Here is a 53,869-nt window from a genome sequence, read left to right on the forward strand (position 1 = left end):
CCTCGATGCGGTCGACGCGCCGCAGCGCCAGCCAAGCGCGGGAGTGGAGATGGACCGTAGATCGGCGCCGAAAGCGGCCTTGGCGTGCCTGTGTGCGGCGGTGCGGTAGGTGTGTCGCGGCGTCCCGCAGGTCGGCCCCGCCGGCGACGGGCAGGGACAGCCCCTCGGGACTCACCCCGGTGAGGGTTTGAGGCAATGCGCAGCGACTGCGGGCAGTCGTGCGAAACCTGTCGACGACACGGAACGGTATGCGCGGACCAGGATCGTCGTACGGTTGTACCCGTCGCCGGACGGAGCCGGGCACGGGGATCACCGAGGAGCCGGGGAAGGCCCGGCGGCCGAACTGGTCGTGGCCCACGACGGACCGGGGATCGCCCCGGCTCACCGCGAGCGGATATTCGACCGCTTCTTCCGGGCCCAGTCGACCCGCGAGCGCAACTCCGGCGGCATGGGACTGGGCCTCGCGATCGTCCGCGCAGTAGTCACCGCACACGGGCCAACTCCAGCACCGGAGCCGAGTTCCATGTACGGCTGCCGATCAGCGGCAGGGCGGTCGAAGCCATTGACGCCGACTTCGACCGCCCACTTGAGTGCGTGGGCATGCCCGGGCTGCCACCGGCGGCCGCCTCCACTGTCCACGGCTCGCCGGCGTCTGCCGAGGCGGCACGGTTCTCGGTGTGGCCCGGCACACTCGACCCGCCGGCCGGGTGAGTCGGCCGGGCACTCGGGGGTCTGTCAGCCCATGTCCGTCAGGAGGGCGTTCAGTTCCTTCTCCTGCTGCGCGGGCGACTCCGGCGGGTTCGAGTGGTCGATGCCGAAGGTCTTGAGCATCTTGTCCATCTGGGCGTCGATGGAGGTCCAACCGGTGTTGTCCAGCGGCTGCAGCGATGCCTGGTCGGCATCCCACAGGTCACGCAGCGACTGGGCGGCCGCGTGGGCGCCCTTGGCGTTCCCCGAGCGTGCATCCTTGAGCGAGGTGGAGGCGAGGTTCTTCAGCGCGGCGACCTTGGCCGGCGGGAACTTCTTCACCGCCACACCGGGAGCCATCTGGACGGCGGAGGTGTTGTCCTCCTCCGGGGCCGGGCCGACGTGCGGCTGGCTGTGGGCCCAGACCAGCAGGCCCGTGGTGGCGACGGCCAGCACGCCGAAGCCGGCCAGCGCGACGCGCTCCTTGCGTGGGTCGCCTGTGGCGTGGGCGGCGTGGGCAGCCTCGTAGGTCTCGGTCACGTCCGAGCGCGTCACCGTCAGGTAGACCACGGTCGCCAGGATCAGGCCGAGGAAGACCAGGCTGGTGGTGAAGGTTCCCAGGTCGAGACCGGTCGGCTCGCCCGGCTGAGCGGCCTTCGGGGAGGCGAGCCAGTCGCCGATGTTGGCGCCCAGCGGGCGGGTCAGGATGTAGGCGAGCCAGAAGGACAGCACCGGGTTCGCGCCGGACTTCCACAGCGCCGTGACCGCCGCGATGAGGCCGAGCGGCAGCAGCACCGACGCCCCCGGGCTCCAGCCGGTCAGCTCCAGCGTCCAGTCACCGGTCGCGGTGCCGAGCGCGAAGGTGACGAGAACAGCGAGCCAGTAGAACGACTCACGCGGAAGCGTCGTGACCGAGTGGATCGAGAGAGTGCGCTCGCGCAGCCACCACACGCCGAAGACCACGGCGAGCAGAACCGAGAACACGGCGGAGCTGATCCACAGCGGCACATTCAGCTGGTCGGTGAGGATGTCGGTGTACAGCGTGCCCGTGACACTGACAACGACCACGGTCAGCCAGTACGGGAAGGGGACGTACCGCTTCAGCCGCAGCTGGACGGCCAGGACTACGACGAACACCGCGGTGAAGATCCAAGCCGTGTTCACCAGGCCGACGCCCAGCTTCATGTTGATCCAGTCGGCGAAGCTCTCACCGACGGTGGTGCACAGGATCTTGATCACCCAGAACCAGATGGTGACCTCGGGGACCTTGTTGAGCATGAGGCGCCCGCTGCGTGAGCGTGCTTCCGTTGTCGTTGTCATGCAGGGAGGTTTACGGGCGAAACCTGCAAGCAACCTGACTACGTGGTCGCACGCGCGGCCGGGAGTGTCACCTCGACGTGGCCGCAGCCGTCCGCGATCGCGCGGACCTCCACACCGGCCGAGGCGGCAATGCGCCGGACCACCGGCAACCCCAGACCGTATCCGCCGCCGCCGGTCACACCCGCTTCGAAGACCCGGTCGACCTCGGCGGGATCGAACCCGGGGCCGTCGTCCAGGACATCGACCACGATGGTCTCGCCCTGGTTGCGCGCGGTGATCCACACCCGGGACTTCGCATGCCGCAGTCCGTTCTCCAGCAGGGGTGACAGCAGCGACACGGCGAAGTCGGGCGCCACGGCCACCTCGACCTTCGCCGGGAAGGCGATCCCGACCGGGCGGCTGCCGATCGCCTGCCGCGCGGCGGAGCGCAGATCGCACCGGGTGCCGTCGTCCGTCCGTGCGCGCGCTGCGCGGAGGATCGTCGTGATCGCGGTATCGAGGCGGTCGACCTCGCTCAGTACCGCCTCCGGCGCCACCGGCTCGCCGGACAGCCGCGCCAGCTGCGCCTCGCCCCGCAGGACCGTGAGCGGTGTGCGCAGCTCGTGGGCGATCTCATCGGTGAGCCGACGCTCGTCCGCCAGCGCGTTGTCAACCCGCTCCAGGAGGCGATCCAGGGTCTGTCCCAGTTCCCCGAACTCGTCGCGGGGGACTCCGAGGTTGAAACGGCGCCCGGGCTCGTGATGACCCCAGTCGTCGGCGAGGGCGGCCATCTCGTGCACGACGCGCAGCGCTCGGTGCACCACGAGGTGCGCGACACCACCGGCGAGGAGGATGGTGAGGCCGCCCAGAATCAACGACAAGGTCAGGCTTCGCTGCTCGGACGTCTCGTAGGGCGTGAGGTCCACTCGGACGATCACCATGACGTGGTGGGCGTTGATCGGAACCGGCCGCGCGTACAAGAGGTAGTCGCCGACGGACGCGGTCTGCGATCGCCCTGCGCCCGCCAGCTCCTCGACGCGCCCGACCACACTCGCCGGTACGTTCCCGTCGATCAGGCGGCCGTCGGCATACACCCAGGCGACCTCGTCCAGCGCCTCGCTGCTGTTCTCCGTGAGCACGACACGGCCGCCTTTGGTGCTGACGTTCGCCGCGACCGCCTCGGCGCGCGTATGTGCCAGATCGTGCGCGTCGGCGTCCGTCACCCGGCTGAGCAGCACGTGCGAGACCACGACCAGGATCGCGACCACGGCGGTGGCAATCAGCACCGTGAGCGCGACGACCCTGCTGCGGAATCCCGTCACTGCCATCGGTAACCCACGCCGCGGACTGTCGCCAGACGCTCGGCCACGCCCAGCGTGGTGAGCTTGGTCCGCAGCCGACGCACGTAGGAGTCGAGGGTGTTGTCGCTGACCTGGGCTCCGTGCGGCCAGCCGGCGGCGACGAGGGCGTGACGACGTACCGCGTCGCCCTGCGAGGCGATCAGGCGGCCCAGCAGCCGGAACTCGGTCGGGGTCAGACTCATGCTCACCGCATCGTAGGTCACCACGTGTTTCGCCGGATCGAGGACGACCTCGTGCGGTGCGGGCGCCACGCTGGCCCGCCGGAGCAGCGCCCGGACCCGGACCAGCAGTTCGGGGATGTCGAAGGGTTTGGTCATGTAGTCGTCGGCGCCGGCCTCGAAACCGCCCACCTTGTGATGCAGGCCGTCCAAGGCGGTGAGCATCAACACCGGCACGTCCACGCCGCGAGCCCTCAGGGCCAGGCAGACGTCGCGGCCGTCGGCGTCCGGCAGCCCGAGATCCAGGACGACCAGCTGGGGCGCCGGTGCGAGCTGCCGCAGCAGGCTGTCGGCCGTGGCGGCGACGGAGACGGTGTGGCCGTCGTGCTCCAGGGCGCGCTTGAGGATGCCGCGGACCGCCGCGTCGTCTTCGCACACCATGATGAAAGCCACGTGCCGACCCTAGATACTCGCCTCCCAGTTCTCCATATTCCCTGATCAGCCACCTGACGCCCAGGCACGCCCGGCCGAGCGGCTGCGGGAGCTCGCGGGAGGACCACATGGGCGACATGGAGCCTGTGCAGGGATCGATGGGGACTTCACCGGCTCGATCGTTGCCGGATCTCGGAACACGGCTGTCTTCGCCTAGGACGTCCCCAAGCGCTCAACGGGAAAAATCGACGTTGAGGTGCAAACGGGATTCGACTATGCCAGCGATCACTGGGTTGGCGCGGCATCCTGAGCGTCGAGCGTCCTGTCGTCGTGATCTCAGCGCGGAGAGGCTGGCCATGGCACCAGGTGCGGACATCCAGACTGCCTGGATCGCCCTTCCTTCTCTGTCGAGCGCTGGTTGGTCTTGCCGCAGGTTCGTCATCGACACCCTGCACCGCTGGGGCATGCTCGACCTGCTGGACGACGCGCAGCTCGTTGCAGGAGAACTTCCGGACCTCATCGGCCGACACTTGAGGACCGCCGCGGCATGGGGCTGTCCTTCGTGTCCACGATGAGCGAGCGGTGGGGCATCCGCCAGGAGGCCAGAGGCAAGGTCATCTGGTCACGGGGCAGCCAGTCACGAATCTTCGTGGACGATCATGCTTGCGCGTTAGTTGGCACAGATACTTTTTATCTTTGGATGTTCGTAGACGTTTAGTTTCCGACAGGCGCCGCCCACACTCCTCATTGTCCATAGAATTCTCCGAGCGGCGACGCATAATACGCTCTGCTTCTAACTTCTCGCGCGTCTTAGCGTATGGCGTCGACTCCATCTTCTTCCTGCGGGACTCTTCCCGCCTAACACCAAATCTTCGTCAGGGCCAGGACGCACTTTTGCGACCGGCTTGCATGGAATCGCAGCATCCACGGCAAGCCTTAGCTCCTGGAATGATGATCCGGACACAACGGCTGAAACAATAGTTCTTCTGCTGCACGAGGCGGCAGACGATTGGTCAGAAACGCCGTTTTAGTTAAGAGCCGAAGAGAGCACGCTTGGGCAAGTGCGACGATGCAGGCCACCGGCCAAAGCCTCAGCCCGGCGGACCTGCCGGGCCGCTGTAGGGAAAGCCGCCTAGGGCTCGTGACGCGATCATGATCGCGTTGCGAGCCCTTACGCCCATCTGGAAGAAACGCGATCGAGGAGTTCACCTCCGACAGTGCCGAGTAGGCCTTCCTCTGGTTCAGATTCTTCATCGGCAGATCTTTTGACCTCGCCGTGCCTGCTTTCAACTTCGGCGGTCGGCTTGGGCCGAGCACTTGACCCTTGGGCGGCGGGTTTTTGCATAGCGACCGCGGATCCACCGGCCACTCCGATCGCGGCAAGCAGGACAGGGGTGGCGATCAAGATGGCGAAGACTCTACGTGCACGCATGGCTTCCCGCCTCGTCTAGGACAACGTCGCCACCAAGCTACCTCGCTCATCATTACGAAAAACCGCTCAGCGAACTACTCACTCGCATGGCCGAGCACGCCAGCCCTCTGCGAGATGGTCAGAATTCACCGACCTTGACTCCCTCGATCATGGCGGCTGTCTCCGAGCGCGCGCAGAGGCGGGCCGGACCGTTGGGGACCTTGCTGTGGCGGGATGGCGATGCCGTTGGCGTCAAGGCTTCCGGCGTATCCGACTCTGTGGACCAGCCTGTATGTGAGAAATTGTGAGACGCGAGCCTCGAAAATGATCAAGGGCCTCGTCTCACATGATGTGATCCAAGGCCCTGATCTGCGACTACGGAGAAGACTCCAGTCGGGACGACAGGATTTGAACCTGCGACCCCTTGACCCCCAGTCAAGTGCGCTACCAAGCTGCGCCACGTCCCGGTGCGCTTCCCGCGGTGAACCGCGTGATCGCGCGGACAGCACTTTACCCCACGTGCGGGGCGGTGCCGAAGCGGGCCGGGGGCGCGGGACAATCGGGCGTATGGGCAGTACGGGAGGCAGGAGCAGCGCGTCGTCGGGCCGGGTGGCCGGGGCGCGGGACCGGGACGGCGAGGGGCGGGCGCGCAATGCCCGGCCGCGGGACGGGCTCGGGCGGCCGCTGCCGTACGGCGCGGACGGGGTGGCCCGGCAGCCCGAGGGCGTGGTGCGCACCCCGGAGCAGAGCGTCGCCGAGGCGCAGGAGCTGCTGGATGCCGGCAAGCCCTTCCATGCGCATGAGGTGTTCGAGGATGCCTGGAAGTCGGGGCCGGAGGAGAAGCGGGAGCTGTGGCGGGGGCTGGCGCAGCTCGCCGTGGGGCTCACGCATGCCGCTCGGGGGAATGTCACCGGCGGCGCCCGGCTGCTGCGGCGGGGTGCCGGGGCGGTGGAGCAGTGGGCGGCGGAATCGGGACAGCAGCGGCCGTACGGGATGGATCTTGTGGGGTTGGTCGGCTGGGGGCGTGAGCTGGCGGACGACGTGGAGGGCGGGGGCGGGGCCGTCGACGCCGGGGCGCGGGCGCCACGGTTGCGTGGGCGCACCGCGTAAAGCTGGTGGGGGCTGCGGCCGTCCCTACCCGCTCGGTAGGGATGCGGTGTACGGACTGTCAGTGGTGTGCGGCAGACTCGGGGTGTGCGAAAGATTCATGTCATCGGTATCGGCGCGGGCGACCCCGACCAGCTCACCCTGCAGGCGGTCAGGGTGCTGCGGAGCACGGACGTGTTCTTCATTCTCGAGAAGGGTGAGGTGAAGGACGACCTCACCCGCCTCCGCCGGGACATGCTCGACGCGCACATACCGGACGGGGCGTCGTACCGGGTGGTCGAGGCGCGGGATCCGGAGCGGGACCGCAAGGCGGGCGGCGCGGCCTACTCCCCCGCCGTCGGGGACTGGCGCAGTGCCCGCGCCGACATCTACGAGCGGCTGATCGCCGAGGAGCTGGGCGAGGACGAGAGCGGCGCGTTCCTGGTGTGGGGGGATCCGGCGTTGTACGACAGCACGATCGGGATCCTGGAGGAGGTGCGGGAGCGGGGTGGCGTCGAGTTCGACTATGACGTCGTGCCTGGCATCAGCAGTGTCTCCGCGCTCGTCGCCCGGCATCGCACGGGGCTGAACCGGGTGGCCCGGCCCGTTCAGATCACCACCGGGCGGCGGCTCGCTGAGGGTTTCCCGGAAGGCGTGGACGACGTGGTCGTGATGCTGGACGCCCACCAGACCTTCCGGCAGTACGCCGACGAGGACATCGACATCTACTGGGGCGCGTACATCGGCACCCCGGACGAGATACTCGCCTCCGGGCCGATCGGTGAGGCCGCGCCGCGGATCGAGCGGCTGCGGGCCGAGGCCCGGGAGCGCAAGGGGTGGATCATGGACACGTATCTGCTGCGCAGGCATCCCGGGGACCAGTAGGCATGCTGCTCTCCCCCAAGGGGGTGGGTGAACGGGAGGCGGCCGTCATCAGCAAGGCACGGGGCAACTGGCTGGAGGCCGGGTCCAGGAGAACGTGGGCCGCTCCGCCGGAACCGACCTGCGGGCGGCGGTGGACGGCATCACCAAGCGTCTCCTGGTCGAGGACCTGAGCACCGGACTGCCCCAGCGGTCACGGGAGACCGTCACCGCCGCCGCCTGAAAACCGGATGCTCCGCGAGGCGGACGGTCGCCATACTCACCCCATGTCCCCCGCACCCGTCCGCTTCCACGACACCCGCGTCACGGCGTACGACTTCGCCGGGTCCGCCCTGGTGTGCTGCCCGCGCTGCGAGCGCGTCGCCCACTTCGAGCGGCGCCCGGGCCGGGCGGCGGACGCTCAGGGCCGGACGTATCAGGAATGGCGTCTGGTCTGCCGCTCCTGCGGCGTGTCCCGCATCAACACCGGGCCGCGCGGCACGACCCAGCGGCCCGGACGGGGTTGTTACAGGCCGGCCCTGTGGCTGCGGGCGGAGACCAGGCACGGTGAGCTGTGGGCGTACAACCTCGAACACCTCGACCTGATCAGGCGGTTCGTCGCCGCCGATCTGCGGGAGCGGGCGCCCTGGTACGACACCGGACGGAAGATGACGCTCGTGGCGAGACTGCCCGCCTGGATCAAGAGCGCCAAGAACCGCGCCGAGGTGCTGCGCGCGATCGACCGGCTGCGGGCGTCGGTCACGTCGGGCTGAGGCCCAGCCGGGCAAGGGCCTGCGGCACGTCGGGGACTGCGGTCACGCCCGCCGGCAAGGGCGGCCTGCGTACGACCACGACCGGCAGCCCGAGTCCGCGGGCGGCCGTGAGCTTGGCGGCCATCGCCTCTCCCCCGCTGTCCTTCGTCACCAGGACGTCGACCAGGTACTCGCTCAGCAGCGCCGTCTCGTCGTCCACCGTGAACGGCCCCCGGGCCAGCAGCACTTCCGTGTGGGGCGGCATCGGGGGTTCGGGGGCCTCCACGGACCGTACGACGAAGTGACGGTCCGTCAGGTGGGCGAAGGCGGACAGGCCCATGCGTCCCGTGGTCAGGAAGACGCGGGGGCCGAAGCGCGGCAGCAGGTCCGCCGCCGCGGCGAGGGACGGGACCATGTGCCAGCGGTCCTCGGGGCCGGGCCGCCAGCCCGGCCGGCGCAGGACGATTGCCGGGACGTCGGTCGCCGACGCGGCCTGCGCCGCGTTCGCCGTGATGCCCTCGGCGAACGGGTGTGTGGCGTCCACGAGGGCGTCCACGCGTTGCTCGCGCAGCCAGTCGGCCAGGCCCTGCGCCCCGCCGAAGCCTCCGACGCGTACGTCCCCTGCCAACGCGCCCGGCCGGGTCACCCGCCCCGCGAGCGAGGTCGTGACGCGTACACCGGGTTGTGCCGCGAGCGCGGCGGCCAGTTCGCGGGCCTCGGTGGTGCCGCCGAGGATCAGGACGTGGGGGGACATGGGTGCGAGCGTACGAGGTCGGCGGTGGGCGCGGTGGTGGGGGATGCGGGACGGCCGCCCGGTGGCGCACCGGGCGGCCGTCTCATTCATGCGCTCAGCCCTGGCGGGCCTTGAAGCGGGGGTCCTTCTTGTTGATCACGTAGACCACGCCCCGTCGGCGGACCACCTGGGCGCCGGGCTTGGACTTCAGCGAGCGCAGGGACTTGCGGACCTTCATGGTTCTGCTCTCCTCGGGTAGCGCGCGGGACCGCGTCAGTGACGGGTCGCCGCGGGGCGGCCGTAGCGGCGCTCGAAGCGCTCCACCCGGCCGGCCGTGTCCAGGACCCGCGACCTGCCCGTGTAGAAGGGGTGGGACGCCGAGGAGATCTCGACGTCGATCACGGGGTAGGTGTTGCCGTCCTCCCACTCGATCGTCTTCGAGGAGTCGGCGGTGGAGCGGGTCAGGAAGGTGACGTCCGCCGTGCGGTCACGGAAGACCACGTGGCGAGCGTCGGGATGGATGCGGGGCTTCATGGGGTTTTCCTTTCCGGGACCGCGGCCGGAGGGTGGTTCCTCGAGGCCGCGGCCTGGTCGTCGCGGGCTGCTTCAGCGCTCCTCGCGGAACTCGACGTGCGCGCCGGCCACGTGGTCGTACTTGCGCAGGACGAGTCGGTCGGGGTCGTTGAGGCGGTTCTTGCGGGTCACATAGGTGACTCCGGTTCCGGCCGTCGACTTCAGCTTGACGACGGGGCGCGCCGTGCTGCGTGCCATGAGGTTCTCCCTTCGCCCACGCCACGGATCATTGATCCGAGCATGCCAATCACAGCGGGTCCAACAACGGCTTCGGCCGTCGCATTCCCGGGGTGGCGAGCGGTGCGCGGTTATCTTCCATGCATGGAGTCAGGGCGTGAGTCCGTGAGCAGGTCTGAGGGTGGGTCCGTGCGTGGGTCCGTGCGTGCCGTTCTCATCGATATCGACGGGGTGCTCACCGTCTCGTGGGAGCCGTTGCCCGGGGCGGTCGAGGCGTTGCGGGAGATTCGGGAGGCCGGGTTCGGGGTCGCGCTGGTCACCAACACGACGTCGCGGACCCGGGCGTCGATCGCCGGGACCTTGCGGGAGGCGGGGTTCGCGGTGGACGCGGAGGACATCCTGACCGCGCCCGTGGCCACCGCCGCGTATCTCGCCGAGCACTGTCCGGGGGCGCGGTGTGTGCTGCTGAACAGCGGGGACATCCGGGAGGATCTCGACGGGGTGGCGCTGCTCGGCCCTGCGGATGTCGACCCTGGCGCTGCGGAGAGCGTGCCGGACGTCGTGGTCGTCGGGGGTGCGGGGCCGGAGTTCGACTACGACGCGCTCAACCGGGCCTTCGGGTATCTGCAGCGCGGAGCCCGGTTGGTGGCCGTACACCGGAACCTGTACTGGCGCACCGATGCCGGACTGCAGCTCGACTCGGGGGCGTTCCTGGTGGGGCTGGAGAAGGCGGCCCGCACGGAGGCCGAGGTGACCGGGAAGCCGTCGGCGGCGTTCTTCGAGGCGGGTCTTGCGCGGCTCGGGGTGGGGGCGGGTGAGGCGCTGATGGTCGGGGACGACATCGAGTCCGATGTGCTGGCGGCGCAGCGGGCCGGAATCACCGGGGTGCTGGTGAAGACCGGGAAGTATCTGCCGGAGACGCATCGGGATGCGAGCGGTACGCCCGATCACGTCATCGAGTCGTTTGCGGATCTGCCGGGGCTGTTGCGGGGTTCGTCGGAGGACTAGCTCGGTCAGCGGAGCAGCAGCTGCAGGCCGCCCACGATCGTCGCGGCGATCACGAGTTGTTCGAAGAGGCGCTGGTTGATTCGGTTCACAGCCCATTTGCCGAACAACGCACCGGGCACGACGAACACCGCGAGTGCGGCGTCGAGGAACAGCGAGCGGCCGTCGATCAGGCCGAGGCCGGCGCTGAAGGGCACCTTCGACAGGTTCACGATCAGGAAGAAGAACGCCGAGGTGCCCAGGAAGCCCAGCTTCCGGAAGCCCGCCGACAGCAGGTACATCGACATCACCGGGCCGCCCGCGTTGGCGACCATCGTGGTGAAGCCGCCGAGCACGCCGTACGAGCGGGCCTTGATCCGGCCGGACCTCGTGGCCACCGAGTCCGGCTCCTCGTCGGCCTCCGCCGTGCGCCGCCGCCACACCGTCACGCCCGCCATCAGCAGCAGGATCGCACCGATCGACGTCCGTACGATGCCGTCGTCGGCCCACATCAGGAAGACGGTGCCGACGACCACCCCTGCCGCGACCGCCGGGAACAGCCGCCACAGCGTGGGCCAGTGGGCGTGCCGCCGGTAGGTGAGGACGGCGAGGACGTCGCCCACGATCAGGATCGGCAGGAGTACGCCGGTGGAGGCGCGGGCGGGCAGGACCGCCGCGAAGATGGCGAGGCTCACCGTGTTGGCGCCGCTCACGGCGGTCTTGGAGAAGCCGACGAGGAGGGCTGCGCAGGCGAGGGCGGCGAACTCCCAGCCGGTTATGTGCCAGAGCGTCATCGTGTTCATGCGGGGACCGATGCTATGTGCAGGCAACGGGGCGGGTAAGTACCGTCTCGCTGGTTGGCACCCGGCGGTGGCGCGGCCGTCTCCTGGGGCTGCCGCCCCCGGACCCTCGCTGTCGGCCTGAACGGCCTCGTCCTCAAACGCCGGACGGGCTGGATCGGCTAATGGCGCTCGACCAGCACCGCACTCCCCTGCCCCACCCCCACACACATCGTCGCCAAGCCCCGCTCCGCCCCCGTCCGGCGCATCCGGTGCAGCAGCGTCGTCAGGATCCGTGCCCCCGAGCAGCCCAGCGGATGGCCCAGGGCGATCGCCCCGCCACTCGGGTTGACCAGGTCGGCGTCGATGCCGAGCTGGTCCATGCAGGCGAGGGCCTGGGCGGCGAACGCCTCGTTGAATTCGGCCTCCTGGATGTCGGCGACGGTCCAGTCGGCGCGGGCCAGCGCCTTGCGGGTGGCGGGGACCGGGCCAATGCCCATCACGTCGGGGTGGACTCCGGCCGAGGCGCCGGCGACGTAGCGGCCCAGGGACTCCAGGCCCAGGTCGTTGAGGGCTTCCTCGCTGACCAGAAGGAGGCCGGCGGCACCGTCGTTCATCGGGGAGGCGTTGCCCGCGGTGACCGTGCCTCCGGCGCGGAAGACGGGCTTGAGGCGGGAGAGCTTCTCGTACGACGTGTCCTCGCGGATGCATTCGTCGGCGTCGACGAGCACGCCGTCGGGGCGTTCCACCGGCAGGAGTTCGTCGTCGAAGTGGCCGTTCTTGCGGGCGTCCGCGGCGCGTTGGTGGCTGCGCAGGGCGAACTCGTCCTGGCGTTCGCGGGTGATGCCGTAGCGGTCGGCGACCTCCTCCGCGGTCTCGCCCATGGACAGCAGGCCGTGGAGGTCCTTCATCGCCGGGTTGACCAGGCGCCAGCCGAGGCGGGTGTCGACGGTCTCGAGGCGGTGCGGGAGGGCCTCGTCGGGGCGGGGCAGGACGAAGGGGGCGCGGCTCATCGACTCGGAGCCGCCCGCGAGGACGATGTCGGCCTCTCCGGCCGCGATGGTGCGGGCGGCCGTCGTCACCGCCTCCAGCCCCGAGGCGCACAGGCGGTTGACCGTGGCGCCGGGCACGGATTCGGGGAGACCGGCGAGCAGCGCGGCCATGCGGGCGACGTTGCGGTTGTCCTCGCCCGCCTGGTTGGCGGCGCCCCAGTAGACGTCGTCGATGCGCGCCGGGTCGAGGGCGGGGACGTCGGCCACGAGGGAGCGGATCACATGCGCCGCGAGGTCGTCGGGGCGCACGGAGGACAGGGCTCCGCGCAGCTTTCCGATGGGGGTGCGGCGGGCGGCCGCGAAGTGGACGGGGCGCACGACAGGACTCCTGACCGACGGCACACTCGAACAATTAATTAGCGCTGCTAGTTTTGGAGTGTAGACCGCTGCCGCGCCGCCTGGGAAGATCCCGGAAGGTCACCCGCCACCGGGCCACCGAGAACCAGGACCTTCACCGATGCAGTTGGAGGAGAACATGGCCGACGCCCGCGAGCACGTCGTCACCGGGAGCCACGGCTCGATCGCCGTACGCGAGTGGCCCCGGGAGCGGCCCCGGTACGTGGCGCTGGTCGTGCACGGCTACGGAGAGCACTCCGGGCGGTACGAGGAACTGGCCGGGGTGCTGGTCGAGCACGGAGCCGCGGTCTTCGCGCCCGATCATGTGGGGCATGGCAGGTCGGCCGGCGAGCGGGTGCTGGTCGAGGACTTCGAGGACGTGGTCGGGGACGTCCGTCTCGTGACGGAGCTGGCGCGGTCCCTGTATCCGGGGCTGCCGGTCGTGCTGATCGGGCATTCCATGGGTGGGCTGATCTCGGCCCGTTACGCCCAGCGCCACGGCGACGAGCTGGCCGCGCTCGTGCTGTCCGGCCCGGTGATCGGCGCGTGGGAGCTGCCGGGGCAGCTGCTGGCGCTCGACGAGATCCCCGACACGCCGATCAGCCCGGCCTCGCTGTCCCGCGATGCGGCCGTGGGGGCGGCGTACATGGCCGATCCGCTGGTCTGGCACGGTCCGATGAAACGACCGACCGTGGAGGCGTTCGCCCGGACGCTGGAGACCGTCGCCAAGGCGGGCGACGTGGGCCGGCTGCCGCTGCTGTGGCTGCACGGCGACGACGACCGGCTGGTCCCGCTTCCCGGGAGCCGCGTCGGCGTCGAGCAGCTCAGCGGCGGCAACCTCACCGAGCGGATCTACCCAGGCGCCCGGCATGAGGTGTTCAACGAGACCAACAAGGCCGAGGTCTTCGCGGATCTGTCCCGGTTCCTGGACGGCGCGCTCACGGGCTGAGACGGCACGGGTGGCCCCGACCCCTGTTTGCGGCACTTCGCCATGGGCACCCGAGATCGCGTGGAGTGACCGCAACGGCTGGAAGGAGAAGCGCCCTGATGACTGCGGTGAAGAGCACACTTCCGGAACCGGCCCGCAAGATCGCCGGTGACGCGCTGCAGAGCACTCTCGTGGATCTTCTCGGGCTCTCACTGATCGCGAAGCAGGTGCACTGGAACATCGTGGGCCCGCGGTTCCGCTCGATCCATCTCCAGCTCGACGAGGTGGTGACCACGGCCCGTACGTACGCCGACACGGTCGCGGAGCGCTCCTCGGCGCTCGGCCTGCCGCCCGACGGCCGGCCCGAGACGATCGCGGCGGCCTACACGCTGCCGGGTCCCAAGGACGGCTGGGTGCGCGACACGGACGTCGTCCAGCTGATCGCGGACGCGCTGGAGGCGGCGATCGGACGGCTGCGGGAGCGCATCGCCGCGACCGCCGAGCCGGATCCCGTCACCCAGGACCTGCTGATCTCCCTCACCGCGGAGCTCGAGAAGCAGCGGTGGATGTTCGACGCGGAGAACTGGCCGCGCGAGGACTGACCCGTCGACGGCCGGACCATGCACGTACGGAAGGGGCACCCGATGACCGACGCCCTCGAACTCGACGCGCTGTGGGACGACTTCCACCGCGCGGTGAACATGACCTCCCAGGAGCTCGCCGCCTGGCTGCGGGTGAGCGACGCCGACGAGAACACCGAGCCCTTGCCCGAGCAGGCGGGCTCGCCCACCGGGCAGCACGTCCTCGCGATCCTGCAGAAGCGGCGCACGGACCTCACGGACGACGACATCCGTGTGATGTACGAGGTCGTGGACACGGTGACGGAGGAGTCGGACCTGGAGAACGAGCCGGAGGCCGAGGACACCGACCGCCGGCACCGGCTGATGACGATCGGCCATGACCCGCTGAAGCCATGAGCGGCCAGAAGGACGTCGTCCGCGAACTGGTGCGCGCACATGGGCAGACGTTCGCCGAGGAGGCGGGCATCACGCTCAAGGACACCCCGCAGCCGCTGTACCGGCTGCTGGTCCTCGCGCTGCTGCTCAGTGCCCGCATCCGCGGGTCCGTCGCCGTCGACTCCGCCCGTGAGCTGTACCGGGCGGGGCTGCGCGACCCGCGCCGAATGGCCGGGGCCGACTGGCAGCAGCGGGTGGACGCGCTGGGCCGCGGCGGTTACCGCCGCTACGACGAGCGCACGGCCACGCAACTGGGTGACGGCGCCCAGCTGTTGATCGAGCGGTGGGGCGGGGATCTGCGTCGGCTGCGGAAGGAGGCGGACGGCGACGTCGACGAACTGCGCCGTCTGCTCCAGGAGGTCCCCGGCCTCGGTCCGGCCGGCGCCGACATCTTCCTGCGCGAGGCCCAGCGGGTGTGGCCGGAAGCGGCCCCGTACCTGGACCGCAAGGCGCTCGACGGAGCGGAACGGCTGGGTCTGCCGAAGGACCCGGACCGGCTGGTGAAGCTCGCCGGGAACACGCAACCGGCCGTGCTCGCCGCCGCGTTGGTGCGGGCGGCACTCGACAAGGAGGTGGCCGAAGACAGTCTCCGTCGCGCAGCATGATCGTGTCACACTGCTCGCACGCACGCCTTTCGGGGCCTGACGAGCAGAGGAGCATCACGTGACGGGGACCGAGCCGGCCGCACCGCGGATCGACACGACCCGGCCGCACCCGGCCCGCGTCTACGACTGGTTCCTCGGCGGCAAGGACAACTACCCCGTCGACGAGGAGCTGGGCCGGCAGATCGCCTCGATCCAGGGGGACGCGCCGCGCGCCGCCCGCGCCAACCGCCGGTTCATGCAGCGGGCCACGCGCAGGCTCGTCGAGCAGTCGGGAATCCGCCAGTTCCTCGACATCGGCACGGGCATACCCACCGAGCCCAATCTCCACCAGATCGCCCAGCGCGTCGCACCCGACGCGCGCGTCGTCTACGTCGACAACGACCCGATCGTCCTCGCCCACGCGGGCGCCCTGCTGCGCGGCACCCCGGAAGGCGTCACCGAATACCTGCAGGCCGACGCCCGCGAACCCGCCGCCATCCTCGAACAGGCGGGCGGCATCCTCGACTTCGACCGTCCGATCGCCCTGTCCCTGATCGCCCTGCTCCACTTCATCGCCGACGAGGACGGCGCCCATGACCTGGTGGGCACCCTCGTCGACGCCCTCGCACCGGGCAGCTGCCTGGTCCTGTCCGCGATGACGGCGGACTTCGAGCCTGAGAACGTACGGCGGGGCATCGAGGCCTACGCGGCGGGCGGAGTGACCCTGGTGGCCCGCACGCACACCGAAATGGGCGGCTTCTTCAAGGGACTCGACCTCGTCGAGCCGGGGATCGTGTCCGTGGTGGACTGGCACCCCGAACTCGGCGTGGACGAGACACCGGACGGCGAGGGACCCGTGTCGCTGTACGGAGGCGTCGGCGTCAAGGTCTGACTCAGGGACGCCGGTCACCGCGGAGGAATTCCGCCAGTGCGCTCAAGTCGCGTCGGCCCAGGCCCTCTTCCACGGCTTCCCCCACCAGTCGCCTGTTGGTGACGGCCTGGTGCATGGGTGCCCCCACGCGCTCGGCGAGAGCGAGGGCCAGGTCGAGGTCCTTGGCGACGAGTTCGAGGGTGAAGGCGACCGTCGCGCTCTCCGGGTGCAGATACGCGTCCTTCTTGTACTGCACGAACGGCGCCCCTGCGGCACCGGCCGCGAACACCTCGTACGCCGCCTCCCGGGCCACCCCGGCCCGCTCGGCGAGGACGAGCGCCTCCGAGAGGGACTGGTTGAGGCCGAGGAGCAGCGAGTTGACGGCCAGCTTCATCGCCGCGCCGGTTCCTGCGGGGCCGACATGGACGACATGGGACGCCAGGACGTCCAGCACGGATCGGGCCTGTTCCAGGGCCGACGCCTCCCCGCCCGCCATGACGGTGAGCCTGCCCTGTTCGACGAAGACGACGCTGCCGGAGACGGGGGCGTCCAGCAGGGCCGCGCCCGCCTTCTCGACCAGGGGTGCCAGGGCGGTCACCGTCTCGGGGGCGACGGTGCTGGTCTCCACGACCACCGTGCCGGCACCCAGCCCGGCGGCGATGCCGTCCTCCCCGCCGTATGCCTCGCGCACGGCCGTGTCGTCGGCGAGGGAGACGAGGACGACGTCCGCCGCCGCGGCCGCCCGGCAGGGCGTGTCGGCGACCGCGGCGCCGGTCGCCTCGGCCTTGGCGCGGGTGCGGTTGTACGCCGTCACCGCGAAGCCCGCCTTGCGCAGCCGTACCGCCATGGCCGCACCCATCCGGCCGGTGCCGATCACCGCGACGCGCGGTCGCGTTTCGTTCGTCCCGGTGGCGCTCACCCCAGCAGCCACCCCCCGTCCACACTCAACTCCACTGCATTGACAGACCTGTTGCGCAGCAGGAAGTCCACCGAGTCCACGACGTCCGCCATGGTGGCGAGCCGTCCGGTCGGGGTCCTGGCGCGCAGGGCGGCCAGGACTTCGTCCGGCTTGGACTGCCAGTAGGGGCTGTCGCCCACGACGCCCGGGTGGACGGCGTTGACGCGGACCGGGGCGAGTTCGACCGCGAGGGTGTTCACCAGGCCCCGTACGCCCGCGTTGACCGTGGCCACCGTGGTGGCGCCGGGGTAGGGGCGCTCCTTGGCCTGGCCGCCGAAGACGACGATCGCGCTGTCGTCGGTCATGCGTGGCCGCAGCACGTGCACGACCTCGGTGTAGCCGACCAGTTTGGTTGTGACGAGGCGCAGCGCGGCGGCGATGTCGTAGTCCGTCGCCCGGTTCTCGTCGCGGGAGACGCCCGCGAGGACCAGGTGATCGACACGTTCGACGTCCGCCAGCGCCGCGGCGATCTCACGCGGCCGGGACAGGTCGAGGGCGAGGCCCCGTGCGCCGACCTCCTTGGCGACGGCGTCGGCGCGGTCCGCGTCACGGCCGGTGAGGATCACCTCGTCGCCCCGCTCGGCCCGGACCCGGGCGAACTCGCGGCCGATGCCCGACGTGCCACCGACGACAACGACGCTGCTCATGACTCCAGGGCCTCCCTCAGATACTCCCAGTCCCGTGTGAACCGGTACGAGTGGCGCGGCGGCGGCTGCGGCGCCTGGGTCTCCAGCCAACGCAGCGTCCCCGTACCGGCGTTGGCGAAGCCGTGCACGCAGCCGGCGCCCGCCCAGGCGCAGTCGCCGGGTCCGAGCCGGTAGCGCTCGCCGTCGAACACCGCGTCCGCCTCGCCTTCGAGGAAGTAGTACGTCTCCTCGAAGGGGTGGTCGTGGGTGCCGGCGACGCCGTCGGGCGCGTACTGGACCATGAACATCGTGGAGGCGACCGCGCCGAGGTCGCTGTCGACCATCATCTTGACGGTGATGCCGCTGTAGACGAGCAGCGCGGTGCGCATGCTGGCGGAGACGGCGAGGAGGTCCTGGGACTGTTTGCCGGGGTCCATCTGGGCGGGCTCGAAGTGGCCGAAGGTGCGGGTGCGCGGGTCGCGGACGTCGATGCGGACAGGGCTGCGCGCAGGCAGGTCGCGCACCGCCTGCGTGTCGTGTCCGTAGCGTGCCCGCGGGACCGGCGCCAGCATGTCCGCCCAGCGTGCGGGCGTGTCCCCGGCTCCGCGCCAGGCGTGCGGGACGCCGGTCGCAAGGATGCCGTAGTCGCCCTCCTCCAGGAGGTAGGAGCCCTCGGGCATGTCGAGGATCGCGGTCCCGTCGAGGATGTGGAAGCTCTCCTCGTACGAGTGCACATGCGCCGGCACCGCGCCGTCCGGGCGCAGTTCGCACAGGCCGAAGCCGGTGTGGACGCTGCCGTCGTCCTCGCCGACCAGCGTGCGGCGCCGGTAACCGTGTGCGTCGTACCGCGGCTCGGCCGCGTCGGCGGCCCGCCGCACCAGATGCCGGGTCATGCGGTCGGCTTCGCCTCCTTCGCCTTCGCTTCCTTCGCCGCGAGCAGCCGGTCGCGGGACTCCTCGACGAGTTGCCGGGCGCGTGCGACGTCGGCCGTCAGCCTGCCGTCGCGCTTGCGGATCACGCCGTCGACGATGACCGTCTCCACGTTGGAGACGTCCGCGCACAGCGTGACCGCGGAGGCCGCGTCGTGCACCGGCGCGATGTTGAGGGCGGTGGCGTCGAGGGCGACGACGTCGGCGCGCTTGCCGGGGGTCAGGGAACCGGTGCGGTGCTCCAGTCCCGCGACATGCGCGCCGTTGCTCGTCGCGATCTCCAGCATCTGACGTGCCGTCAACATGCTCTCCGGTACGGGCATGTTGGCCTGCCAGCAGTCGGCGTTGAGCCGGGCGCGCTCGGCGCCGAAGGCCGCGCGGATCTGGGTGAACATGTCGCCGGGCACGGTGGTGACGACGTCGATGCTCAGGGACGGTCGCAGTCCGTGCTCGATCGCTGCCATCACGGGCGGCCAGCCGTGCCCCATCTGTGTCTCCACCTGCGGCGCGATGGAGACCGTACCGCCGCTGTCGGCGACCATCTGCCACTCGTCCTCGTGCAGGTAGCAGCAGTGGATGTAGGTGGTGTCCGGGCCGAGCAGGCCGAGGTCGTTGAGCTGTTTGACCATGCCGAAGCGACCGGCGAGGCGGCCCATCGCCACATGCACGGTGATCGGGATGTCGAGTTCGCGGGCGAGCGCCCATTCGGAGGTGACGACGTCGTTCACGCAGAAGCCGGGGCCGCGGGTGGCCAGCGCCATGGTCAGCAGGCCGTCATCGGAGGAGAAGTACTTGGCGCGGATACGGCGGACGTCGTCGCCCGGGATCGCGATCTTGCTCTCGAACCAGTAGTCCGCCAGGGAGGTGTTGGCGCTGCCGTAGGCGTACTGGGCGCGGATGCCGGTCTCCGCCAGCGCCTGGATCGCGGCGTCCGGGTGCTCGGGCGTGTTGTTGATGTGGGACCAGTCGACAAGGGTGGTGATACCGGCGTTGAGGCACTCCAGGGCCCCGGCGAGGTTGGCCGCGTACACGTCCTCGGGCGTGTACAGCGGGGCGAAGGTGTCGAGGATGTCGACGAAGTAGTCGTCGAGGGTGGCGTCGGGGGCGACGCCGCGGATCGAGGCCTCCCAGGTGTGGCGGTGGGTGTCGACGAAGCCGGGGATCACGATGCGGCCGCTCATGTCGAGGACCTCGGCGTCGGCGCTGATCTCCGGCTGTACGGCCGCGATCCGGCCGTCCTCGATGAGGACGTCCCCCCGCGGCAGATCCCCGACGGAGGGATCCATCGAGAGCACGTGCCCCGCGCGAAGCAGTATCCGATCGGTCATCGCGCTTCCTCCTCAGGGGTGTTCAGTACGCGGCGAGACTCCGCACCGCCGCCACGGCCTTGTCCACGGTGGGAATGACTTGCTCCTCCAGCGCGTCGGCGAACGGCAGCGGCACGCACTCCCCCGCCACCCGGCGCACCGGCGCGTCCAGCAGCGTGAAGCCCTCGTCGGCGACGACCGAGACGAGGGTGGCGCCCCAGCCGCCCTGGAAGGGGTTCTCCTCCACGGTCACCAGCCGCGACGTCTTGGCGAGGGAGGCGAGGACGGTGGCGACGTCGAGCGGGACGAGGCAGCGCAGGTCGACGACCTCGGCGTCGATGCCCTCCGCGGACAGCTGCGAGGCGGCCCGGAGCGCCACCGGGACCATGGAGGCGAGGGCGACGAGAGTGACGTCGGAGCCCTCGCGCACCACCGCCGCGCGCCCCAGCTCGACCACATGACCCGGTGGCGCAGGCGCACCCTTGCTCGCCAGCAGCCCCTTGTGCTCGAAGAAGACGACCGGGTCGTCACTGCGAACGGCCGCCGCCATCATGCCGATGACATCGGCGGGCGTGGCGGGGGCCGCGATCTTCAGCCCCGGGACGGTCAGTGCCCAGTTCTCGGTGGCCTGCGAGTGCTGGGCCCCGAAGCCGAGGCCGCCGCCGTTGGCGGTGCGCACCACGAGCGGCACGGTGACCTGGCCGCCCGTCATGTACCGCACCTTCGGTATCTCGTTGGCGAGGTAGTCCCAGCAGCAGGCCAGGAAGTCGGAGAACATGATCTCGGCGACCGGCCGCATCCCGGTCATCGCGGCGCCCATCGCCGCGCCCACGATGGCCTGTTCGGAGATGGGCGTGTCCCACACCCGCTCGGGCCCGAACTCCTTGAGCAGCCCGACGGTCGTCTTGAACACCCCGCCGGCCTCGCCGATGTCCTCACCGAGGCACACGACGGCCGGGTCGCGGCGCATCTCCCGCGCGATGCCCTCGGCGACCGCCTCGCGGTAGGTGATGACGTCACGGTCCGTGCTCACGTCCGCCATGCCGCACCTCCGTCCGCCCATACGTCGGTCAGCGCCTCGCCCGGATCGGGGAGCGGCGCGTTCTTCGCCGCCTCGACCGCCTGCTGTACGAGGTCGCGGGCGCGCTCGTCGGCCGCGCTGACCGTCGCCTCGTCCGCCCCCAGCTCCACCAGGCGCCCGCGGGCGAGGTCCAACGGGTCGTGCTTGAGCCAGCGTTCGACCTCCTCGGCCGGGCGGTAGGTGGCCGGGTCGGCGCGGCTGTGCCCGAAGTGGCGGTACGTCTCGGCCTCCAGCAGAGCGGGCCCGTCTCCTGCCCGGGCCCGCTCGGCGAGGCGGGCGACCGCCTCCTTCACGGCGAGGACGTCGTTGCCGTCGACGACCTCGCCGGGGATGCCGTACGCGGGCGCCCGGTCCGCGGCCGGACGGGCCACGGCTGTGACGTCGGCGATCGGCGTGTACTCCATGTACAGGTTGTTCTCGCAGACGAACAGCACCGGCAGCTTCCATACGGCAGCCAGGTTGAGCGCCTCGTGGAAGGCACCGATGTTGGTGGCGCCGTCACCGAAGAAGGCGACGGCCACCTGCCGCGTCCCGCGCAGCCGGGCCGACCAGGCGGCGCCGACCGCCATCGGCAGGTGGGCGCCTACGATGGCGTACGAGCCGAGCATGTTCATGGACGCCTTCGTGAGGTGCATGGAGCCGCCCTTGGCCCTGCACAACCCGGTCGCCCTCTGCATGAGTTCGGCGAGGCACTCCTCGGGGGTGGCGCCGCGGGCCATCGCATGGTGGTGGCCGCGGTAGGTGGCGAAGACGTAGTCGTCGGGGCGCAGGGCGGCGCTCGCGCCGACGGCGATCGCCTCGTGCCCGGCGGCGAGATGGGTGGTGCCCTTGACCAGGCCGGACAGGAACAGGTCGTGGGCGGCCTGCTCCGTACGGCGGATGACGGCCATCTGCTCGTACAGGGTGAGGAGTTCCTCGCGGTCGGCCATCAAGTGCCCCCGTCGGTGCGGGTGTTGAGGTGGGACTGGGCCTCGCGGCGGGTGTTGAGCTCGCCGCCGACCGTCCAGTACTTGCGGCCCGCGACCAGCAGTTCCTCGGCCGGGAACTTGGTGATGACCTCGCAGCCGTCAGCGGTGACGACCAGTTCCTCCTCGATCCGGGCCGCGGACCAGCCGTCGGCGGCCGGCCAGTAGGTCTCCAGGGCGAACACCATGCCCTCTTCGAGGACTTCGGGGTGGTCGAGGGAGACCAGGCGGCTGAAGATGGGCTTCTCCCAGATCGACAGGCCCACCCCGTGGCCGTACTGGAGGGCGAAGGCGGCGGTCTCGTCGGCGAAGCCGAACTCCTCGGCGCGCGGCCAGACCTGGACGATGTCGGCGGTGGTGGCACCCGGGCGGACCAGGGCGATGGCCTCGTCCATGTACTCGCGACAGCGGACGTAGGCGTCCCGTTGCGCGCGGGAGGCGCTGCCGACCGCGAAGGTGCGGTAGTAGCAGGTGCGGTAGCCGAGGTGGCTGTGCAGGATGTCGAAGAATGCGGGGTCGCCGGGGCGGATCAGGCGGTCGCTGTAGACGTGCGGGTGGGGTGAGCAGCGTTCGCCCGAGATGGCGTTGACGCCTTCGACGTACTCGCTGCCGAGGTCGTAGAGGACCTTGCTGACCAGGCCGACGCACTCGTTCTCGCGCACGCCCGGGCGCAGGTGGCCGTACAGCTCCTCGTACGCCGCGTCGACCATCGCGCAGGCCTGGGTGAGCAGGGAGATCTCGTCGCGGGTCTTGGTGCGGCGGGCCTCCAGGAAGACCTGCTGGCCGTCGACGACGTCGATGCCCTCGGCGCGCAGGGCGGCGAGGATCGGCATCTCGGCGACGTCGATGCCGAGAGGCTCGTTCGCGAGGCCGTGTTCGCGCAGCTCGGTGGCGATCTTGCGGGCCACGTCCTCGGCGATGCCGGCGTCGGGATGGAAGGCGCCGCGCAGGGTGGAGATGCCGGCGCGGGCACCGGTCGGCGGGCCCTCCTTGCCGTCGCTGTAGTCCAGCCACGGGTTGTACAGCTGGTGGTGGCGGGCCGCGGAGCCGAAGTCCCAGACGACCGGTTCGCCGCCGCGCACCAGCAGGGCGAAGCGGATCAGCTTGTCCATCGCCCAGGTGCCGATGTGCGTGGCGGTCATGTAGCGGATGTTGGCGAAGTCGAAGCTGAGCACCGCGCCGAGCGAGGAGCGGTTCAGGGTCTCGTTGAGCCGGGCCAGGCGCTGCCTGCGCAGCCGGCCCAGGTCGATGCGCTCTTCCCAGTCGACGGCGTTGGGTCCATATGTGCGGATCGCCATGGCGACCACCCCCACTCCGGAGTGAACGACCACACCGGGCAGGTGTCAAGTACTACTGAACACTCTGGCTGAACACGAACCAGACCCCGACGGCCGGTTCCGTTCCATCATTCCGGTAGCGGTGGGGGGTCGTCGACTCGAAACAGACGGCGTCGCCCGGTCCGAGTGTGTACTCGTCGAAGCCGAGGGTGAGCACGAGCTCGCCGGAGGTCACATAGCCGTACTCGGTGCCCGTGTGCCGCATCAGGCCGCCGGAGCCGGAGGAGGAGCCGCCGGGCCGGTAGGTCACCAGCAGGAAGTCGACATCCGTGCCCGGAACATGCCCGAGCCGCTCCCAAACGACCCCGGAGTCCAGCTCAAGCAGCTCCCGCTCCCCCGGTGTGACCAGCGGTCCGATGCGCCGGCCAGGGTCGGCGGCGAAGGCCGCGAGGGCGTGCAGGACGGTGGCGGGGGCGGCGGCCGCGGCCACGACCGGCGAGGCGGCGGCCTCGTCCTCGTAGCCGTCGAAGAGCGCCTCCAGGGAGACCGACAGCGCGGTGGTGATGGCGTACAGCGTGCTCACCGACGGCTGGCTCTTGCCGGTCTCGATCTGGGAGACCAGGCTCGCGGAGACGCCGATCTCCCGGGCGAGGGAGCGCAGGCTCACGCCTTTGGCCAGGCGTGCCTGCCGGATGCGTGCGCCGACGGGCGGCACGGCGGCAGGAGACACGGCTGCTCCCCTCTCGGGCGGACATGTGCAGCACCATTGAACAGCGGGGGTCGGCCATGGCACCAGGGCCTCAGGCGAGGAACGACGAAGACCGCCGTCCCCGCACGGACCGCACCGCCCACCGAGTCCCTCACCGACCGCGAGCCACGGCTTTGCGCAGCCGACCGGCTAGAGGTCCAGCACGCGCGCGACCGTGCGCAGCACTCCGTTGTCGTTGTTGGACGGGGCCAGGTGGCGGGCCCGGGCGATGACGTCCGGGTGGGCGTTGGCCATGGCGAAGGACCACTCGGCGGCGTCGAGCATCTCCAGGTCGTTGAGGTAGTCACCGAAGACCATGGTCTGGGCGGGCGTGATGCCCAGGTCGTGCTGGAGTCGGCGCAGGGCGGCGCCCTTGTTGGCGGTGCGGTTCATGACGTCGACCCAGTGCTCGCCGGAGACGACCACTTGGTGGGTCGGGGTGAAGGACTGGAGCGCGGGCGCGGTGGTGTGCGCGGCGGAGCCGAAGTCGAAGAGGGCGACCTTGATGACGTCGTCGTCGAGCGCGGTGGCGTCCTCGACGACGCGGTGTTCGACGTAGTACTTGCGCACCTCCGCCAGGAACGCCTCGTCGCTGCGCTCGACGTAGGCGGAGCGCTTGCCGCAGACGACGGCGCCCACGTCGACGCCCTCGGCGACCAGCTGTCGTACGGCCTGTACGACGCGGGCCGCGACGCCCGGCTCCAGCGGGTCCGAGCTGAGCTCCACGCCGTCGCGCACCACGTACGTGCCGTTCTCCGCGATGAACACCATGCCCTCGGACACCTCGGCGAACTCACGCGCGAGCGTGGCGTACTGCCGTCCGCTCGCCGGGCTGAACAACACTCCGCGGCGGCGCAGTTCCGCCAGCGTCTCCCACAGCCCGGGCGGGATCCGCTTGGCGTCGTCCAGCAGCGTGCCGTCCATGTCGGTGACGACGAGGCGTATGTCGGCGGAGCCGGCGGGCACACCGGAGGCGGTGAGGAAGGGCGAGGCGGCGGAGGACATGACCTGCTTCCGGTGGGGCGCGACGGGGCGCCTGCTGGCTTACGGCGGTCCCGTCACCCTACGCGAGCTGCGCGGACGCTCAGCTTCCTGACCGGATCAGTCCCGTCAGGTAGCGCCACAGCGAGGAGCGCCGCTTGGCGGCCTGGTCAGGTACCGGCGCCGCATCCGTTACGTCTGCCGCGGGTGCCGGCGAGAGAGGCAGCGGCGGCCCGGACAGTTCGTAGCGCACCGGCAGCGAGCGCAGCCCCCGCATGAACGGCGAGGAACGCCAGGGCAGTTGGTCGACGGGCAGGGCGAGCTCCAGGTGCCCGAACCGTTCGAAGACACGGCTGACGCCCGCTGCCGCGATCGTCGACGCCAGTTCTCGGGCCGGGCACTGGCGGGGGCCCGCGCCCCACGACAGGTGCGCGCGGCTGCTGATGCCCGCGCCGGGTGCCATCTGGCCCGCAAAGACGGGGTCGGCATGGGCGGCGGCGGAGGAGACCCACACGGGGTCGCCGGCGCGGATGGTGTAGTCGCCGAGCCGGGTGTCCGCGGCCGCGAACCTCGGCACGAAGTTGACCAGCGGCGGCTTGCGCATGACCACCCGGTTCATGGTCTCGCGCACCATCCCGGCGGACAGGGTGGTGCGGACCCCGCCCTCGTTCTCTCCCGCGATCACCTCGACGACCGTGTTGGAGATGAGGATGCCGACGTGGTCGGAGGTCATGCCGAGCAGCATGAACAGTTCGCGGGCCAGCGCGTCGACGGACAGGTCCGGGTGGGCGGCCAGCAGATGGGAGGGGAAGTCGTCGCCCGGCTTCTCGATCTTGGCGGCGGCCAGTTCGCTGAGCGTGACCAGGAGGCGGGCGAGGGCGGATTCGGCGTCCGGGCCGGCGTCCAGCACCCGCCACATGTCCATCAGGGCGTCGTCGCCCTGCGAGCCGGGGAAGCCGAGCAGATGGCTCGCCGCCATCAGCGGCAGCGGGCGGGAGAACTGCGCCGACAGGTCGGCCATGCCCGTGCCGCCGCCCTGCGCGAGCAGGGAGATCAACTCGTCGGCGTATCCGGTGACGGCCGCCTTCAGCCGCTTGGCCTGCGGGCCCCGCGGGTCCTGGAAGGGGCGCAGGGCCGAGTCCCAGGCACCGCGCAGTGTGCGGTAGCCGGGGCCGCCCTGGATCAGCACGTGGTTGACCTCCAGGGAGGGACCCAGCGGCCAGTCGGCGGGCACCCGGCCCTCCGTCCGGGCCCGCCAGTTCTCCAGGCCCTTGGGCCAGCCGGCGTCGTCCTGGAGCACCTGCAGCGACTCGCGGTAGCCGAGCACGAGCCACGCGGGCACACCCAGCAGGTCGACCGGCGCGACCGGGCCGTGGCGCTCCCGCAGCCGTTCGTAGACGAGCGCGGGACGGGTCTCGTAGTCCCGGGTCAGCAGGGGTTCCGGAGCCAGCTCCTCCAGCCGCGTGCCGGCCCGCTCCGCGCTGTCCTCGTCGACCAAGTGGAACTCCATGCTTCCGCCGCCCCCTTCGACACCGCCGCGACAGTCCGCGGCGTGCGGGTACGCGCGGACCCCGGGGGACCGTACCTCAGGCGTAACAGAAGTCACACGGCAGGGTACTCACGGGTAGCAAAGGGCGCTCCGGCCCTCAGTTCCGCTCGCCGCTCCCGGCCACCATCCGCTCCAGCCGGTCGAAGCGTTCGTGCAGGGCACGGGCGGTCTCCTCACCCAACTCGTGGGCGTGCAGGGCGAGATGGTGGCGGCGTTTCTGCTCCCGTCCGACGAACCAGGTGGCGAGGGCCGCGGTGACCATGCCGTAGGTGGTGATCCCGACGACCATCACGACGGCGCCGATGACGCGGCCCCCGAGGGTCACCGGGTAGAAGTCGCCGTACCCGACGGTGGTGGCCGTCTCGATCGACCACCACAGCGCCTGCGGGTACGTCCGCAGATTGGCGCGCGGTGCGTCGTGTTCGGCGGCGACCACGGCCCACGAGCCGATGAGCATCACCACGCCCAGCACGGCCGTCGCGCCGCCCGCCGCCTTCAGATGCAGGGAGCGTCCCTGCCGGCCGAGCAGCACCGCGACCGCCCTGGCGAGGAATCCGGGCAGCATGGTCACTCCTCGGTACGCGTCGGCATGGGGCCAGTGTCGCCGCGGGCGGCAGTGCGGGCATGCGGGGCGGGGCGTTCGAGTTGCCGTGCGAGGTGGGGCGTTGTGCGCTGAAGGCATGTACTTCTGCGCACCGGGCGACGGACCGGGTCCATGACGGCGGATCCCCCCTCGGTGCCGGAGACCTACGGCTTCGACTGCACCCACTGCGGTCACACCTGGACGGCCGACTTCCAGCTCATGTTCTTCACCGACCCGATGGATCCCTCGGGTCTGACCACCCAGGAGTACGTCGACGAGGCGGGCCGGGCCATGCGGTCGCCGCTCGCGGACGCGGTCTGTCCCGAGTGCGGCGGGCGCCGGGTGCGCGTGCACGCGGAGCGGGGAACGCCCTGACGCCCCGCTCACCCGAACGGGCCGTCGTGCCTGGTGGGGCGGTAGGGCCGGTGGTGCGCTGAGGGGAGGTCCCCAGCTGCCCGGAGGCATCCGCGATGATCCCTCGCCCGTCCCCTCTCGTCCGTGCGCTCGCCTCGGCCATGGCGGTGAGCACCCTGCTGGCCGTCGCGTCCTGCTCGGGCGACGGCGGCGCTTCCCAGGCCTCCGACGCCACCGCCACCCCGCTCGCGGCCCGCACGTCGGCCCCGGTCCCCACCCGTACGTCGGCCCCGCCCCGCCTGACCCAGGCCGGAGCACAGGCCGCGCTCATCACGGAGGACGACCTGGAGGGCAACTGGAACCAGGTCAAGGGCGCCGCCGCCTGGGGCGACACCCTGCTCATCGGGAAGGTCGACGTCGCCCAGTTCCTGACCTCCAAGGCGAACGCCGCCGACTGTCAGCGGCTCCTCGACGCGCTCTACGACGACGACCTGCTGGGCAAGCCGAGCGGCGCGTCCGCGCTGACCGGCTTCGAGCAGGGCGACTCCCGCCTCCTCTACCAGGTCGCCGCCTACAACCCCGTCCGGCTCAGCGCCGCGCTGGCCTGGCTGAAGACCCTGCCGGTCAAGTGCGACCAGTTCACCGCGACCGACGCCAAGGGCGGCAAACGGACGGTCCAGGTGACCACCGCCTCGGTGCCCAAGCAGGGCGACGCCCGGCAGGGCCTGCACGTGACGGTGCAGGGGACCGCGAACGGCGTACCTGCCACGCTCACGCTGGACGTGGCCGCCGTGCGCATGGGCAACGACGCGATCACCGTCACCGCGGGCGGCCTGGCCGGGGGCGCGCACTCCTCGCTGGAGCTGGCGGTGCGCACGGGCGCCCAGCGGCTCAAGGACGTCCAGTCCGGCAAGACGCCCGCCGCCGGTCCCGGCCGCACCGGCTGACGGCCGTTCAACGGGCCTGCTCCGCACACCTGATCGGCCGATTCCCGGGACAGCGTGATCAACGGGCGGCACAATGGCGGCGACGGCCACAGGTGTTGAGAAGGAGCAGAGTTGTGAGTGAGAGCCACACCCCGGGCGGGTCGGCGAGGCTGAACACCGGTGTGGCGCACAACGCGCGCGTGTGGAACTACTGGATCGGCGGCAAGGACAACTACGAGGTCGACCAGCAGGTGGGCGAGCACGTCGCCGGAATGTTCCCGATCATCCGGGAGATCGCCCGCGCGGACCGCTGGTTCCTGGGCCGTGCGGTGCGGTTCCTGGCCGAGGAGCGCGGGGTGCGGCAGTTCCTGGACATCGGCACCGGGCTGCCGACCGCGGACAACACCCACCAGATCGCCCAGCGGATCGCCCCCGACGCCCGCATCGTCTACGTCGACAACGACCCCATCGTGCTGGCCCACGCCCGCACCCTGCTGACGGGCACCCACGAGGGCGTCACCGACTACATCGACGCCGACGTCCACGACCCCGACGCCATTATCGAACGCGCCTCCCGCACCCTCGACCTCAGCCGGCCGGTCGCGGTGATGATGCTGGGCATCCTCAACTTCGTCCTGGACACGGAGAAGGCGCACGAGATCGTACGGAAGGTCATCGCCGCGGTGCCCTCCGGCAGCTTCCTCGTCCTCACCCACCCGACCTTCGACGAGGACCTGGGCGGCGCGGGCCAGATCCCGGCGATGAAGTTCTGGAACGAGAACGCCACCCCGCCGATCACCGCCCGCAGCGGCGAGGACATCGCCGCCTTCTTCGAGGGGCTGGACCTCCTCGAACCGGGCCTGGTGTCGTGCTCGCAGTGGCGTGCCGAGCCCGGATCACCCGCCGTGGTACCGCAGTTCGGCGGGGTGGCCGTGAAACCCTGACGGAGCAGCCTGACGGACGCCGAGCGTGGAGGACGTATGACGACCCTTGCCGACCCCGTCCCCGGCGGCCGCCCGGGTGACGTCGAACGGGCCACCGCGCTCGGCGAAGAACTGTCCGAGCGGGGAGTGCACGGCATCGTCCTGGCCTACGTCGACACCGCGGGCGTCGGCCGGGTGAAGACCGTCCCCACGGCCAAGCTGGCCTCGGCGGCGGCCTGGGGCGTCGGCATGTCGCCGGTGTTCGACACGTTCCTGGCGAACGACTCCATCGTCTCCACCGACGTCCTGGGCTCCCCGGACGGCGACCTGCGCCTCTACCCGGACCTCGACCAACTCGTCGTCCTGGCCGGGCAGCCCGGCTGGGCATGGGCGCCGGTCGACCGGATCACTCAGGAGGGCGAGCCGCACCCGGGCTGCAGCCGCACGGTCCTGCGCCGCGCCGTCTCGGAGGCGGCCGACCGGCACGGCCTCACCTTCAAGGCCGGCATCGAGATCGAGTGGGCCGTCGGCCAGGGCCCCGCGGAGGGCGGCGACTTCGTGCCCGCGCTGTCCGGTCCCGCCTACAGCGCCACCCGCCAGGTCGAACTCAGCGACTACACCGCCGACCTGCTGGCCGCGTTCGCCGCGCAGGGCGTGGACGTCGAGCAGATTCATCCCGAGTACGCGGCCGGGCAGTTCGAGATCTCGGTGGGCGCCCTCGACCCGGTCACGGCGGCCGACCGGAGCGTGCTGGTACGGCAGACCGTCCGGGCGGTGGCCCGGCGGCACGGGCTGGTCGTGTCCTTCGCCCCCGCGGTCTTCGCGCAGGGCGTCGGCAACGGCGGACACATCCACCTCTCCACCTGGCGCGACGGCGTCAACCTGCACTCCGGGGGCGAGGGCCGCTACGGCATGACCGCCGAGGCGGAGTCGTTCGCGGCCGGGGTGCTGGCCCGCCTCCCGGCCCTCACGGCCGTGACCGCGCCCAGCCCGGCAAGCTACCTGCGCCTCAAACCCTCCCAGTGGGCCGGAGTGTTCACCGCCTGGGGCCGCGAGACCCGGGAGGCCGCGGTGCGGGTCGTCACGGGCACGGCGGGCCTGCGCGACCAGGCCGCGAACCTGGAGGTCAAACCGGTCGACCTGGCCGCCAACCCGTATCTCGCCCTCGCCTGCCTCATCGCCGCCGGACTCGACGGCCTGACCTCGTCCGCGCCCCTGGCCGAGGAGATCACCGGCGATCCGGCCCGCCTCGACCCCGCGGACGCGGCGGCCCGGGGCGTCCGCCGCCTGCCGGCCTCGCTCACCGAAGCCGTCGAGGAGTTCCGCAAGGACGAACTGCTGCGGACCGCGCTCGGCCCGGTCCTCGCGGACGCCGTCATCGCCGTACGGCAAGGGGAGATCGCGGCAGCGCACGGGCTGGACGACGAGCGGGTGGCGGCGGCCTACCGCTGGAAGTACTGACCGTGGCCGGCCCGGTCCAGGAGGCGATCGACGCACTGGAGCTGGTGGACCACCACTGCCACGGCGTCGTCACCGCCGACCTGCCCCGGGAGGGCTTCGAGGACCTGATCACCGAGGGCGCGGCCTGGCCCGGCATCTCTCCCTTCGACACCCCCGTCGGGGTGTCGATCCGCCGCCACTGCGCACCGCTGCTGGACCTGCCGCGCCACGCACCGCCCGATGAATACCTGGCCCGGCGTGCCGAGTTGGGCTGGCAGGAGGTACACCGTCGCTTCCTCACCGCAGCGCGGACCGGCACCTTCTGCGTGGACACCGGTTACGCCCCGGAGCGCCTCACCACGCCCGCTGAACTGGCCGGGACCGCGGACGGGACGGCGTACGAGGTCGTACGGCTGGAGGGCGTCGCCGAGGCGGTGACGGCGCAGGGCGTCGAGCCCGACGACTACGGCGACGCCTTTCAGGCGGCCGCACTGGAGGCCGTGCAGCGGCCGGGCGTGGTGGCGGTGAAGTCCGTGGCCGCGTACCGCACCGGCTTCGACCTGGACCCGGCCCGCCCCTCCGCCGCGGAGGTCACCGAGGCGGCCCGGCGCTGGTCGGCGCGCGGTGGCCGGCTGGCCGATCCGGTCCTCGTACGGCACCTGCTGTGGATCGCGGTCGACCTCGGCCTCCCTCTGCAGCTCCACACCGGCTTCGGCGACAACGACATCCGGCTGCACCGCGTCGACCCCAGCCACCTCACCGACTGGCTGCACCTGACCACCGGCACGATCCCGGTGCTGCTCCTGCACTGCTGGCCGTACCAGCGCCAGGCCGCCTATCTGGCCGCGGTGTTCGAGCACGTGTACCTGGACGTGGGCCTCACCCTCCACCACGTCGGCCCGGCGCGCGCCCGGGCGGTCCTGGAGGAGGCGTTGGAGATCACACCGTTCGGCAAGCTGCTGTACAGCTCCGACGCGTACGGTGTGGCCGAGTTCTACCGTCTGGGCGCGCTCGCCTTCCGCCGCGGTCTGGCCGGTCTGCTGCAGGACCGGGTGGACGCCGACGAACTGAGTCTGCCGGACGCGCTGCGGTTCGCCGAGTGGGCGGGAGCACACAATGCGCGCCGGGTCTACGGCCTCTCCGGCCCCTCCTGAAAGTATGATCAAGCAATGTCTGACATGACCGAAACCACGCCGGGCTGGCTCAGCTCCGACGACCTCGAGCTGGCACGCGCCCGTATGCCGATCCTGTACGTCGAGGCCGTGCCCGTGCGCGTCGACGACAGCGGCGAAGTCACCAGCGTCGGCCTGCTGCTGCGCATCGGCCCGGACGGGACGGTCAGCCGGACCCTGGTCTCCGGTCGCGTCCTGCACCACGAGCGGGTCCGTGACGCCTTGCTGCGCCACCTGGAGAAGGACCTCGGCCCGGTGGCGCTGCCCCGGATCCCGGCCTCGCTGCAGCCGTTCACGGTCGCGGAGTACTTCCCGACGCTGGGCGTCACGCCGTACCACGACCCGCGCCAGCACGCGGTGTCCCTGGCCTACGTCGTCCCGGTCACCGGCGACTGCCGGCCCCGGCAGGACGCCCTCGACCTGGTGTGGTTCAGCCCGCAGGAGGCCGTCTCGGAGGCGGTGCAGAGCGAGATGCCCGGCGGGCACGGGGTGCTGCTCAGGCAGGCCCTCGCCCACGTCGGCTGCTCTGTCTGAGCATCGTGCTGAAGGGTGTGACGGGGCGCTCCACGCGCTCCCCGTCCACGACGATGTCGGCCACCTCGTTGTAGAACGCGAGGAGTCCCTTGACCGTGCCCACGGCGGGCAGCGGGTCCGGGTAGCTCCAGACGACGTTGGGTGGCACGTCGGCCTCGCCGCGCAGCGACCAGTACTGCGCCGTGCCCTTGTAGGGGCAGCCGGTGTGGTGCTCGGTGGGTTCGAGGAGGTCGAGGCGGACGTCCTCGGGCGGAATGTAGTAGCGGGTCGGCAGACCGGTCTCGAAGAGCAGCACGGGCCGGCGGGTGTCGGCGACGAGCAGGCCGCCGACCGACACCTCGACATGCCGGCTGCTCGCGATGGCATCCACCCGCTTGTGCGGGTCACGGGGGTGGATGAAGATCTCTTCCTCCTCCTCGTACCAGTGGTCCAGGCCCCTGCCGCTGCGCCGGAACCACTCGAAGGCGATGTACTCGGCCAGGTCGGCGGCCGGGAAGGTCCAGGCGGCGTTCTCCAGCAGCTCGCCGTCGGCTTCGAGGTCGTAGAAGATCCTGGAGCCGGTGTGGGCGCCCGTCCGCGGGTTCTTCGCGGGGCGCAGGAGGTCCTCGCGTACGTCAGCGCGCGGGAAGGCGTACTGCGGTACGGGCAGCGAGGGCTCCCAGACGAGGACGGGGTGCCGGCTGTCGACGACGGTGACGTCACCCTTGCGGCCGCGCACCCAGCGGTCGCTGGGCTCCCACAGGAGGCCTTCGGGGGTGGTGCGCAGGGATCGTTCGGTGGGGAGTGCACTCATGGACCGCTCTCCTTCCGCTCGTTCAGGAGCACCACCAGCTTCGCCGCTTCGGCGCGGGGAAGCGAGAACCGGGTCGGTCAGGCGCCGGAGCGGCAGGTCCCGCGGCCGGCCTCCGGGCGCTTCACGGTTTTGGGGACGCGCGCGTGGTCGGCGGCGGGCCGGCAGGGCACTCGGGTCGTCGGCCGGCGGTGGCCGCGTCTCGCAGGGCGGTCGCCGCGCCGTGGACGATCGGGGCGCCGTGACCGAAGACCGCCGTGCCGGCCTTCAGCCCGGCCAGGCGGTGCAGCGCCTCGACGGCCCCGGCGCGGTCGGTGTTGAAGACGCCCGGCGTGGTGCGGCCGACGGCGTCGCCGGTGAGCAGGACGCTCGGCCCGGGCAGGTGGAGGGCGATCGACCCGTCCGTGTGCCCGGGCACCGACACCACCACTGCGCCGCCGCCGAAGTCCAGCACATCACCGTCCTCCGCCTCCCGGTCCACCCGGCACGGCGGAGCCGGGGCAGGGGCGGCAGCGCCGCCCGGATCGGCACCTCGAAGTCCTGCAGCACCGGCGGCGCCCCGGCCAGTTCGGCGGCCGAGCCCGTGTGGTCCTCGTGCCAGTGCGTCAGCACGATCCGCCGCAGCCCGCCGCCGAGTGCTTCCTCGATCTGCGCGGCGCAGTCCGCCGTACCGGTGTCGATCAGGGTCACCTCGTCGCCGTCCCGCCACAGACAGGCCGCGCCCACCGGGAGGCGAAGCACCCGCAGCTCCGGCGGTACCTCGCTCACTTCCATGCCTTCAGCGTGGCGGGCCGCCCTTGCGGCCATGCGGTCGTTCGCCGACGGCTCAGCAGGTGGTCACTCGCGCTCCAGCGCGGCAAGCCGCAGCTCGAGCTGGTCGACACGGTGCCGCAGCAGGGCGACCTGGGCTTCCAGGCTGACTTCCCGCTCCGCCCGGCGCTGAATGCGCGGTGATGCGGCGGCGCGCTCGATCACCGCGTCCAGCTGGACCAGGCGCTGCGGCCCGTTCGGGCCGTCCACCAGCCGGGACTGGATCTCGCCGTTGCGGTACCAGGCGCGCAGGGCCGAGCGGGACACGCCGGTCTCGGCCTCGGCCTTGGCCAGTGTGACCCAGGGCTTCTCGTCCAGCTGCTCGAACAGCTCCAGCTCGTTCTGCCAGCGCGCGAGCCGGTCCTCCCAGTCCGACGGTGTCTCCATCACACCCTCCCTTCACCACGGTGACCCTATCAATACCAGCGTATTGACACGGTTGAGACCATGGAGACATGACTTTCGAGAGGTTCACAGTGAAAGCCCGCCGGGTGGTCGTCGCGTCCCAGGAGCAGGCGAGGCAGCTCAAACACAGCCACATCGGCACGGAGCACCTCCTGCTGGGGCTGCTCGACGTGCCGGACGGCCTGGCGGCGCAGGTCCTGCACCAGCTCGGGTACGACAAGGAGACCGCGCAGGCCGACATCGCCGCGGCGGTGGAGCCCGGCACGAAGGAGCTGAGCGGCCACATCCCGTTCGCCGGGCGCGCGAAGAAGGTGCTGGAACTCGCCCTGCGCGAGGCACAGCAGCTGCACCACGGCGACATCGGTACGGAACACATCCTGCTCGCCCTGGTCAGGGAGGGCGAGGGCGTCGGCGCGAAGGTGCTCGCCGAGCGGATCAATCCGGTCAGCAAGATCCGCGCGGCCGTACTGGCATCGGTGGAGGGGGCGCAGGACGCTGCGGCCGGCCCGTGGCCGAGCGGCACACCCGCCACCGAGGACACCCTGTCCACCGCGGGCGCACTGGCCGGCGGCGCTCCCGTCGGCAGCCATCACCTGCTGGAGGCGATGCTCCGGGCGGAGAACAGCATGGCGGCCAGGGTGCTGCGCGAACTCGGCGTCGACCCGGACGCCGTAGCCGCCAAGATCGACGAACTGGACCCGGAGACGACCACCGACGCGAACCCGGAGGAGGCCGCCGCGCGCAAGATGGAGATCCGGCTGGTCGACGACGAGGTGCACCTGATCCTGCGGGACCCGGCAACGGTCGCGGCGGCCAGGAAGGTGACCGAGCTGTCCGGCGGCCCGGTCCAGGGCGTCGGACCGGTCGCCGGCCTGTTCGTCCCGGTGTGGCGGTCGGCCGACCAGCTCCTCCAGCAGATCCAGCGCACGCTGGAACCGGAGCCCGAGGAAGACGACGGATCCGCCGCGAGCAAGGTCGCCAAGGCCGTACGCACGGTCCTCGCGCCTCGGTTCCGCCGGTGAACCGGGTGGTCGGCGGGCCGGAACCTGCCGGTGGGACGCGCGAGAACGGGGGCTCGGGGAGCACAGCGATCGCCATCGTGGGAGGTGGCTTGGGCGGTCTGGCGCTTGCCCGTGTGCTGCATGTGCACGGCATCGACGCCGCTGTGTACGAGCGTGAGTCGTCACGCAATGCGCGTGGTCAGGGTGGCATGCTCGACATCCACTCCGGCCAGCGTGCACTGCGAGAGGCCGGGCTGATCGACCAGTTCCACGCGATTGCCCGTGGTGAAGGCCAGGACATGCGGCTCCTCGAGCCGGACGGCACCCTGCTGCTCCGAGAGGACACGCCCGACGACGCCCCGCTCGACCGCCCCGAGGTCGACCGTGCCGATCTGCGCAACCTGCTGCTGGACTCCCTGCCCGACGGTACGGTGCGCTGGGGGCACGCGGTCGAGTCCGCCGGCGACGGCCTGCTGCACTTCGCCGACGGCAGCAGTACGACGTACGACCTGCTGGTCGGCGCCGACGGCGCGCAGTCCCGGGTCCGTTCACTGCTCACCGACGCCCGACCGGCGCACACCGGCCAGAACATCGTCGAGCTCGGCATCCCCGACATCGACCGCACCCACCCTGACCTCGCGGCGATGGTCGGGCGCGGCAACTACTGGGCGCTAGGCGACGGGCAATCCCTGTCGGCGCAGCGCAACGGCGACGGCCGGGTACGCGTCTACCTGAGCTGGCACAACACCGCCGAGGACTGGTTCGCGACCAGTGGGATCCCCTTCGGTGACCCTGCGGCCGCCCGGGGGCGGCTGATCGACCTGTTCGCCGACTGGGACCCCCGGTTCACCGCACTGATCGCCGCCTGCGACGACACGGTCCTGCCGCGGTCGATCACCACTCTCCCGGTCGGCCTGACCTGGCCGTCGAGGCCGGACGTCACGCTGGTCGGCGATGCCGCGCACCTGATGCCACCGGTGGGTCAGGGCGCCAACATGGCACTGCTCGACGGCGCCCTGCTCGGGCTCGCGCTGGCCGCGCATCCGGACGACTTTCCCGCCGCGGTCAAGGAGTACGAACGCGAGATGTTCGAACGCACCGGTGCCGCCGGCCGCCAGTCCGCGCGTATGCAGCAGCTCCTGTCGTCACCCGACCCCGCCCGCAAACTGCTCGCGTTCTTCCGACCGGGCTGAAGGCAACCGCACGGGCCGTGCCGGGCATGATGACCCCCATGGACCTTGAGCCGTACCGGGGCGAGTTGGTGGCGTACTGCTATCGGATGGTGGGCTCGTTCCACGAGGCCGAGGATCTGGTGCAGGAGACGATGCTGCGGGCGTGGAAGGCCCGGGAGCGGTACGACGCCTCCCGCGCCTCGGTGCGGACCTGGCTGTACCGGATCGCGACCAATGTCTGTCTGACCGCGCTGGAGGGGCGGGCGCGGCGGCCGTTGCCGTCCGGGCTCGGTGCGCCGAGCGAGGACCCGGGGGCGGCGCTCACGCCGGCCTTGGACATCCCGTGGCTGCAGCCGTTCCCCGATGCCCGCTACGACGTCGAGACACGGTCCGATCTGCGGCTGGCGCTGGTGGCGGCGATGCAGCTGCTGCCGGCGCGGCAGCGGGCCGTGCTGGTGCTGCGCGAGGTGCTGGAGTTCAGTGCCGCGGAGGTCGCGGAGCAGCTCGGGACGACGGTCGCCGCCGTCAACAGCTCGCTGCAGCGGGCCCGGGCCGCGGTCGCCGAGGCGGGCGATCCGGGCGAGGTCCAGGAGCCGGACGACGCGGGGGCGCGGGAGGTCGTGCAGCGGTACGCGCGTGCCTTCGAGGCTGCCGACGTCCCCGCCCTGGTGCGGCTGCTGACCGACGCGGCCGTGCTGGAGATGCCGCCGGTGCCGCTGTGGTACCGGGGCCGCCGCGACTACGGCCTGTTCATGGAGCGGGTCTTCGAGATGCGCGGGACGGGGTGGCTCACACGGCAGCTCACCGCCGGCGGACAGCCCGCTCTCGCCGCCTACGCGCCGGCCCGGGACGGCGGGCACCGGCTGCACACCCTGCAGGTGTTCACGGTGGCCGGCGGGCGGGTCGCGCGGAATGCGGTGTTCGCGGATCCGCGTGTCTTCGAGGCGTTCGACCTGCCCGGGGAGATTTCTTCGGACGACTTCGGCCGCGGGCGATGAGTCCGGGCGGCGGCGCCGGTACATACCGGTGACCACCTACCGGGATTTCCGAGAGGACCTCGACATGAGCGTCATCGTCATCGCATTCACCACTCTGGACGGCTTCGTCTCCGACCCGGACGGCCGTGGCGGCACCCCCGGCGGCGGCTGGATGTTCCGGCACGGCCCCGAGGCGGTCGCCGGGGACAAGTTCCGGCTCGGGGCCGCCCTGGACGAGGGGGTCCTGCTGCTGGGCCGCACCACCTGGGAGCTGTTCTCCCAGCTGTGGCCGCACCGCGACGACCCGTTCTCCGTACGCATGAACGCCGCCCGGAAGCTCGTCGCCACTCGCACCCTCACCGACGTCTCCGCCTGGGCCAACTCGCAGATCCTCACGGGCGACCTGGTGGACGCGGTCAAGCAGGAGAAGCGTGACGTGGTCGTCGCCGGCAGCCTCAGCGTCGTCCGTGCACTGATGGCCGAGGACCTGATCGACGAATACCGCCTGATCACCTTCCCCACGCTTCTCGGCACCGGCGACCGCCTCTTCCCCACGGACACCCCGCCCGTCCACCTCGCATGCGAGTCGGCGGAGCAGACGGGCCCTGCCGTCCTCGCGCGCTACCGCAGGGCCGGACGATGACGGCACGCTTCCTCGTCCTCTACGGGGCTCCGCCCGACCCCGCGGCATTCGACCGGCACTACCGCGAGGTCCACCTCCCGCTCGCCCGCAAGCTGCCCGGCCTGCGCCGGTACACACTCGGCCGCGAGGTCACCGCCGTGCGCGGGGGCGAACCACCCCATCTGGTCGCCGATCTGGAGTGGGACACGGCGGAGGAGCTGCGCGCCGCGTTCGCCTCCCCGGAGGGCCGCGCCTGCGCCGAGGACGCGGAGCGCCTGCAGAGGCTTGCAACGGTACGCAGCATGGTCTTCACCGTGGACGAGGCCTGACGCCGGCCTCTGATCACCTGGGTCAGGCCGGGTCCTCCGTCCTGCGCTGGGTGGTGCCGGGGGTGCCGGTGTCGCGGTGCCATTCGACGACCAGTTCGTCCTTGGTGCCGAAGCGGACCAGGTGGCGGCCGACGACGTCCTCGAGCAGGTCGAGGTGCTCGGCGTCGGTCTCCACCGAGAGCAACAGGGCTCCCTCGGCCGCGGTGAGGGAGCCCGTCCCGTTCTGGAAGACCAGGCTCCCCTCCCCCGCCTGCTCGTCCCAACTCGCCTGGCTGCGGCGGCCGAGGTGGGAGGCGAGCTGCTTGGCGTAGCGATGCGGGCGGTCGGTGATGACGCGGGCTTCGGAGCGGGGCATGGCGGACTCCCGGGTTCGCAGTGACGCGGCTGGAGTCGATGGTAGGGATTCAGCGGTGTTCGGGGTTCTCCGCGTCGAAACGGCAGCCGGCGTCCCACTCGGAACGCTGGTTGCCGTGGGCGGGGATGCCCTTGGCGCGCTTCAGCATGGCGGCCAGATGCATAAGGTTCCAGGTCATGAACGTGGTGTTGCGGTTGGTGAAGTCGTTCTCCGGGCCGCCGGATCCGGGGTCCAGATACGACGGTCCGGGCCCCGCCGCTCCGATCCAGCCGGCGTCGGCCTGCGGCGGGATCGTGTAGCCGAGGTGCTGGAGGCTGTAGAGGACGTTCATCGCGCAGTGCTTCACGCCGTCCTCGTTGCCGGTGATCAGACAGCCGCCGACCCTGCCGTAATAGGCGTACTGTCCAGCGGGGTTGAGCAGCGAGGAACAGCTGTACAGCCGCTCGATCACCTGCTTGGTGACCGAGCTGTTGTCGCCGAGCCAGATCGGCCCGGCGATGACCAGGATGTCCGCTGCCATCACCTGCTCGTACAGCGCCGGCCAGTCGTCGGTGGTGAAGCCGTGCTCGGTCATGTCGGGGTAGACGCCGGGGGCGATGTCGTGGTCGACGGCGCGGATCTCGGACGTGGTGACCCCGCGCGACATCATGATCGACGCGCTCTTGTCGATCAGCCCCTGGGTGTGGCTGAGCTGGGGCGAGGGCTTGAGGGTGCAGTTGATGAACAGGGCGGTGAGGTCCTCGAAGCGGTACGCCTCGTCGGTCGCGGGCGGTGCGGTCATGGGCGTGCTCCTTCAGACGGGGTCGCCGGGGCGGTTCCGAGCCACGGCTCAGCAGCAGCCTCTCGCCGGGGCGGCGTTTTGTCCTGCGCTGGCGCGGCGGCGTAAGAGACCCGTCATATCGGGACGACGTACGCCGCGCGCCCGCAGCCCGGCGCGGGGATCCTGTGAAGGTGACGATCGATGTGTCCGTGGCACGCGTCATCCCGCTGTCACCCGAGCGGGTGGCGGAGTACGCCATGGACTGGCGCCACGACGCCGACTGGACGCAGGGCATCCGGACGGCCGAGCTGACGCGGGAGGCGGACGGGGACGGCTTCGGCGTCGGCGCCGAGGTCACCCGTACGGCGTTCTTCCTCGGGCGGCGCATCGACTACGTCCTGCGTGTGGCCGCGCACGACTTCCCGCGGCTGCTGGACATGGTGTCGGTGGCGGGCCCCATGCCCATGCACGTGACGTACTCCTTCGAGCCGGACCCGGCCGGCACCCTGGCCCGCATCCGGGTGCAGGGCGGCTCCGGCGGCTTCTACCGGCTGGCCGCGCCGCTCCTGGCCCGCCAGGTCCGCTCCTCCCTGCGCAAGGACCTGCGCGATCTCGAACGCAGACTCACGCACCGCACGGACTGAGGCCCCTCATGGCGTACGACGAAGGACTCGCCGAACGGATCCGGCAACACCTGGGCGCCGATCCCGGCGTCGCCGAGAAGCGGATGTTCGGCGGCATCGCGTTTCTGCTGCACGGCAACATGGCCGTCGGTGTGATCGGTGACGACCTGATGGTCCGGGTCGGCCCCGACGCGACGGACGCCGCGCTGGCCCGCCCGGGTGCCCGGCTGTTCGACATGACGGGCCGCCCGATGCGCGGCTGGGTCGTCGTGGACTCCTCGGCGGTGACCGAGGACGAGACGCTCGGCGAGTGGATCGACGAGGGGTACGGCTTCGCCGCGGGTCTGCCACCCAAGTGAGGGTGAGCGGCCTCAGTGCGCGGCGTCCAGCCGGGCCCGCTGCTCCTCGGTCAGTTCCAGGTCGACCGCGGCCAGGTTCTCCTCCAGCTGGGCGAGCGTCGAGGCTCCGGCCAGCGGGATGATCGGGAGACCGCCGCCCAACTGCCAGGCCAGCACGACCTGGTTGGCGGTGGCCCCGGTCTCGCGGGCGATCTCGTGCAGGACGGTGAGGCGGACCGGAGTGCCGGGGTGGTCGTAGTCCGCGGGCAGCCGGGCGGGGTAGGTGTAGCTGCCCTTGAGGAGGGGTGAGTACGCGACCAGGGTCAGGGCCGGGTCGGCTCGCAGATACGTCAGCAGGTCGGGGCCCGCGTGGCCGAGGCTGCCGTCGGGGAACATGTCGCTGGATACGTCGGTGCGCGGGCGCAGATAGCTGTGCGCGTACTGGAGGACCTCGTAGCCCGGCAGCCCGGCCGCGGCGGCGATCGCGCGGGCCCGCTCCACCCGCCAGGCGGCCTGGTTGCTGACGCCGAGCAGTCCGACCGTGCCCTCGGCGACCAGTTCCGCGAAGCCCTCGACCGTCTCCCGCTGGGGCACGGTCGGGTCGTCGATGTGGGCATAGAGCAGGTCGAGTTTGTCGACACCGAGGCGTTCGCGGCTGCGTTCGGCGGACTCGCGGATGACCTTCGCCGAGAGGCCCTCCGGGTTGTCGATGTAGCTGGTGCCGGGGGCCAGCGGGCGGGCGCCGAGCTTGGTCGCGATGAAGATCTCGTCGCCGATGCCGCGGCTGCGCCGCCAGCGGCCGAGGAGTTCCTCGCTCTGGCCGCCCTGGCCGCCGTCGACCCAGAAGGCGTAGTTGTCGGAGGTGTCGATGAAGTTGCCGCCTGCCTCGACGTACCGGTCGAGCAGGGCGAACGATGTCTCCTCGTCCGTCCGCGAGCCGAACAGCATCGCGCCGAGCGCGAGCACGCTCACCTCGCGGCTGGTGTGTGGGTCTGTTCCGATGGTGCGGTACTTCATGCCGGGCCTCCCGTCCGCGCCCGCGTTTCGGGTACGAACGGGAGTCTTCAGCTTGAAGCGCACACGAAGTCAAGGGGCCCCGCGCGCACTACTTGCTGAACGGGCCCTCCAGCGCCGCCCACTGCAACAGCATGATCGTCTTGGCGTCGGCGATCTCGCCGGTGCGGATCATCTCCAGGGCCCGGCGGAAGGGCAGTTCGACGATCTCGATGTCCTCGCCCTCCTCGTCGAGGCCACCGCCCTCGTGGGTACGGGTCGAGGGGCCGTAGGCGGCGGCGTAGAAGCTGACGCGTTCCGTGACCGAGCCCGGGCTCATATAGACGTCGAAGACGTGCTGGACCTCACCGATGGTGTGACCCGTCTCCTCCACCACCTCGCGCCGCACGGCGAGTTCGGGGTGCTCGTCCTCGTCGTCGAGGAGTCCGCCCGGTGTCTCGACCAGCATGCCGTCGGGGTGCCCGTTGACGTACACCGGGAAGCGGAACTGCCTGGTCAGCAGCACGGTTTCGCGTTCGGTGTCGTAGAGCAGCATGGTGGCCCCGTTGCCGCGGTCGTGCGTCTCGCGCTGCTGGGTGGACCAGGTGCCGTCGGCGTGCCGGAAGTCGAAGGTGGTGGCACGCTCGACGTACCAGTGGCTGGAGAGCAGTTTCACCTCCCGCACCCTCACACGGGGGTTGCCGGTCAGGTCGAGTCCGGTGCGGTCCAGGCCGGTACGGCCGCGGCGGTCCGGGGTGTCGATGCCGGCGGTCATCGTGGACCGCCGGCCGTGCGTACGTGGGTCATGGTCGGTGTCTACCACGGCCGCCGGTCAGGTCAGGGTCAGCACGTGCGAGTGCCAGGCCGGCAGGTCGACGAAGAGGCCCGGGGTGAGTAGCTGGTCGCCGTCGCGGTCGTAGGTCTGGCCCGTGAGCAGGTCCGTCAGCAGACAGGGGTGGCCGGACAGGTCGGACCAGGGCAGGGATACTTGTCCCTGGGACGGGGTGTCGGAGTAGTTGACGATCACCAGGTGGCGGGTGGCGGGGCCGGTCCAGCTCCAGGCGAGCAGGTTGTGGTGGGTGTCGTTGTCCGGCCAGCCGGTGGTGGTGAGGAGGCGCCAGTCGCCTTCGCGTACGGTCGCCGCGGCGGGGAGCAACTGCTCGTGGAATGCGCGGAGTTGATCGTCCGGCGGTTCCTGTGGGCGGCGGGCGAGGAAGACGGGTGGGCGGACCCTGCGGCCCTCGAACTGGCCCTCGTGCCAGAGCGTCGCGCCGGGCAGGGTGGCGATGGCGACGGCTGCGGCGCGCTCCTGCGCGCCCGGCAGGGTGGCGGCGGCCCGCGGCTCGTCGTGGTTCTCCAGGAAGCGGACCAGGCCGCGCTGGTAGCTGAGGTCGGCCTGGAGGTGGCTGCGGGTGGACTCGGCGTTCTCGTGGAGGAGGCGGTCGTAGAGCCGCTTGTCGTAGCAGTGGTCGAAGCCCTGCTGCTGCAGGGCCCATTCGAGGTCCCAGTACGCCTCGGCGACGAAGAGGAGGTCGGGGTGGTGCGCCCGGACGCGCGGGACGACGTACGGCCAGAAGTCGTCCGCGGGGAGCGGGCCCGCGCGGTCGCCCCAGGTCTTGGCGAAGACGTCGTTCATCAGCAGCATCGCCATGTCGCAGCGCACGCCGTCCGCCTGGTCGCCGATGGAGACGAGGGTGTCGACGGCCGCCGTGCGCAGATCCTCGCTGAAGGCGTTGAGCTGGACGACGTCCGGCCAGGGGGCGAAGTAGGGGTCGCGGCCGTTGGCGTAGACGTGGCGGCCGACGTCGAGGAAGGCCTCGGGTGACCGGTCCAGGTCCTCGCGGGTGCCCTGGATGAGGCGCTCGGGGTGCTCGGTGAGCCAGGGGTGGTCGGGGGCCACGTGGTTGGGCACGTAGTCGAGGATCAACCGCACGCCACGGGCCGCCAGTTGGGCGCGCGCCTCGGCCAGGCCGTCCGGGCCGCCGAGGGAGGCGTCGACCACGTAGTTCCGTACGCAGTAGGCGGATCCGGCGATGTCCGCCTGGGTCAGGTCCGGCAGCGCCTGGCGGAACGACGCGAGCAGGGACTCGTCGCGCAGGGCGATCGCGAGGCCTGCCGGGCTGCGCTCCCAGACGCCCATCAGCCAGACGGTGTCGATGCCGGGTCGTGCGACCTCGTCCCAGACCTCGCCGGGCACATCGCCGAGGGTGACGCGGCGCCCGTACCGCCCACTCAACTCACCCAGCCAGACAAGGGTGTTGATCTCGTAAATGACGGTCATGACAGGGGCTCCTCGTCGCCCGAGCCGGCGAACCGCTCGTCCCGTTCGTCCCGTTCGCGCGCAGAGCGCAGGGACTCCCGGCCGCCGCGGTGCCAGTCTTCGGCGCTGATGGCGTGGAAGAGGGTCGCGGTGGCGGCCACCAGTCCGGTCCAGCCGGTCTGGTGGGAGGCGCCGAGGCCCGCGCCGTTGTCGCCGTGGAAGTACTCGTAGAAGAGGATCAGGTCCTTCCAGTGGGGGTCCTTGGCGAACTTGGGCTGTGCGCCGTGGACGGGTCGGTGGCCGTCCTCGCCGGTCAGGAAGGTGGCGGTGAGCCGGTCGGAGATCTCGCGGGCGACCTCGTAGAGGTTCAGCCGGCGTCCGGAGCCGGTCGGGCACTCCACGGTGAAGCCGGGGCCGTGGTAGCCGTGCAGGTTGAGCAGGGCGCGGATGAGGAGGAGGTTCACCGGGAACCAGACCGGGCCGCGCCAGTTGGAGTTGCCGCCGAACATGGCGGAGTCGGACTCGGCGGGCAGATAGCCGACGCCGTACGTCCGGCCGTTGACCTCGAAGTGGTACGGGTGCTCGGCGTGATAGCGGGAGAGGGACCGGATGCCGTGCGGGCCGAGGAATTCGTCCTCGTCGAGCATGCGGGCGAGGATGCGGCGCAGCCGGTCCTCGCCGAAGAGAGCGAAGAGGTAGCGGCCGTTCTCGTCGGCCGTGCCCAGGTCGTGCTGTTGGACGACGGCTTCGACGGCCGGGTGCCGACGGATGAACTCCCTTGCTCCTGCCACGAGTTCGGGGAAGGTCCGGTCGGCGCGGCCGCCGATGACGCTGGTCGCCGCCAGTGGTATCAAGCCGACCAGGGACCGCACCTTCAGCCGGGTGGCGGTGCCGTCGGGCAGCCGTAGGACGTCGTAGAAGAAGCCGTCCTCCTCGTCCCAGAGGCTGGCGTTGTCCTTGCCGATGCGGTTCATGGCGACCGCGATCCACGCGAAGTGCTCGAACAGCATCTGCGCCTGCTCGACGTAGACGGGGTTGTCGACGGCGAGTTCGATGGCGATGTCGAGCAGGTTCTGGCAGTACAGCGCCATCCAGGCGGTGCCGTCGGCCTGGTCGATGTGGCCGCCGGTGGGCAGGGGGGCGCTGCGGTCGAAGACGCCGATGTTGTCGAGGCCGAGGAAGCCACCCTGGAAGACGTTGTTGCCGTCGACGTCCTTGCGGTTGAGCCACCAGGTGAAGTTCTTCGTCAGCTTCTGGAAGGCGTTCTCGAGGAAGGCGCGGTCGGCGTGGCCGGTGCGGTGCTTCTCGAGTTCGTAGACGAAGAGGACCGCCCAGGCGTGCACGGGCGGGTTGACGTCGCCGAAGTTCCATTCGTACGCCGGGATCTGGCCGTTGGGGTGGAGGTAGAGGCGGCGCAGGAGGAGCTCCAGCTGCCCCTTGGCGAAGCCGATGTCGACCATGGACAGGGCGAGGGTGTGGAAGGCGAGGTCCCAGGCCGCGAACCAGGGGTACTCCCAGGTGTCCGGCATCGACATGACCTCGTCGTTGACCATGTGGTACCAGGCGCTGTTGCGGACGTTCGGGTCGGCGGCGAGGGGGTCGACGCCGTGCTCGGCGAGCCAGCGCTCGACGTCGAGGTAGTAGTACTGCTTGCTCCACAGCATCCCGGCGAGCGCCTGACGCACCAGCCGGCGCTCGTCCTCGCTCATGCCGTCGGGGACGACGTCCTCGTAGAAGGCGTCGGCCTCGGTCCGGCGGATGTCCATGGTGGCCGCGAACTCCGCCCAGGGCTCGGCGAGTTCGGCGTCCGACAACCGCAGCCGGACGGTCGCGCTGTCACCTGCCGGGACGGTCAGGGTGTGGTGGAGGGCGGCCTTGGTGCCGGTCTGCGCGGGGTTGACGGCGCTGGTCTCGCCGTGGACGACGCAGCGGTCGATGCCGTCCTTGACGTAGGGCGTGCTGTTCGGGCTGCCGAAGATGCGCTCGTTGTTGGTCTCGTTGTCGGTGAACAGGGCGGGGGCGTCGGTGTCGCAGTACAGCCATCTCGGGCCGAGTTCGTCGTGGTCGGCGCGGATGGTGTCCGCCGTCCTCGTCAGGCTCGGTACGGCGGTGCCGCCGGCCCAGGACCAGGTGTGCCGGAACCAGAGGGTCGGCAGGAGGTGCAGGGTGGCCTCGTCGGGGCCGCGGTTGTGCGCGGTGATCTCGACGAGCATGTCCTCGGGGCCGGCCTTGGCGTACTCGACGAACACGTCGAAGTAGCGGTCCTCGTCGAAGATGCCGGTGTCGAGCAGCTCGTACTCGAAGTCGCGGCGGCCGCGGGCCTTGTTGGTGTCGACGAGGTCGGCGTAGGGGAACTCGCCCTGCGGGTACTTGTACAGGTACTTCATGTACGAGTGGGTGGGCGTGCTGTCGAGGTGGAAGTAGTACTCCTTGACGTCCTCGCCGTGGTTGCCCTCGGCGTTGGTCAGGCCGAACATCCGTTCCTTGAGGATCGGGTCGCGGCCGTTCCACAGGGCGAGTGAGAAGCAGAGCCGCTGCTTGTCGTCGCTGATGCCGGCGATGCCGTCCTCGCCCCAGCGGTAGGCGCGGGAGCGCGCCTGGTCATGGGTGAAGTACGACCAGGCCTCACCATCGGGGCTGTAGTCCTCCCGGACGGTCCCCCACTGCCGCTCGCTGAGGTAGGGACCCCAGCGGCGCCAGTCCGCCCGGGACGCGTCGGCCTCGGCCAGCCGCTGCCGCTCGGCGCCCACCGCGCCACTGTCCTCCGCCATCGCCGCCTCCTCGCCCAGCCCGGCATTGCTCCCAGACTCGGGCGTCTTGGACGGGGTCGCAATGGGTGGGGGGCGGAGGGGTGGCGTGAAGGATCAGCTGTCGGCGGGCATCACCGTGCTGATCGTGCCCTTCTTGTCCGCCACGAGATAGCCGGTCCGGCCGTAGTCGTCAGTGAGGTAGACCCTCACCCCGACGGGAAAGTCGAAGGCGTTGCCCGGGGGGTCCAGCAACAGGTACCGGGTGTTCGCCTTGGGCACCTTGAGCTTCTTCTTCGCCTGGACCAGCAGTGAGGGGACCTTGTCCCAGTCGAAGTCGTCCAGGCGGACGGGTGCCTCTTCCCCAGACAGTGTGCCCTTGTCGAGGTCCTCCTGTACGCCTTGGCCGGTGCGGTAGGTGTACGAGTCGTACGCGGTGGTGCTGCCCTTCACCATCACCTCGGCCGAGACGAACCCCGGGTAGACCCTCAAGTCGCCGAAGCGGTCCCGGCCGGTCTCCTTCTCGATGGCCGCGATCGCGGTGCGGATGCCCTGCGGGGTCAGCAGGTCGGTCGTGGCGGTCGGTTCCTCGGCCGAGGGAGAGGCGGTGGCGCCGGCCGAGGACGATGTCGTGGTGCCGGAGGCCGCGGACCGGGAGCCGTGGGTGCCGGAGCCCGTGCCCCCGGACGCGTGCGTGTCCGACCCCGGCAGCAGGTTCCACACGAGTACGCCGGCGAGGGTGACTCCGGCGGCGGGCAGGACGAGCAGCGTCCAGCGGCGGCGGCCGGCAGGCACCGGGGTGGTCGGTGGGGCGTACGGCGGTGGCGGCGGTGGGGCGTCCTGCGGCGAGGTGTCCCGCGGTGGCACGGCCGGGGGCTGCAGGGGGAAGGACGTGGGTGTCTCGGTCCGGGTCTGCCGGGCTGCGTCGGCCAGCATCCGTTCCAGTTGCCGGGAGTCGGGGCGGGCCTGGGGGTCGCGGACGAGGACGCGGGCGAGGACGTCCGTCAGGGGGCCGGCCATGACCGGTGGCGGTATGTCGTCGGTGAGGACCGCGGCGAGGGTCGCAAGGGTCGTGCCCCGGCGCAGTGGATGGTGGCCCTCGACGGCGACGTACAGCATCATCGCGAGCGACCAGAGGTCCGAGGCCGCGCCGCCGTCCTTGCCGGAGACCCGCTCGGGTGCCATGTAGTCGGGGGTGCCGATGACCGAGCCGGTGGCGGTGAGGGCGGTGGCGTCGCGGATGGCGGCGATGCCGAAGTCGGTGAGCACGGGACGGCCGTCGGGGCGCAGCAGGACGTTGGCCGGTTTCACGTCGCGGTGTTCGATGCCGGCCTCGTGGGCGGCCCGCAGCGCGACCAGCACTTCGAGGCCGATGCGTGCCGCCTCGACCGGGTTCATCGGGCCGCGGGCGAGGCGGTCGGCCAGGGACCCGCCGGTCACGAGTTCCATGACGATCCACGGGTAGGTCCCGGGGCCGCCGTCGACGATGTGATGGATCGTCACGACGTTGGGGTGGTGGACCCGGGCCAGGGCACGGGCCTCCCGCAGCACACGCTCCCGCAGCAGCCGTGCGGCCTCCGGGTCGTACTCGGCGAGGCCGGGGTCGGACGGCCGTACCTCCTTGATGGCCACACTGCGGTGCAGCATCAGGTCGGTGGCCCGCCAGACCATGCCCATGCCTCCGCCTCCGAGCCGTGCCGTCAGCTCGAACCGTCCGTCGACAACCCGTCTCGCAGGGGTGTCTCTGCCCTCGTCGCTCATGCGCGGGAGCCTAGTGGGCGGTGCCGACAGCCTCACATCCAGCTCGGTGAGCGAAGCCCGGCGGCTGCGCCGGGCCGGCGCACTTCGGAACGCTCGTGGTCCATACCGCGGAACAGCGCGGTGACCTGCACGCCGAGACCGCGTGCCGGCCGGGGCGAGGACGGCCTGGCCGGTCACCGCCGCTTCTTATCCCGTGCGACCCAGCCGGAAGCGGGGGTGCGGCTCCGCGCGGCCGGTCGCGAGGTCGGCGGCCAGCGCGCCGATGAGCGGGGTGAACTTCGCGCCGTGTCCGGAGCACGGGGAGACGATGACGAAGGGGCCGTGCCGGTCGAGGACGAAGTCCTCGTCGGGGGTGGTGGTGTAGAGGCACGTGGCCTCGGCGACGGGGGCGGGTTCGAGGCCCGGGAGCCGGTCGCGGACGAAGCCGCTGACCCGCGTCCGCGACGACGCATCGACGACTCCGCTGCGGGTGCGGGCGGTGGTGGGTGTGCCGCGGTCGTGCTCGGCGACCTTGACCGTGGGCAGCGGGCCGCCGTCGCTTCCCGACGGCAGGCCGTAGAGGTGCAGCGCGCCGTCCCAGATCAGGGTCGGCCACTCTACGGACGGATCCCGCTGCGGGAAGTGGAAGACCTGTTGCTGGGTCACCTCCAACGGCGGCAGCGGTACGGGCAGTTCGAGTTCCGGCAGCCAGGCACCGGCGGCGATCACCACGGTGTCCGCGAGGACCTCGCGGCCGTCGTCGGTGCGCAGGAGCACCCGCTCGCCGCCCTGGACGTCGATGCCCGTGACACGGGTGCCGATGATCGCTTCGGCGCCGTGCTCGATCGCCCGCCGGACGCAGGCCGCCACGGTCCGGTCGGCGTCGACGACGCCCGCGTCCGGGTGGTGGAGCACCGGGCCCGTGATGCGGATGTACGGCCAGCGCTCCGAAGCTTCCTCCAGGCCGAGGAGCTCATGGGGCACTCCGGCCCCGGAGAGGAGCTCGGCGATCGCCTTCGTGTCGCGCTCCTCCCCCATGTCGAGGCCACCGGTGGTGCGCAGCAAGGGAGTTGAGCTGTCGTGCTCCAGTTCCCGCCACTGCTCGTACGCCTGTCCGGTCAGCTGTACGTAGAAGGGGTCGGCGTACGCCCGCCGGATGATCCGTGAGCTGCCGTGCGAGCTGCCCTTCTTGTGGCCGATGTCGTACGCCTCGATCAGCGTGACCTCGTGGCCGCGCCGGGCCAGCTGCCAGGCGGTGGCCGCGCCCATCAGCCCGGCACCCACGACGGCGATCACAGACCCTCCCGGGGATCCGGTTCGTACCCGCGAGCGGAAGGCGGGCCATGGCATCGGATTCGATGGTAAGGGCAACCAGGTTCTCGGGCTCCGGATGCGGGAGGTGGGCCCTGCCGCGGGCGCGAGCGCGGGCGGGAGTCCGGGTCTCCATGGTCATCACATGCAGGTGGTCCGTCGGCCGACGACCGGCCTCCACGGGATCCAGGCGGGCGGCGAGCCCCTCGTCCTGGGTGGAGATGCCGGCCGGGTCGCGGCCGTCCTGGTGGTCGCCGAAATGGCCTGCTGCGGAGCCGGGTTCACGGTACTGGGCGTCGCGCTGGGGTGGTTGTCGCCGAGCGCGATCACTGCGGCCGTACCGACGGCGACCACGTCCGCGCCGGGCGCAAGGGCCTCGGCCATGTCGGCAGGGCCGAGCAGGGCGTACTCGGGCCTCAGGCGCCCGGCACCGGGAACAGCATGCAGCTGCTGGTGGCGTGGGCGAGCAGGCGGTCCGCCGAGTCGAAGAGCTGCGCCTCGGCGAGTGCGGTGCGCCGGCCGCTGCTCAGGATGCTGCCGACGGCGCGGACCTTGCCCGTGTCGGCGGTGATCGGGCGCAGGAACTTCACCGTCAGGTCGAGCGAGGTGTATCCCATGCCCGGCGGCAGGGTGGACTGCACGGCGCAGCCGGCCGCCGAGTCGAGCATCGTGGCGTAGATGCCGCCGTGGACGCTGCCGATGGGGTTGTAGTGCTCCTCACCCGGCTCCAGGGAGAACACCGCGTGGCCATGGTCGACCTCTTCGATCGACATGCCCAGCGTGGCGGCGATCGGCGGCGCGGGCAGCCGGCCGGCGAGGATCTCGCGGAGGAAGTGCAGGCCGGAGCCCTGCCCGACGGCGCCCGCCGAGATCGCGGGGTCGTCCCAGTCGTACGTACGAGTGCGTTCCATGCGGCTGCGGTTCCTCCCTGACCAACTGACTTCGTTTCTCGAAGCTAGCTCCGCGATCAGCTGACTGTCAATGCAGAAGCCAGGTGTTCTACGATGGCGGTATGAAGTGGCTCGAGATGAGCACCGAGAACTGTCCGGTCCAGCGCAGCCTCAACCTGATCGGCGAGAAGTGGTCGCTGCTGCTCCTGCGTGACGCCTTCAACGGGGTACGCCGCTTCGACGACTTCCGCCGCCATGTGGGGCTGTCGGAGGCGGTCCTGTCCGACCGGCTGCGCAAGCTGGTCGCGGCCGGGATCCTGCGGACGGTCCCCTACCAGGAGCAGGGCAGCCGGACCCGCTACGAGTACCGCCTCACCGCCAAGGGCCGCGATCTGTGGCCGGTCATCGTGGCGCTGCGACAGTGGGGCGAGGCGTACGTCGGGGATCCCGAGGGCCCGGTCCTGGAGGTCAGGCACCGCGACTGCGGCGCTCCGGTGCGGGTCGTGGTCGAGTGCCCCGAGGAGCACACCGCGCTCTCCCCGAGGGAGGTCACGGTGACGCCGGGTCCGGCGGCGCGCCTGCAGCCCGAGAGCTGAAGGCCTGTCCGGCGGAGCTGCCGGACAGGCCCGTGCCCCGGGGAGGGCTCAGCGCTTGAGCGTGAAGGTGAAGTCGCCGGAGAGCCTGCCGCCCAGCCGGACTGCCGAGACGAGCTTCCCGTCCGTGACCAGACGCTCGACCTCGGCCCGCGAGAGACCGCAGCCGGCTGCGATCAGCCACACCGGCCGGACCGGGATCCGCGCCGCGAAGCGCACCGAGACGTCGATCACCTCGCGGTCCAGGTGATCCGTTCCACCGGTGTCGAGGCGCCAGGCGCCGTCCCAGTCGAGGGCGGTGCGATTACGGCGCTGCAGAGCCGGCTCCTGGAGCAACTCCGCTGCCAGATCGGGGTCGTTGGCGTGCATCCGGTCCAGCAGCTCAGGTCGTACGCAGCGCACGTTCGTCCGCTCCAGGACCGTGAGCTTCGCCGTGTTCCCGCAATCGGTGCAGAGCACCAGCAGCCAGGCGTCCAGGAGCTTGTGGTGTGCGTTGACACGAAACCTGCCGTTGGCCCGGAAGCGTTCGGACGCGCAGGTGTGACAGCGGCGCAGAACGGTCGGCAGGCAGGTGGGCATGACCACCCAGGTATTGAGCACAGAAGTACACCGGTTTCAGTGAGAAGTCCGCAGCAAGAAGCAGCGCGGCGCAGCTGCGCGACGCGCGACAGATCAGCTCTCGGGGGGTCTCACACGGTGTACAACGGCACGTCCTTGCCTGGGCGACTCGGGTCGGCAGCACGGTAGGGCAGCACAGCGGCCCTGATCCACCGGTTTTCGACCGCGGACGTCAGCCGACCTCGGCGACCGCCCGCCGCCAGGCCCGCTCCCCCAGCAGCCGCAGCCCGTTGAGGCCGACGAGGACGGTGGAGCCCTCGTGGCCGGCGACGCCGAGGGGCAGCGGCAGGGTGCCTGCGAGGTCCCAGACGACGAGGCCCGCGATGAAGACCCCGGCGATCACCAGGTTCTGCACGACCAGGCGCCGGGCCCGGCGGGAGAGGGCGATCACCGCGGGGACGGTGGCGAGTTCGTCGCGGACGATGACGGCGTCCGCGGTCTCCAGTGCCAGGTCGGATCCCGCGCGGCCCATGGCGACACCGGTGTGGGCGGCCGCGAGGGCGGGGGCGTCGTTGACGCCGTCCCCGACGACGAGCACCCTGCGTCCCGCGTGCTCCAGTTCCGTCACCGCGCCCACCTTGTGCTGCGGCAGCAGTCCCGCCCGGAGGTCGTCGATGCCGACCTCGGCGGCCAGGTGCGCGGCCGCGCGAGGGTTGTCGCCGGTCAGCAGGGTCGGGGCGGTGCCGGTGAGGCGGGTGAGGGAGGCGACCGTGGCGGCGGCGTCCGGGCGCAGCCGGTCGGCGAGGCCCAGGAGTCCGACGGGGACACCGTCGGCCACGACGAGGACTGCGGTGCGGCCGGACTCCTCCAGGTCGGCCGCATGGACCGCCGCGTGCGCCGCCGCGGCGTCGGTCCCGCCGCTGAGGAGCCGGGCCGGAGCCCCGACCGTCACCCGCCACCCGTCGACCGTCGCCGTCACTCCGACGCCGGGCGTCGAGTCGAAGTCCCGCGCGGGCGGCAACGGCAGCCCCCGCTCGCGCGCCGCCTCCACCACGGCCCGCGCCAGCGGGTGCTCGCTGGGGTGCTCGGCGGCGGCCGCGAGTGCCAGCAACTCCCGTTCTCCCATGCCGGATCCCGGCAGCGGCCGTACGTCGGTCATCCGCGGCACTCCCTCGGTCAGGGTGCCGGTCTTGTCCAGCGCGACGGTGTCGACCTGGCCGAGCCGCTCCATCACCACCGCCGACTTGACCAGCACGCCATGGCGTCCGGCGTTGGCGATGGCCGACAGCAGGGGCGGCATGGTGGCCAGGACCACCGCACACGGCGAGGCCACGATCATGAAGGTCATGGCCCGCAGCAGCGCCCCGGTCAGCTCGGCGCCGAAGGCGAGCGGCACGAGGAAGACGGCGAGGGTCGCCGCCACCATGCCCAGCGAGTAGCGCTGTTCGACCTTCTCGATGAACAGCTGGGTCGGCGCCTTGGTCCCGGACGCCTCCTCGACCATGCGGACGATCCGCGCCAGCACCGAGTCGCCGGCGTCCCGTTCGACACGGACGCGCAGCGCGCCCGTGCCGTTGACGGTCCCGGCGAACACCTCGTCGCCGGGTTCCTTGAGGGCGGGCAGCGGTTCACCGGTGATGGTCGCCTGGTCGACCTCGCTCGCCCCGTCCAGTACGCGGCCGTCGGCGCCGACCCGCTCACCGGGCCGTACGAGAACGGTGTCCCCGATCGTCAACTCCTCGACGGGCACGGCCCGTTCGGAGCCGTCCGGGGCGATCAGGGTCGCCGTGGCGGGCGCCAGGTCCAGCAGGCCGCGCACCGAGTCTGCGGTCCGGGCCGTGGCCAGTGCCTCCAGTGCTCCCGAAGTCGCGAAGATGACGATCAGCAGGGCGCCGTCCATGACCTGACCGATCGCAGCGGCGCCGAGGGCGGCGACGACCATCAGCAGGTCGACGTCGAGGGTCTTCTCGCGGAGCGCCTTGAGCCCCTCCCAGCCCGGCTCCCATCCGCCGGTGACGTACGCCGCCGCGTACAGCGGCCCCCAGGTCCAGGCCGGTGCGCCGGTCAGTTGCAGTGGCAGCGCGAGCAGGAAGCAGACGGTGGCCGCGACGGCCCAGCGCACCTCGGGCAGCGCGAGCATCCGGGTGCGCCGCCGGGGCACG

Annotated in this window: 58 protein-coding genes, 1 tRNA gene and 2 pseudogenes (1 of these 61 cut by a window edge); 25 read left to right on the forward strand and 36 right to left on the reverse strand. The window is 71.1% G+C overall.

The features are described 5' to 3' along the window. Positions 1 to 109: 109 nt before the first annotated feature. Positions 110 to 484 (forward strand): annotated as a pseudogene (locus ACFY1E_RS21150) (ATP-binding protein); the annotation flags it as partial. A 251-nt stretch (positions 485 to 735) separates the two neighbouring features. Here ACFY1E_RS21150 and ACFY1E_RS21155 read toward each other — a convergent pair. The 4 genes from ACFY1E_RS21155 to ACFY1E_RS21170 form a co-directional block, all read right to left on the reverse strand. Beyond that, positions 736 to 2,007, reverse strand: a complete 1,272-nt coding sequence (locus tag ACFY1E_RS21155; protein WP_389078094.1) for a hypothetical protein — start codon at positions 2,005 to 2,007, stop codon at positions 736 to 738. 38 nt (positions 2,008 to 2,045) lie between these two features. Further along, on the reverse strand, positions 2,046 to 3,314 hold the full coding sequence (locus ACFY1E_RS21160; protein ID WP_389078097.1) for a sensor histidine kinase: 1,269 nt from the start codon (positions 3,312 to 3,314) through the stop codon (positions 2,046 to 2,048). Continuing rightward, entirely contained in the window at positions 3,305 to 3,958 is a 654-nt protein-coding gene (locus ACFY1E_RS21165) for a response regulator transcription factor (RefSeq protein ID WP_389078099.1), read from the reverse strand. The genes ACFY1E_RS21160 and ACFY1E_RS21165 overlap by 10 nt, the downstream gene beginning before the upstream one ends. A 1,783-nt stretch (positions 3,959 to 5,741) precedes the next feature. After that, positions 5,742 to 5,815, reverse strand: a tRNA-Pro gene (locus ACFY1E_RS21170). 100 nt (positions 5,816 to 5,915) lie between these two features. Here ACFY1E_RS21170 and ACFY1E_RS21175 point away from each other — a divergent pair. The 4 genes from ACFY1E_RS21175 (at position 5,916) to ACFY1E_RS21190 (ending at position 8,068) form a co-directional block, all read left to right on the forward strand. Continuing rightward, entirely contained in the window at positions 5,916 to 6,458 is a 543-nt protein-coding gene (locus ACFY1E_RS21175) for a DUF309 domain-containing protein (protein ID WP_389078101.1), read from the forward strand. Positions 6,459 to 6,542: 84 nt separating this feature from the next. Beyond that, the gene (gene cobF, locus ACFY1E_RS21180) at positions 6,543 to 7,319 is read left to right on the forward strand and encodes a precorrin-6A synthase (deacetylating) (protein WP_389078103.1); all 777 of its coding nucleotides are present in this window, start codon (positions 6,543 to 6,545) and stop codon (positions 7,317 to 7,319) included. A gap of 94 nt (positions 7,320 to 7,413) precedes the next feature. Next, complete coding sequence (locus ACFY1E_RS21185) at positions 7,414 to 7,539, forward strand: hypothetical protein (protein WP_389078105.1); 126 nt, start codon at positions 7,414 to 7,416, stop codon at positions 7,537 to 7,539. Positions 7,540 to 7,582: 43 nt separating this feature from the next. Beyond that, positions 7,583 to 8,068 (forward strand): hypothetical protein, encoded by a 486-nt coding sequence (locus ACFY1E_RS21190; RefSeq protein WP_389078108.1) that lies wholly within the window; start codon positions 7,583 to 7,585, stop codon positions 8,066 to 8,068. Here the strand turns inward: ACFY1E_RS21190 and ACFY1E_RS21195 are convergent. The 4 genes from ACFY1E_RS21195 to rpmG form a co-directional block, all read right to left on the reverse strand. Then, positions 8,055 to 8,801 carry a cobalt-precorrin-6A reductase gene (locus tag ACFY1E_RS21195; protein ID WP_389078110.1) on the reverse strand — a complete coding sequence of 249 codons (747 nt, stop codon included), beginning with the start codon at positions 8,799 to 8,801 and terminating at the stop codon, positions 8,055 to 8,057. The genes ACFY1E_RS21190 and ACFY1E_RS21195 overlap by 14 nt on opposite strands. Positions 8,802 to 8,895: 94 nt before the next feature. Continuing rightward, positions 8,896 to 9,018: a type B 50S ribosomal protein L36 gene (ykgO, locus tag ACFY1E_RS21200; protein ID WP_030935932.1), complete on the reverse strand. Its 123-nt coding sequence runs from the start codon at positions 9,016 to 9,018 to the stop codon at positions 8,896 to 8,898. Positions 9,019 to 9,053: 35 nt separating this feature from the next. Beyond that, positions 9,054 to 9,314, reverse strand: coding sequence for a type B 50S ribosomal protein L31 (locus ACFY1E_RS21205; protein WP_389078113.1), 261 nt, complete (start codon positions 9,312 to 9,314; stop codon positions 9,054 to 9,056). A 72-nt stretch (positions 9,315 to 9,386) separates the two neighbouring features. Further along, positions 9,387 to 9,551: a 50S ribosomal protein L33 gene (gene rpmG / locus ACFY1E_RS21210; protein WP_030935936.1), complete on the reverse strand. Its 165-nt coding sequence runs from the start codon at positions 9,549 to 9,551 to the stop codon at positions 9,387 to 9,389. A gap of 180 nt (positions 9,552 to 9,731) precedes the next feature. Here rpmG and ACFY1E_RS21215 point away from each other — a divergent pair, with 180 nt between their 5' ends. After that, entirely contained in the window at positions 9,732 to 10,538 is an 807-nt protein-coding gene (locus ACFY1E_RS21215; protein ID WP_389078620.1) for an HAD-IIA family hydrolase, read from the forward strand. A 5-nt stretch (positions 10,539 to 10,543) separates the two neighbouring features. Here the strand turns inward: ACFY1E_RS21215 and ACFY1E_RS21220 are convergent, their stop codons facing one another. Then, positions 10,544 to 11,317 (reverse strand): sulfite exporter TauE/SafE family protein, encoded by a 774-nt coding sequence (locus ACFY1E_RS21220; RefSeq protein WP_389078117.1) that lies wholly within the window; start codon positions 11,315 to 11,317, stop codon positions 10,544 to 10,546. A 158-nt stretch (positions 11,318 to 11,475) separates the two neighbouring features. After that, a complete protein-coding gene (locus ACFY1E_RS21225) occupies positions 11,476 to 12,663 on the reverse strand; it encodes a thiolase family protein (RefSeq protein WP_389078119.1) in 1,188 nt (395 codons plus the stop codon). Between the two features lie 157 nt (positions 12,664 to 12,820). Here ACFY1E_RS21225 and ACFY1E_RS21230 point away from each other — a divergent pair, with 157 nt between their 5' ends. The 5 genes from ACFY1E_RS21230 (at position 12,821) to ACFY1E_RS21250 (ending at position 16,101) form a co-directional block, all read left to right on the forward strand. Then, positions 12,821 to 13,630 carry an alpha/beta hydrolase gene (locus ACFY1E_RS21230; RefSeq protein ID WP_389078622.1) on the forward strand — a complete coding sequence of 270 codons (810 nt, stop codon included), beginning with the start codon at positions 12,821 to 12,823 and terminating at the stop codon, positions 13,628 to 13,630. Positions 13,631 to 13,728: 98 nt separating this feature from the next. Further along, positions 13,729 to 14,211: a Dps family protein gene (locus ACFY1E_RS21235; RefSeq protein WP_389078122.1), complete on the forward strand. Its 483-nt coding sequence runs from the start codon at positions 13,729 to 13,731 to the stop codon at positions 14,209 to 14,211. A 42-nt stretch (positions 14,212 to 14,253) separates the two neighbouring features. After that, positions 14,254 to 14,586 carry a DUF3140 domain-containing protein gene (locus tag ACFY1E_RS21240; protein WP_389078124.1) on the forward strand — a complete coding sequence of 111 codons (333 nt, stop codon included), beginning with the start codon at positions 14,254 to 14,256 and terminating at the stop codon, positions 14,584 to 14,586. Beyond that, a complete protein-coding gene (locus ACFY1E_RS21245; protein ID WP_389078127.1) occupies positions 14,583 to 15,230 on the forward strand; it encodes an endonuclease in 648 nt (215 codons plus the stop codon). The genes ACFY1E_RS21240 and ACFY1E_RS21245 overlap by 4 nt, the downstream gene beginning before the upstream one ends. Before the next feature lie 58 nt (positions 15,231 to 15,288). Continuing rightward, positions 15,289 to 16,101, forward strand: coding sequence for an SAM-dependent methyltransferase (locus ACFY1E_RS21250; protein ID WP_389078129.1), 813 nt, complete (start codon positions 15,289 to 15,291; stop codon positions 16,099 to 16,101). Between the two features lies 1 nt (position 16,102). Here ACFY1E_RS21250 and ACFY1E_RS21255 read toward each other — a convergent pair whose 3' ends face one another. From ACFY1E_RS21255 to ACFY1E_RS21305, 11 genes are all read right to left on the reverse strand, one after another. After that, the gene (locus ACFY1E_RS21255) at positions 16,103 to 16,999 is read right to left on the reverse strand and encodes an NAD(P)-dependent oxidoreductase (protein WP_389078132.1); all 897 of its coding nucleotides are present in this window, start codon (positions 16,997 to 16,999) and stop codon (positions 16,103 to 16,105) included. Beyond that, positions 16,996 to 17,685, reverse strand: coding sequence for an SDR family NAD(P)-dependent oxidoreductase (locus ACFY1E_RS21260; RefSeq protein ID WP_389078135.1), 690 nt, complete (start codon positions 17,683 to 17,685; stop codon positions 16,996 to 16,998). Before ACFY1E_RS21260 ends, ACFY1E_RS21255 begins: the two co-directional genes overlap by 4 nt. After that, entirely contained in the window at positions 17,682 to 18,557 is an 876-nt protein-coding gene (locus tag ACFY1E_RS21265; RefSeq protein ID WP_389078141.1) for a cupin domain-containing protein, read from the reverse strand. Before ACFY1E_RS21265 ends, ACFY1E_RS21260 begins: the two co-directional genes overlap by 4 nt. After that, on the reverse strand, positions 18,554 to 19,921 hold the full coding sequence (locus ACFY1E_RS21270) for an amidohydrolase family protein (protein WP_389078143.1): 1,368 nt from the start codon (positions 19,919 to 19,921) through the stop codon (positions 18,554 to 18,556). Before ACFY1E_RS21270 ends, ACFY1E_RS21265 begins: the two co-directional genes overlap by 4 nt. A gap of 22 nt (positions 19,922 to 19,943) precedes the next feature. Further along, positions 19,944 to 20,942 (reverse strand): alpha-ketoacid dehydrogenase subunit beta, encoded by a 999-nt coding sequence (locus ACFY1E_RS21275; protein WP_389078145.1) that lies wholly within the window; start codon positions 20,940 to 20,942, stop codon positions 19,944 to 19,946. Beyond that, the gene (locus ACFY1E_RS21280; protein WP_389078148.1) at positions 20,930 to 21,910 is read right to left on the reverse strand and encodes a thiamine pyrophosphate-dependent dehydrogenase E1 component subunit alpha; all 981 of its coding nucleotides are present in this window, start codon (positions 21,908 to 21,910) and stop codon (positions 20,930 to 20,932) included. Before ACFY1E_RS21280 ends, ACFY1E_RS21275 begins: the two co-directional genes overlap by 13 nt. Beyond that, positions 21,910 to 23,244: a M24 family metallopeptidase gene (locus ACFY1E_RS21285; protein WP_389078150.1), complete on the reverse strand. Its 1,335-nt coding sequence runs from the start codon at positions 23,242 to 23,244 to the stop codon at positions 21,910 to 21,912. The genes ACFY1E_RS21280 and ACFY1E_RS21285 overlap by 1 nt, the downstream gene beginning before the upstream one ends. A gap of 52 nt (positions 23,245 to 23,296) precedes the next feature. Then, on the reverse strand, positions 23,297 to 23,953 hold the full coding sequence (locus tag ACFY1E_RS21290; protein WP_389078152.1) for a helix-turn-helix domain-containing protein: 657 nt from the start codon (positions 23,951 to 23,953) through the stop codon (positions 23,297 to 23,299). Between the two features lie 168 nt (positions 23,954 to 24,121). Continuing rightward, positions 24,122 to 24,976, reverse strand: coding sequence for a Cof-type HAD-IIB family hydrolase (locus ACFY1E_RS21295; protein WP_389078155.1), 855 nt, complete (start codon positions 24,974 to 24,976; stop codon positions 24,122 to 24,124). Between the two features lie 79 nt (positions 24,977 to 25,055). Continuing rightward, positions 25,056 to 26,462, reverse strand: coding sequence for a cytochrome P450 (locus tag ACFY1E_RS21300; protein WP_389078157.1), 1,407 nt, complete (start codon positions 26,460 to 26,462; stop codon positions 25,056 to 25,058). Positions 26,463 to 26,598: 136 nt separating this feature from the next. Further along, positions 26,599 to 27,066, reverse strand: coding sequence for a potassium channel family protein (locus ACFY1E_RS21305; protein WP_389078159.1), 468 nt, complete (start codon positions 27,064 to 27,066; stop codon positions 26,599 to 26,601). A 150-nt stretch (positions 27,067 to 27,216) separates the two neighbouring features. On the opposite strand from ACFY1E_RS21305, the gene ACFY1E_RS21310 reads away from it, so the two are divergent. The 6 genes from ACFY1E_RS21310 to ACFY1E_RS21335 all read left to right on the forward strand — a co-directional run bounded on the left by ACFY1E_RS21310 (position 27,217) and on the right by ACFY1E_RS21335 (position 32,433). Next, on the forward strand, positions 27,217 to 27,459 hold the full coding sequence (locus ACFY1E_RS21310; RefSeq protein ID WP_389078161.1) for a hypothetical protein: 243 nt from the start codon (positions 27,217 to 27,219) through the stop codon (positions 27,457 to 27,459). Positions 27,460 to 27,554: 95 nt separating this feature from the next. Continuing rightward, positions 27,555 to 28,385, forward strand: a complete 831-nt coding sequence (locus ACFY1E_RS21315; RefSeq protein WP_389078163.1) for a hypothetical protein — start codon at positions 27,555 to 27,557, stop codon at positions 28,383 to 28,385. A gap of 113 nt (positions 28,386 to 28,498) precedes the next feature. Continuing rightward, positions 28,499 to 29,308, forward strand: coding sequence for an SAM-dependent methyltransferase (locus ACFY1E_RS21320; protein WP_389078165.1), 810 nt, complete (start codon positions 28,499 to 28,501; stop codon positions 29,306 to 29,308). Between the two features lie 36 nt (positions 29,309 to 29,344). Then, on the forward strand, positions 29,345 to 30,748 hold the full coding sequence (locus ACFY1E_RS21325; protein ID WP_389078168.1) for a glutamine synthetase family protein: 1,404 nt from the start codon (positions 29,345 to 29,347) through the stop codon (positions 30,746 to 30,748). A 2-nt stretch (positions 30,749 to 30,750) separates the two neighbouring features. Then, complete coding sequence (locus ACFY1E_RS21330) at positions 30,751 to 31,881, forward strand: amidohydrolase family protein (protein WP_389078170.1); 1,131 nt, start codon at positions 30,751 to 30,753, stop codon at positions 31,879 to 31,881. 15 nt (positions 31,882 to 31,896) lie between these two features. Next, positions 31,897 to 32,433: an NUDIX hydrolase family protein gene (locus ACFY1E_RS21335; protein ID WP_115910498.1), complete on the forward strand. Its 537-nt coding sequence runs from the start codon at positions 31,897 to 31,899 to the stop codon at positions 32,431 to 32,433. On the opposite strand, the gene ACFY1E_RS21340 is transcribed toward ACFY1E_RS21335, so the two are convergent. The 3 genes and pseudogenes from ACFY1E_RS21340 to ACFY1E_RS21350 all read right to left on the reverse strand — a co-directional run bounded on the left by ACFY1E_RS21340 (position 32,396) and on the right by ACFY1E_RS21350 (position 34,420). After that, a complete protein-coding gene (locus ACFY1E_RS21340) occupies positions 32,396 to 33,226 on the reverse strand; it encodes a DUF427 domain-containing protein (RefSeq protein WP_389078173.1) in 831 nt (276 codons plus the stop codon). The genes ACFY1E_RS21335 and ACFY1E_RS21340 overlap by 38 nt on opposite strands. Before the next feature lie 121 nt (positions 33,227 to 33,347). Then, positions 33,348 to 34,030 (reverse strand): annotated as a pseudogene (locus ACFY1E_RS21345) (MBL fold metallo-hydrolase). A 30-nt stretch (positions 34,031 to 34,060) separates the two neighbouring features. Further along, complete coding sequence (locus tag ACFY1E_RS21350) at positions 34,061 to 34,420, reverse strand: excisionase (protein WP_389078175.1); 360 nt, start codon at positions 34,418 to 34,420, stop codon at positions 34,061 to 34,063. Between the two features lie 68 nt (positions 34,421 to 34,488). Between ACFY1E_RS21350 and ACFY1E_RS21355 the strand changes: the two genes are divergently transcribed. The 5 genes from ACFY1E_RS21355 (at position 34,489) to ACFY1E_RS21375 (ending at position 38,539) form a co-directional block, all read left to right on the forward strand. After that, positions 34,489 to 35,460, forward strand: coding sequence for a Clp protease N-terminal domain-containing protein (locus tag ACFY1E_RS21355; protein WP_389078178.1), 972 nt, complete (start codon positions 34,489 to 34,491; stop codon positions 35,458 to 35,460). Positions 35,461 to 35,528: 68 nt separating this feature from the next. After that, complete coding sequence (locus tag ACFY1E_RS21360; protein ID WP_389078624.1) at positions 35,529 to 36,632, forward strand: FAD-dependent oxidoreductase; 1,104 nt, start codon at positions 35,529 to 35,531, stop codon at positions 36,630 to 36,632. Between the two features lie 38 nt (positions 36,633 to 36,670). Beyond that, entirely contained in the window at positions 36,671 to 37,609 is a 939-nt protein-coding gene (locus ACFY1E_RS21365) for a sigma-70 family RNA polymerase sigma factor (protein WP_389078180.1), read from the forward strand. Between the two features lie 64 nt (positions 37,610 to 37,673). Then, entirely contained in the window at positions 37,674 to 38,231 is a 558-nt protein-coding gene (locus tag ACFY1E_RS21370) for a dihydrofolate reductase family protein (protein WP_389078182.1), read from the forward strand. Further along, positions 38,228 to 38,539 (forward strand): EthD family reductase, encoded by a 312-nt coding sequence (locus tag ACFY1E_RS21375; protein ID WP_389078184.1) that lies wholly within the window; start codon positions 38,228 to 38,230, stop codon positions 38,537 to 38,539. The genes ACFY1E_RS21370 and ACFY1E_RS21375 overlap by 4 nt, the downstream gene beginning before the upstream one ends. Positions 38,540 to 38,561: 22 nt before the next feature. On the opposite strand, the gene ACFY1E_RS21380 is transcribed toward ACFY1E_RS21375, so the two are convergent. Both ACFY1E_RS21380 and ACFY1E_RS21385 read right to left on the reverse strand, forming a co-directional pair. Then, positions 38,562 to 38,894: a DUF2218 domain-containing protein gene (locus ACFY1E_RS21380; RefSeq protein ID WP_389078186.1), complete on the reverse strand. Its 333-nt coding sequence runs from the start codon at positions 38,892 to 38,894 to the stop codon at positions 38,562 to 38,564. Positions 38,895 to 38,943: 49 nt separating this feature from the next. Next, the gene (locus tag ACFY1E_RS21385) at positions 38,944 to 39,675 is read right to left on the reverse strand and encodes a flavodoxin family protein (protein WP_389078189.1); all 732 of its coding nucleotides are present in this window, start codon (positions 39,673 to 39,675) and stop codon (positions 38,944 to 38,946) included. A 170-nt stretch (positions 39,676 to 39,845) separates the two neighbouring features. Between ACFY1E_RS21385 and ACFY1E_RS21390 the strand changes: the two genes are divergently transcribed. Together ACFY1E_RS21390 and ACFY1E_RS21395 are read left to right on the forward strand one after the other, a co-directional pair. Beyond that, entirely contained in the window at positions 39,846 to 40,298 is a 453-nt protein-coding gene (locus tag ACFY1E_RS21390) for an SRPBCC family protein (RefSeq protein ID WP_389078191.1), read from the forward strand. A gap of 8 nt (positions 40,299 to 40,306) precedes the next feature. Then, on the forward strand, positions 40,307 to 40,636 hold the full coding sequence (locus tag ACFY1E_RS21395; RefSeq protein WP_389078193.1) for a TfoX/Sxy family protein: 330 nt from the start codon (positions 40,307 to 40,309) through the stop codon (positions 40,634 to 40,636). A gap of 12 nt (positions 40,637 to 40,648) precedes the next feature. Here the strand turns inward: ACFY1E_RS21395 and ACFY1E_RS21400 are convergent, their stop codons facing one another. The 8 genes from ACFY1E_RS21400 to ACFY1E_RS21435 all read right to left on the reverse strand — a co-directional run bounded on the left by ACFY1E_RS21400 (position 40,649) and on the right by ACFY1E_RS21435 (position 50,577). Further along, positions 40,649 to 41,632, reverse strand: a complete 984-nt coding sequence (locus ACFY1E_RS21400; protein WP_389078195.1) for an aldo/keto reductase — start codon at positions 41,630 to 41,632, stop codon at positions 40,649 to 40,651. A gap of 88 nt (positions 41,633 to 41,720) precedes the next feature. Beyond that, a complete protein-coding gene (locus ACFY1E_RS21405; RefSeq protein WP_389078197.1) occupies positions 41,721 to 42,383 on the reverse strand; it encodes an NUDIX domain-containing protein in 663 nt (220 codons plus the stop codon). Positions 42,384 to 42,440: 57 nt separating this feature from the next. Then, the gene (locus ACFY1E_RS21410) at positions 42,441 to 43,889 is read right to left on the reverse strand and encodes an alpha-amylase family glycosyl hydrolase (protein ID WP_389078199.1); all 1,449 of its coding nucleotides are present in this window, start codon (positions 43,887 to 43,889) and stop codon (positions 42,441 to 42,443) included. After that, positions 43,886 to 46,639, reverse strand: a complete 2,754-nt coding sequence (locus ACFY1E_RS21415; RefSeq protein ID WP_389078201.1) for a glucosidase — start codon at positions 46,637 to 46,639, stop codon at positions 43,886 to 43,888. Before ACFY1E_RS21415 ends, ACFY1E_RS21410 begins: the two co-directional genes overlap by 4 nt. 93 nt (positions 46,640 to 46,732) lie before the next feature. After that, a complete protein-coding gene (locus ACFY1E_RS21420) occupies positions 46,733 to 48,376 on the reverse strand; it encodes a serine/threonine-protein kinase (RefSeq protein WP_389078204.1) in 1,644 nt (547 codons plus the stop codon). 186 nt (positions 48,377 to 48,562) lie between these two features. Next, positions 48,563 to 49,651, reverse strand: a complete 1,089-nt coding sequence (locus tag ACFY1E_RS21425; RefSeq protein ID WP_389078206.1) for an FAD-dependent oxidoreductase — start codon at positions 49,649 to 49,651, stop codon at positions 48,563 to 48,565. Between the two features lie 156 nt (positions 49,652 to 49,807). Further along, on the reverse strand, positions 49,808 to 50,050 hold the full coding sequence (locus ACFY1E_RS21430) for a hypothetical protein (RefSeq protein WP_389078209.1): 243 nt from the start codon (positions 50,048 to 50,050) through the stop codon (positions 49,808 to 49,810). Positions 50,051 to 50,082: 32 nt separating this feature from the next. Continuing rightward, a complete protein-coding gene (locus tag ACFY1E_RS21435) occupies positions 50,083 to 50,577 on the reverse strand; it encodes a PaaI family thioesterase (RefSeq protein WP_389078210.1) in 495 nt (164 codons plus the stop codon). A 101-nt stretch (positions 50,578 to 50,678) separates the two neighbouring features. Between ACFY1E_RS21435 and ACFY1E_RS21440 the strand changes: the two genes are divergently transcribed. Further along, positions 50,679 to 51,152, forward strand: a complete 474-nt coding sequence (locus tag ACFY1E_RS21440) for a winged helix-turn-helix transcriptional regulator (RefSeq protein WP_389078213.1) — start codon at positions 50,679 to 50,681, stop codon at positions 51,150 to 51,152. Positions 51,153 to 51,200: 48 nt separating this feature from the next. Here the strand turns inward: ACFY1E_RS21440 and ACFY1E_RS21445 are convergent, their stop codons facing one another. Continuing rightward, positions 51,201 to 51,728 carry a DUF1062 domain-containing protein gene (locus tag ACFY1E_RS21445; RefSeq protein ID WP_389078215.1) on the reverse strand — a complete coding sequence of 176 codons (528 nt, stop codon included), beginning with the start codon at positions 51,726 to 51,728 and terminating at the stop codon, positions 51,201 to 51,203. Positions 51,729 to 51,939: 211 nt separating this feature from the next. Further along, positions 51,940 to 53,869: the 3' portion of a heavy metal translocating P-type ATPase gene (locus tag ACFY1E_RS21450; protein ID WP_389078218.1), read on the reverse strand. Its footprint extends 50 nt past the window's final position; the window shows 1,930 of its 1,980 coding nt (coding positions 51-1,980); the start codon falls outside the window, past its right edge; the stop codon is at positions 51,940 to 51,942.

Origin of the sequence: Streptomyces sp. NPDC001604 (genome assembly GCF_042893475.1) — a bacterium.
In the GTDB taxonomy this organism is placed as follows: Bacteria; Actinomycetota; Actinomycetes; order Streptomycetales; family Streptomycetaceae; genus Streptomyces.

Coding starts and splice junctions, on each gene's coding strand:
- ACFY1E_RS21240 (WP_389078124.1), top strand. CDS start 14,254: ATGACCGACGCCCTCGAACTCGACGCGCTGTGGGACGACTTCCACCGC.
- ACFY1E_RS21400 (WP_389078195.1), bottom strand. CDS start 41,632: ATGAAGTACCGCACCATCGGAACAGACCCACACACCAGCCGCGAGGTG.
- ACFY1E_RS21230 (WP_389078622.1), top strand. CDS start 12,821: ATGGCCGACGCCCGCGAGCACGTCGTCACCGGGAGCCACGGCTCGATC.
- ACFY1E_RS21300 (WP_389078157.1), bottom strand. CDS start 26,462: ATGGAGTTCCACTTGGTCGACGAGGACAGCGCGGAGCGGGCCGGCACG.
- ACFY1E_RS21340 (WP_389078173.1), bottom strand. CDS start 33,226: ATGAGTGCACTCCCCACCGAACGATCCCTGCGCACCACCCCCGAAGGC.
- ACFY1E_RS21270 (WP_389078143.1), bottom strand. CDS start 19,921: ATGACCGATCGGATACTGCTTCGCGCGGGGCACGTGCTCTCGATGGAT.
- ACFY1E_RS21260 (WP_389078135.1), bottom strand. CDS start 17,685: ATGAGCAGCGTCGTTGTCGTCGGTGGCACGTCGGGCATCGGCCGCGAG.
- ACFY1E_RS21190 (WP_389078108.1), top strand. CDS start 7,583: ATGTCCCCCGCACCCGTCCGCTTCCACGACACCCGCGTCACGGCGTAC.
- ACFY1E_RS21375 (WP_389078184.1), top strand. CDS start 38,228: ATGACGGCACGCTTCCTCGTCCTCTACGGGGCTCCGCCCGACCCCGCG.
- ACFY1E_RS21305 (WP_389078159.1), bottom strand. CDS start 27,066: ATGCTGCCCGGATTCCTCGCCAGGGCGGTCGCGGTGCTGCTCGGCCGG.
- ACFY1E_RS21175 (WP_389078101.1), top strand. CDS start 5,916: ATGGGCAGTACGGGAGGCAGGAGCAGCGCGTCGTCGGGCCGGGTGGCC.
- ACFY1E_RS21205 (WP_389078113.1), bottom strand. CDS start 9,314: ATGAAGCCCCGCATCCATCCCGACGCTCGCCACGTGGTCTTCCGTGAC.
- ACFY1E_RS21395 (WP_389078193.1), top strand. CDS start 40,307: ATGGCGTACGACGAAGGACTCGCCGAACGGATCCGGCAACACCTGGGC.
- ACFY1E_RS21295 (WP_389078155.1), bottom strand. CDS start 24,976: ATGTCCTCCGCCGCCTCGCCCTTCCTCACCGCCTCCGGTGTGCCCGCC.
- ACFY1E_RS21435 (WP_389078210.1), bottom strand. CDS start 50,577: ATGGAACGCACTCGTACGTACGACTGGGACGACCCCGCGATCTCGGCG.
- ACFY1E_RS21355 (WP_389078178.1), top strand. CDS start 34,489: ATGACTTTCGAGAGGTTCACAGTGAAAGCCCGCCGGGTGGTCGTCGCG.
- ACFY1E_RS21275 (WP_389078145.1), bottom strand. CDS start 20,942: ATGGCGGACGTGAGCACGGACCGTGACGTCATCACCTACCGCGAGGCG.
- ACFY1E_RS21310 (WP_389078161.1), top strand. CDS start 27,217: ATGACGGCGGATCCCCCCTCGGTGCCGGAGACCTACGGCTTCGACTGC.
- ACFY1E_RS21405 (WP_389078197.1), bottom strand. CDS start 42,383: ATGACCGCCGGCATCGACACCCCGGACCGCCGCGGCCGTACCGGCCTG.
- ACFY1E_RS21430 (WP_389078209.1), bottom strand. CDS start 50,050: ATGGCCGAGGCCCTTGCGCCCGGCGCGGACGTGGTCGCCGTCGGTACG.
- ACFY1E_RS21235 (WP_389078122.1), top strand. CDS start 13,729: ATGACTGCGGTGAAGAGCACACTTCCGGAACCGGCCCGCAAGATCGCC.
- ACFY1E_RS21195 (WP_389078110.1), bottom strand. CDS start 8,801: ATGTCCCCCCACGTCCTGATCCTCGGCGGCACCACCGAGGCCCGCGAA.
- ACFY1E_RS21315 (WP_389078163.1), top strand. CDS start 27,555: ATGATCCCTCGCCCGTCCCCTCTCGTCCGTGCGCTCGCCTCGGCCATG.
- ACFY1E_RS21155 (WP_389078094.1), bottom strand. CDS start 2,007: ATGACAACGACAACGGAAGCACGCTCACGCAGCGGGCGCCTCATGCTC.
- ACFY1E_RS21160 (WP_389078097.1), bottom strand. CDS start 3,314: ATGGCAGTGACGGGATTCCGCAGCAGGGTCGTCGCGCTCACGGTGCTG.
- ACFY1E_RS21380 (WP_389078186.1), bottom strand. CDS start 38,894: ATGCCCCGCTCCGAAGCCCGCGTCATCACCGACCGCCCGCATCGCTAC.
- ACFY1E_RS21420 (WP_389078204.1), bottom strand. CDS start 48,376: ATGAGCGACGAGGGCAGAGACACCCCTGCGAGACGGGTTGTCGACGGA.
- ACFY1E_RS21220 (WP_389078117.1), bottom strand. CDS start 11,317: ATGAACACGATGACGCTCTGGCACATAACCGGCTGGGAGTTCGCCGCC.
- ACFY1E_RS21440 (WP_389078213.1), top strand. CDS start 50,679: ATGAAGTGGCTCGAGATGAGCACCGAGAACTGTCCGGTCCAGCGCAGC.
- ACFY1E_RS21285 (WP_389078150.1), bottom strand. CDS start 23,244: ATGGCGATCCGCACATATGGACCCAACGCCGTCGACTGGGAAGAGCGC.
- ACFY1E_RS21325 (WP_389078168.1), top strand. CDS start 29,345: ATGACGACCCTTGCCGACCCCGTCCCCGGCGGCCGCCCGGGTGACGTC.
- ACFY1E_RS21445 (WP_389078215.1), bottom strand. CDS start 51,728: ATGCCCACCTGCCTGCCGACCGTTCTGCGCCGCTGTCACACCTGCGCG.
- ACFY1E_RS21245 (WP_389078127.1), top strand. CDS start 14,583: ATGAGCGGCCAGAAGGACGTCGTCCGCGAACTGGTGCGCGCACATGGG.
- ACFY1E_RS21365 (WP_389078180.1), top strand. CDS start 36,671: ATGGACCTTGAGCCGTACCGGGGCGAGTTGGTGGCGTACTGCTATCGG.
- ACFY1E_RS21410 (WP_389078199.1), bottom strand. CDS start 43,889: ATGACCGTCATTTACGAGATCAACACCCTTGTCTGGCTGGGTGAGTTG.
- ACFY1E_RS21385 (WP_389078189.1), bottom strand. CDS start 39,675: ATGACCGCACCGCCCGCGACCGACGAGGCGTACCGCTTCGAGGACCTC.
- ykgO (WP_030935932.1), bottom strand. CDS start 9,018: ATGAAGGTCCGCAAGTCCCTGCGCTCGCTGAAGTCCAAGCCCGGCGCC.
- ACFY1E_RS21415 (WP_389078201.1), bottom strand. CDS start 46,639: ATGGCGGAGGACAGTGGCGCGGTGGGCGCCGAGCGGCAGCGGCTGGCC.
- ACFY1E_RS21335 (WP_115910498.1), top strand. CDS start 31,897: ATGTCTGACATGACCGAAACCACGCCGGGCTGGCTCAGCTCCGACGAC.
- ACFY1E_RS21350 (WP_389078175.1), bottom strand. CDS start 34,420: ATGGAGACACCGTCGGACTGGGAGGACCGGCTCGCGCGCTGGCAGAAC.
- ACFY1E_RS21265 (WP_389078141.1), bottom strand. CDS start 18,557: ATGACCCGGCATCTGGTGCGGCGGGCCGCCGACGCGGCCGAGCCGCGG.
- ACFY1E_RS21370 (WP_389078182.1), top strand. CDS start 37,674: ATGAGCGTCATCGTCATCGCATTCACCACTCTGGACGGCTTCGTCTCC.
- rpmG (WP_030935936.1), bottom strand. CDS start 9,551: ATGGCACGCAGCACGGCGCGCCCCGTCGTCAAGCTGAAGTCGACGGCC.
- ACFY1E_RS21280 (WP_389078148.1), bottom strand. CDS start 21,910: ATGGCCGACCGCGAGGAACTCCTCACCCTGTACGAGCAGATGGCCGTC.